41 protein-coding genes and 5 pseudogenes (1 of these 46 running past the window's edge) are annotated in these 44,718 nt (G+C 48.4%); 45 read left to right on the forward strand and 1 reads right to left on the reverse strand.

Going from position 1 to position 44,718, the window contains the following annotated elements; all coding sequences use genetic code 11:
• The 3 genes from XI25_RS24065 to XI25_RS24075 all read left to right on the forward strand — a co-directional run.
• On the forward strand, positions 1 to 12 hold the 3' end of the coding sequence (locus XI25_RS24065) for a TetR/AcrR family transcriptional regulator (RefSeq protein WP_046680597.1). The gene continues 555 nt to the left of window position 1, outside the view; the window shows 12 of its 567 coding nt (coding positions 556–567); its start codon lies beyond the left edge, outside the window; it ends in the stop codon at positions 10 to 12.
• A 252-nt stretch (positions 13 to 264) separates the two neighbouring features.
• Positions 265 to 708: a VOC family protein gene (locus tag XI25_RS24070; RefSeq protein WP_046680598.1), complete on the forward strand. Its 444-nt coding sequence runs from the start codon at positions 265 to 267 to the stop codon at positions 706 to 708.
• 10 nt (positions 709 to 718) lie between these two features.
• Positions 719 to 916 carry a hypothetical protein gene (locus XI25_RS24075; RefSeq protein ID WP_046680599.1) on the forward strand — a complete coding sequence of 66 codons (198 nt, stop codon included), beginning with the start codon at positions 719 to 721 and terminating at the stop codon, positions 914 to 916.
• Positions 917 to 949: 33 nt separating this feature from the next.
• Here XI25_RS24075 and clpP read toward each other — a convergent pair whose 3' ends face one another.
• On the reverse strand, positions 950 to 1,552 hold the full coding sequence (clpP, locus tag XI25_RS24080; RefSeq protein ID WP_082112487.1) for an ATP-dependent Clp endopeptidase proteolytic subunit ClpP: 603 nt from the start codon (positions 1,550 to 1,552) through the stop codon (positions 950 to 952).
• A gap of 158 nt (positions 1,553 to 1,710) precedes the next feature.
• Here clpP and XI25_RS24085 point away from each other — a divergent pair, with 158 nt between their 5' ends.
• The 42 genes and pseudogenes from XI25_RS24085 to XI25_RS35275 all read left to right on the forward strand — a co-directional run.
• Positions 1,711 to 2,442, forward strand: a complete 732-nt coding sequence (locus tag XI25_RS24085) for an RNA polymerase sigma factor (protein ID WP_052759741.1) — start codon at positions 1,711 to 1,713, stop codon at positions 2,440 to 2,442.
• A 491-nt stretch (positions 2,443 to 2,933) separates the two neighbouring features.
• Positions 2,934 to 3,644 (forward strand): N-acetylmuramoyl-L-alanine amidase family protein, encoded by a 711-nt coding sequence (locus XI25_RS24090; protein ID WP_235440154.1) that lies wholly within the window; start codon positions 2,934 to 2,936, stop codon positions 3,642 to 3,644.
• A gap of 71 nt (positions 3,645 to 3,715) precedes the next feature.
• Positions 3,716 to 4,516 (forward strand): annotated as a pseudogene (locus tag XI25_RS24095) (polysaccharide deacetylase family protein).
• 121 nt (positions 4,517 to 4,637) lie between these two features.
• Positions 4,638 to 5,295 (forward strand): annotated as a pseudogene (locus XI25_RS24100) (response regulator transcription factor).
• A gap of 4 nt (positions 5,296 to 5,299) precedes the next feature.
• Entirely contained in the window at positions 5,300 to 6,739 is a 1,440-nt protein-coding gene (locus tag XI25_RS24105) for a sensor histidine kinase (protein WP_046680602.1), read from the forward strand.
• A 165-nt stretch (positions 6,740 to 6,904) separates the two neighbouring features.
• Positions 6,905 to 7,522, forward strand: a complete 618-nt coding sequence (locus XI25_RS24110; RefSeq protein WP_052759742.1) for a hypothetical protein — start codon at positions 6,905 to 6,907, stop codon at positions 7,520 to 7,522.
• A gap of 225 nt (positions 7,523 to 7,747) precedes the next feature.
• Positions 7,748 to 9,139 (forward strand): ABC transporter substrate-binding protein, encoded by a 1,392-nt coding sequence (locus tag XI25_RS24115; RefSeq protein ID WP_052759743.1) that lies wholly within the window; start codon positions 7,748 to 7,750, stop codon positions 9,137 to 9,139.
• A gap of 278 nt (positions 9,140 to 9,417) precedes the next feature.
• A complete protein-coding gene (locus XI25_RS24120; protein ID WP_235440156.1) occupies positions 9,418 to 10,713 on the forward strand; it encodes an ABC transporter substrate-binding protein in 1,296 nt (431 codons plus the stop codon).
• Between the two features lie 106 nt (positions 10,714 to 10,819).
• The gene (locus tag XI25_RS24125; protein ID WP_046680645.1) at positions 10,820 to 11,686 is read left to right on the forward strand and encodes a carbohydrate ABC transporter permease; all 867 of its coding nucleotides are present in this window, start codon (positions 10,820 to 10,822) and stop codon (positions 11,684 to 11,686) included.
• A 53-nt stretch (positions 11,687 to 11,739) separates the two neighbouring features.
• Positions 11,740 to 12,573 (forward strand): carbohydrate ABC transporter permease, encoded by an 834-nt coding sequence (locus XI25_RS24130; protein ID WP_046680646.1) that lies wholly within the window; start codon positions 11,740 to 11,742, stop codon positions 12,571 to 12,573.
• Positions 12,574 to 12,593: 20 nt separating this feature from the next.
• Positions 12,594 to 13,643, forward strand: coding sequence for an efflux RND transporter periplasmic adaptor subunit (locus XI25_RS24135; RefSeq protein WP_052759744.1), 1,050 nt, complete (start codon positions 12,594 to 12,596; stop codon positions 13,641 to 13,643).
• A 164-nt stretch (positions 13,644 to 13,807) separates the two neighbouring features.
• Positions 13,808 to 15,160 (forward strand): hypothetical protein, encoded by a 1,353-nt coding sequence (locus XI25_RS35260; RefSeq protein WP_235440158.1) that lies wholly within the window; start codon positions 13,808 to 13,810, stop codon positions 15,158 to 15,160.
• Positions 15,135 to 16,730 carry a hypothetical protein gene (locus tag XI25_RS35265; RefSeq protein ID WP_235440160.1) on the forward strand — a complete coding sequence of 532 codons (1,596 nt, stop codon included), beginning with the start codon at positions 15,135 to 15,137 and terminating at the stop codon, positions 16,728 to 16,730. Before XI25_RS35260 ends, XI25_RS35265 begins: the two co-directional genes overlap by 26 nt.
• A gap of 170 nt (positions 16,731 to 16,900) precedes the next feature.
• Positions 16,901 to 17,839, forward strand: coding sequence for a TIGR01777 family oxidoreductase (locus XI25_RS24145; RefSeq protein WP_046680603.1), 939 nt, complete (start codon positions 16,901 to 16,903; stop codon positions 17,837 to 17,839).
• 98 nt (positions 17,840 to 17,937) lie between these two features.
• Positions 17,938 to 18,441, forward strand: a complete 504-nt coding sequence (pgsA, locus tag XI25_RS24150; protein ID WP_152669213.1) for a CDP-diacylglycerol--glycerol-3-phosphate 3-phosphatidyltransferase — start codon at positions 17,938 to 17,940, stop codon at positions 18,439 to 18,441.
• 95 nt (positions 18,442 to 18,536) lie between these two features.
• Positions 18,537 to 18,710, forward strand: a complete 174-nt coding sequence (locus XI25_RS33815; RefSeq protein ID WP_200901478.1) for a hypothetical protein — start codon at positions 18,537 to 18,539, stop codon at positions 18,708 to 18,710.
• 266 nt (positions 18,711 to 18,976) lie between these two features.
• Complete coding sequence (locus XI25_RS24155; protein WP_235440161.1) at positions 18,977 to 21,241, forward strand: helix-turn-helix domain-containing protein; 2,265 nt, start codon at positions 18,977 to 18,979, stop codon at positions 21,239 to 21,241.
• Between the two features lie 194 nt (positions 21,242 to 21,435).
• Complete coding sequence (locus XI25_RS24160; protein WP_235440162.1) at positions 21,436 to 22,341, forward strand: ABC transporter permease; 906 nt, start codon at positions 21,436 to 21,438, stop codon at positions 22,339 to 22,341.
• 15 nt (positions 22,342 to 22,356) lie between these two features.
• Positions 22,357 to 23,254 (forward strand): annotated as a pseudogene (locus XI25_RS24165) (carbohydrate ABC transporter permease).
• Between the two features lie 46 nt (positions 23,255 to 23,300).
• Positions 23,301 to 24,464, forward strand: a complete 1,164-nt coding sequence (locus XI25_RS24170) for an extracellular solute-binding protein (RefSeq protein WP_235440169.1) — start codon at positions 23,301 to 23,303, stop codon at positions 24,462 to 24,464.
• A complete protein-coding gene (locus XI25_RS35270; RefSeq protein ID WP_235440175.1) occupies positions 24,400 to 24,963 on the forward strand; it encodes a hypothetical protein in 564 nt (187 codons plus the stop codon). Before XI25_RS24170 ends, XI25_RS35270 begins: the two co-directional genes overlap by 65 nt.
• A 22-nt stretch (positions 24,964 to 24,985) precedes the next feature.
• Positions 24,986 to 26,296, forward strand: a complete 1,311-nt coding sequence (locus tag XI25_RS24175; RefSeq protein WP_046680605.1) for an alpha-L-fucosidase — start codon at positions 24,986 to 24,988, stop codon at positions 26,294 to 26,296.
• Complete coding sequence (locus tag XI25_RS24180) at positions 26,293 to 27,165, forward strand: sugar phosphate isomerase/epimerase family protein (protein ID WP_046680606.1); 873 nt, start codon at positions 26,293 to 26,295, stop codon at positions 27,163 to 27,165. The genes XI25_RS24175 and XI25_RS24180 overlap by 4 nt, the downstream gene beginning before the upstream one ends.
• A 247-nt stretch (positions 27,166 to 27,412) precedes the next feature.
• Positions 27,413 to 27,928 carry a GNAT family N-acetyltransferase gene (locus tag XI25_RS24185; RefSeq protein WP_046680607.1) on the forward strand — a complete coding sequence of 172 codons (516 nt, stop codon included), beginning with the start codon at positions 27,413 to 27,415 and terminating at the stop codon, positions 27,926 to 27,928.
• Positions 27,929 to 28,056: 128 nt separating this feature from the next.
• Complete coding sequence (locus XI25_RS24190) at positions 28,057 to 28,776, forward strand: alpha/beta fold hydrolase (RefSeq protein ID WP_052759745.1); 720 nt, start codon at positions 28,057 to 28,059, stop codon at positions 28,774 to 28,776.
• Positions 28,777 to 29,001: 225 nt separating this feature from the next.
• Positions 29,002 to 29,727 (forward strand): RNA polymerase sigma-I factor, encoded by a 726-nt coding sequence (gene sigI / locus XI25_RS24195; RefSeq protein ID WP_200901479.1) that lies wholly within the window; start codon positions 29,002 to 29,004, stop codon positions 29,725 to 29,727.
• On the forward strand, positions 29,727 to 30,155 hold the full coding sequence (locus XI25_RS24200) for an anti-sigma factor domain-containing protein (RefSeq protein ID WP_152669214.1): 429 nt from the start codon (positions 29,727 to 29,729) through the stop codon (positions 30,153 to 30,155). Before sigI ends, XI25_RS24200 begins: the two co-directional genes overlap by 1 nt.
• A 22-nt stretch (positions 30,156 to 30,177) precedes the next feature.
• A complete protein-coding gene (locus XI25_RS24205) occupies positions 30,178 to 30,957 on the forward strand; it encodes a hypothetical protein (protein WP_046680609.1) in 780 nt (259 codons plus the stop codon).
• Positions 30,958 to 31,118: 161 nt separating this feature from the next.
• The gene (locus tag XI25_RS24210; protein WP_052759746.1) at positions 31,119 to 32,114 is read left to right on the forward strand and encodes an S-layer homology domain-containing protein; all 996 of its coding nucleotides are present in this window, start codon (positions 31,119 to 31,121) and stop codon (positions 32,112 to 32,114) included.
• Positions 32,115 to 32,396: 282 nt separating this feature from the next.
• Complete coding sequence (locus XI25_RS24215) at positions 32,397 to 33,122, forward strand: superoxide dismutase family protein (RefSeq protein ID WP_235440185.1); 726 nt, start codon at positions 32,397 to 32,399, stop codon at positions 33,120 to 33,122.
• Positions 33,123 to 33,305: 183 nt separating this feature from the next.
• Positions 33,306 to 33,866 carry a class I SAM-dependent methyltransferase gene (locus tag XI25_RS24220; RefSeq protein ID WP_046680611.1) on the forward strand — a complete coding sequence of 187 codons (561 nt, stop codon included), beginning with the start codon at positions 33,306 to 33,308 and terminating at the stop codon, positions 33,864 to 33,866.
• Between the two features lie 29 nt (positions 33,867 to 33,895).
• Complete coding sequence (locus XI25_RS24225; RefSeq protein ID WP_046680612.1) at positions 33,896 to 34,987, forward strand: class I SAM-dependent methyltransferase; 1,092 nt, start codon at positions 33,896 to 33,898, stop codon at positions 34,985 to 34,987.
• Between the two features lie 348 nt (positions 34,988 to 35,335).
• Positions 35,336 to 38,614 (forward strand): DEAD/DEAH box helicase, encoded by a 3,279-nt coding sequence (locus tag XI25_RS24230; protein ID WP_046680613.1) that lies wholly within the window; start codon positions 35,336 to 35,338, stop codon positions 38,612 to 38,614.
• Positions 38,615 to 38,712: 98 nt separating this feature from the next.
• A pseudogene (locus XI25_RS24235) lies at positions 38,713 to 38,946 on the forward strand (acetylxylan esterase); the annotation flags it as partial.
• 150 nt (positions 38,947 to 39,096) lie between these two features.
• Positions 39,097 to 39,999: an ABC transporter ATP-binding protein gene (locus XI25_RS24240; protein WP_046680615.1), complete on the forward strand. Its 903-nt coding sequence runs from the start codon at positions 39,097 to 39,099 to the stop codon at positions 39,997 to 39,999.
• The gene (locus tag XI25_RS24245) at positions 39,989 to 40,804 is read left to right on the forward strand and encodes an ABC transporter permease subunit (RefSeq protein ID WP_046680616.1); all 816 of its coding nucleotides are present in this window, start codon (positions 39,989 to 39,991) and stop codon (positions 40,802 to 40,804) included. Before XI25_RS24240 ends, XI25_RS24245 begins: the two co-directional genes overlap by 11 nt.
• Before the next feature lie 361 nt (positions 40,805 to 41,165).
• Entirely contained in the window at positions 41,166 to 41,639 is a 474-nt protein-coding gene (locus XI25_RS24250) for an SRPBCC family protein (RefSeq protein ID WP_327204856.1), read from the forward strand.
• 25 nt (positions 41,640 to 41,664) lie between these two features.
• The gene (locus XI25_RS24255; RefSeq protein WP_235440195.1) at positions 41,665 to 42,753 is read left to right on the forward strand and encodes a Gfo/Idh/MocA family protein; all 1,089 of its coding nucleotides are present in this window, start codon (positions 41,665 to 41,667) and stop codon (positions 42,751 to 42,753) included.
• An 11-nt stretch (positions 42,754 to 42,764) separates the two neighbouring features.
• Positions 42,765 to 43,157, forward strand: a pseudogene (locus XI25_RS24260) (LD-carboxypeptidase); the annotation flags it as partial.
• A 36-nt stretch (positions 43,158 to 43,193) separates the two neighbouring features.
• Positions 43,194 to 43,712, forward strand: a complete 519-nt coding sequence (locus tag XI25_RS24265) for a GNAT family N-acetyltransferase (RefSeq protein ID WP_046680618.1) — start codon at positions 43,194 to 43,196, stop codon at positions 43,710 to 43,712.
• Positions 43,696 to 44,412, forward strand: a complete 717-nt coding sequence (locus XI25_RS24270) for a class I SAM-dependent methyltransferase (RefSeq protein WP_046680619.1) — start codon at positions 43,696 to 43,698, stop codon at positions 44,410 to 44,412. The genes XI25_RS24265 and XI25_RS24270 overlap by 17 nt, the downstream gene beginning before the upstream one ends.
• 126 nt (positions 44,413 to 44,538) lie before the next feature.
• Positions 44,539 to 44,718 (forward strand): helix-turn-helix domain-containing protein (locus XI25_RS35275; protein ID WP_046680620.1); only part of this gene is annotated, 180 nt, incomplete at its 3' end.

Here is a 44,718-nt window from a genome sequence, read left to right on the forward strand (position 1 = left end):
GTACGAAAATAAAACATGAAAAAGCTTGACCTGCTCAAGATCGACCGGGCTTCCCGGGTAAAAAGATTGACTTGCTTTCATTTATGAATAAGTCAATCTTTTTAATTTGAGGTATCGAAGCTAGTGAGAGTTTTAACCACGGTTAACTTTAAATGGTATTCAGTCCATCTGCTAGCTTATAATGTTGCTATAAGTATCAGGTAACAACCTGGCTTTATGATTTCAGGTTCGGTCCCGGTACAATCCCATAGCAGGAGGTTTTCCATGATCAACGATTTTTTATTTACGCGAATCGGCTATGTATATGTACCTACTTCCCATCTTGACGAATCGATTGCCTGGTATACGAGCCATCTGGAGTTTAAACTGGTTAATAAATTTGAGGACCGCGGTTCATGGTTGGCGGTGCTTCACCACCCCGGGAAACAATCGATAGCGTTGCTGCTGATTGAGACCGGGGATGCGGCAAGATTGGAAATCACCCGAAACGGCCGGCCTTTTCCGGCGATGGCCATCAACTGCCCGGATATTGAAAAAACGTACAACGCCTTAAAACATCAGGGGGTTGACGTACAGGACCTGCATACTCTTGGGAACGGAGAGGCCAAATATTTTTACTTCAGAGACAATGAGGGGAATTTGCTTGAGGCCGCATGGTCGGTTTGGGATCCTAAGGAGGAAATCAAAGAGGACTTCATTAAGGCATAATATTAAAGAATTGCCGCCGACACCCGACAATACGGCGATGACATTGATCGTGATTTCAACCATTCTCCTTCCGTTTGTCGGTCTTATCGTCGGCGGCGTTGCATCCTTCAGCGACGACCCTAACAAGCAGGATGCAGGCAAAATGCTCCTGATCCTTGGACTCGTCATCCTGATCCTTCAATTCATCCTATTTTTGATTTGGAGATAAGCAGAGTCAATGATGAATGCGCCTCGCGGCGTCTTATTTCGGCTCCAGGACCTCGTCAATAATCCCGTATTCTTTGGCTTCATGGGCGGTCATAAAATAATCCCGGTCCATATCCTTCATCACTTTCTCCACCGGCTGTCCGGTGCGCTCCGACATAATGTTAGCGAGTCTTTCCCGGGTCTTCAGGATTCGCTTGGCGGAGATCTCGATATCGCTGGCCTGCCCCTGAACGCCTCCCAACGGCTGGTGAATCATGATTTCGCTGTTAGGCAGCGCGAAGCGCTTGCCCTTGGCCCCGGCCAAAAGCAAAACGGCTCCGAACGACGCTGCATAACCGGTGCAGATGGTATGGACCTGGGGTTTGATATACTGCATGGTGTCAAACATGCCCAAACCTGCGCTGACCGACCCTCCCGGGCTGTTGATGTACATGAAAATATCCTTATCTGGATCTTCCGCCGCAAGAAACAGCAGCTGGGCGTTAATGCTGTTAGCCAGTTGGTCGTTAATCTCCGAACCGACAAATACGATTCGGTCTTTGAGCAACCGGGAATAAATATCGTAAGAACGTTCTCCCCGGCTCGTTTGTTCCACAACATAGGGCATAAAATTCATGGTGGTTTCCTCCTTGCTCATTTTGTCATAGCGACATGTAAACGAACGGGGAAGATGAATGGTTACGATGAACCGAAGAAAAAAAAGGGCTATATGTAGCGTAACGAAAAGAACTTCTCATTCGTTTACTTATCAAGCCCCCTGGCGGAAAAACAGAACAAAGGAGCTGACTGTGAAGCATGGCCAAAAAGTTGTATTCGATGGAAAGGCCGAAGGATTGCGATCTGGAGCAGCTGAATGCGCTCCTTAACCGATATTGCTTGTCCCTGACGCAGTCAGTATGGGATTCGGAAGATCTGGTACAGGACACATGGATCAAAACGCTTGAAAAGATCGAAGGCGGCAAGCATGCCAATCCCGAAGCGCTGCTTCTTCGAACCGCCAAAAATACATGGATCGACCAGTTGCGGAGACAAAAGGTGCTTGACCGAATTTTGCAGGAAGAGAGAAATCACCTTCAGGAGGAGAACGTCCTGCACCGGGAATCAGACAGGTTTGACCTAGAGCTGGCGTTTAAAGTGTTATTGGAGCGGTTGTCCCCTCTGCAGCGAACGGTTTTCCTGATGAGGAACGTGTTCGGCTACACCGTCGCGGAAACGGCCAAAGTTCTTCGGACGACGGAGGGAGCCGTCAAGGCGGCCTGCCACCGGGCGTTAAAGGAGCTGCGGGAAGCGGATCGGAATGACGAGAACGCACGACCGGAAATGGCCGAGGAAGAGCATACCAAGGTGCTTTTAAGAACATTGGCGGCCGCATACGAAGCGGGAGACGTTTCCGAGGTATTGAGGCTTGTGCAGGGCGAGGAATCCGTGGCCCACGCCATCGGCATATTCTCGGCCAAATCGCGCCGCGGCATAAATACTTATGTTCATGCTTCTTCGACGCAGGCTGATATGATGATGGCGGCATAGTGGAGAATCAAGGTTGGGGTTAGCGAATGATGAAAGACGGCTGCAGGTTACAGGTGCAGTCGTTTTTTTTTAGAGATAAGAAAGTATAAACTTCAGAGGGTTGCCATCTTTATCTCGCAAGAACCGAGATATTTCTAATGCATCTGGAATTAAAGTTAATTCAATAGATAGTATTTGAAGATAGAATATTGTTACGACGTACAATCGGAAAATATATCGAGCGTATAGCATCCATAGGATTCGGCGGTAGCCGTTTCCTTAGAGATGCTATTTTTGATGGGAATTCAAAACCTGATATGTGGATTATTCGTCAATTTAATTGGTTTTTCAAGGATATGCACCAATATATTCTTGTGTGCTGTCAGTTAAAATCAAATTTTACAACTTCTATACAAGATGATCTAACTTATCATATATCCACCTGCTACACTTGTTGAGTAATTGAGATATCAGCATTCGCCGATCAATCGGAGTGAGGAGATAGCATGAAAATGAAAAACAGAAAACATCGTCAAGGCCGCCAAGCGATAATGGTGGTAATTGTCGTTGCTTTGATAGGAATGATTTGGTCGATCTATGAGCAATTTTCACCCTCGGTTTCCGCCGAGTTGACAGTTCCACCGATCAAAGAAACGGAAATGCCACAACAAATATCCCAACGCTACAAAATCGTGATCGATGCAGGGCATGGAGGCAAGGATCCCGGCGCGGAAGGAGTCAGCGGCAACCATGAGAGAGCGTACACGCTAGCGTTGTCAAAGAAGGTATTCGACCTGCTCCAGCAAGAGCCAATGTTCGAGGCGTACATGACGCGTACGGACGATACCTTTGTCGATCTGGAGGATCGTAACAAATTCGCACACGATCTCGATGCGGATGCTTTGGTCTCCATTCATGGGAACACATATACAGATCCCGATGTATCTGGCACCGAAACATATTATTATGGGGACGATAGTATTCCGTTCGCACACGAGGTGCACGAGCACTTGGTGGAGGCTGCTGGATTCAGGGATCGCGGCGTGAGAAAGGAAGGTTGGAAGATACTGACGGATAGCAACATTCCCGCGATTTTGCTGGAGGTAGGGTTCCTCACGAACCCGAGCGATGAAACGAATATGCTCAGTGAAAGTCATCAGGATCGAACGGCCCAGGGCATAGTGAACGGGATCCAAGATTATTTTACGGATAGAGAAGATTAGAAAGGGGTTAGTGACCCACCTGAAACTTCATGGAAGGGCTAGATAAATAATGAAAATATCACAAAACGACAATAAAAAAAAGTAGGGCAATAAAGGCGAGAAGAAGATTTGTCGTTGTTCTAGCAGCTGGTTTCCTAATGATCTTTTTAATAGGGAAACTCACTGCTGCTCTTGAAGAAGATGTAGCAGCCAAAGAAAATATCGTACAAAGTACCAAACAACCAGCAAAACAAAAAAGATCAGATGGAAAGCCTGGGGACAAAGTTGTTTATTTAACATTTGATGATGGCCCTACTACTTTAACGGATCAATTCTTAGATTTATTAAAAGAGCAAGATATACAAGCAACCTTTTTTTATGCAGGGAGCTAATCTGCAAAAAAAACGATTTACAAGAAAGTGTCAAACGAGCCACAGAAGAAGGCCATTACGTTGGAGCTCATAGTATATCGCATGATTACAAAAAAGCTATACAATAACGGACTGTTTGTATCAGAGATGAAAGAAACATTGTCTCTAATTGAAGATATTACAGGTACAAATCCTAAGTTGGTTCGTCCACCTTATGGTTCAGCACCAGGATTGAAAAGCGAACAAGTTCGTAATTCAGTTGTAAACTCCGGAATTAAAGTTTGGGATTGGACAATTGATTCTAAGGACTGGGATTTAGAAGATAATCCAAACCAAATTGTAAAAAATATCAAAAAGCAAACTAGAATGGACAGAGAAGTTATTCTCATGCATGAAAAACCACAAACCTTACAAGCACTTCCAGAAATAATTGCATTTTACAAGGAAAAAGGATATGAGTTTGCTGTATATAATGACGCTGACCATTTTTCTCTTAATTTCCAAAATGACGAACGTTTGTAAAAGATAATTGGCTCCATGCCAAAGTTAGTGCTTGAACCTAGTACTCGGTTGCAATTTTAATGCGGCTTCTTTATCGTAGCATTAAGATAGTGACTATTATTTGTGTTAGGAGATTCAGAGGATGAGCAAAAAGATTTTGATTGTTGAAGACGACGTTCATATATCCAAAATCATTAAAATGAATCTTAATATCGTGAGCTACGAAACGATGGAGGTTTACGATGGCGAAGCTGCGCTTGAGCTAGTGCAACGGGAAAAGTTCGATCTTATTTTGTTGGATGTCATGATTCCGAAACTGGACGGTTTTGAACTTATGAAGCGAATTAGGCCGTACAATATTCCGGTTATTTTTTTTGACGGCGAAAAACTCGGTTTATAATAAAGTGGACGGGTTGAAGCTGGGGGCTGATGATTACATGGTCAAGCCTTTCGAAGCGATTGAGCTGCTGGCCCGCATAGAAACGGTACTGCGAAGATATAACAAAGAAGAACAGGTGATGGCATTCCAAACCCTTCTCGTCGATCTGGACAAACGGGAAGTAACCAAACAGGGGGAAGTTGTAGAGCTGACTCCAAAAGAATATGATTTGCTTGTCGTTCTGCTGAAAAACAAGAACATCGCCTTATCAAGAGAGCAGTTCATCGATAAAGTATGGGGCGCCGAATATTATGGCGAAACAAGAACGGTCGATATGCATATTAAATCACTGCGCAAAAAACTGGAGTTGCAAGATCACATCAAGACCATTTATAAACTCGGCTATCGGCTGGAGGATTGAGGAGATGAAATTTTGGCAAAAAATTTATGTCTTCTCGATTCTGGTCTTCGTCATTATCTTTAACGCAGCCTCCATTATGGTTATCGAGCGCAGCCACAACAGAATGCTTGAGCAGGAGATCAATAGTGCGTTAAGCCAAAATATGAGTATTCAATCCAGCGTCAACGCGATTGTACCGATCCTTCGCATCTATGATTCCATTGATTACGAGAAAACAGTTTTAACGAGAATCGCTAATGAATTTGTTGGTACAAATAATGAACAACGTGTTTATTTGGATATCAGAAATCAGAAGAATCGGGTGGTCTTCAGTAATACCGATTTCAAAATGCCGACACAACGTGAGGAACTGGGCAAACTGGGCACGGATGAAATCAATTATATTTTACGGGACATCGATGAGCGAACGATCCTGTTTACATCAAATATGGTGGATGTTAACCGTACAAGCTATCTATTTACCTATATGGTAGATGTCACCTCTGTATATCAGGATCGTGTAGATCAGTATCAGTTCTTTGCGCAAGTGGATGTGGCGGCTTGCTTCCTCTATATGTTGATCATGTTTTTTGTAAGCCGGGGACTGACGAGATCGATTGATCGGCTGGGTCGAACGGCTCAGGTCATTGCACAGGGGAATTTCTCCGAACGCGTCCAGTTGAAATCAAAGGACGAAATCGGGATGCTGGCCTATAATTTTAACAATATGGCCGCTGTTGTGGAGGACACCATCACTGAACTTGAACGGAACAATCAAGAAAAACAGCGGTTTATCAATAATTTTACACATGAATTAAATACGCCGCTGACTTCAATTATCGCCTATGCGAATTTTATGAGAACAACCAAATATGATGAGGAAACGTTTCTGGACGGTCTCAATGTGATTTATTCAGAAGGCAAGCGATTACAGATGTTGTCAATGAAGCTGATGAACTTGATTTTGTTGCAAGAGGATAACTTCGAGATGGAATTGTACGATTTGGGAGCGGTTATAGCTGAAATCAAGCCTGCGCTGGACATGATGGCCAAAGAAAAGCAGGTGACTATCGTCACGGAGTGCGAATCGGGCAAACTGAGATTGGAGAAGGATTTGATTAAAGTTCTGATCTTCAATCTGGTGGACAATGCACTCAAAGCTTCGGATGAACAGCAGACCATTATGCTGCGTGTCATATGGCACGATGGGTATTGTGTGCTTGAAGTGATGGATCAGGGCATTGGGATCGCTAAGGAACATCAGGATAAAATTTTTGAACCTTTTTACATGGTGGATAAATCCAGGACAAGAAACGGTAAAGGGGCAGGTCTCGGTCTTGCGTTATGTCAAAGTGTCGCGAGTGTCCACAATGCCGTCATCCGGGTAAACAGCAATGAAAACCAAGGCACTACCATAGAAGTCGTATTCGCGCTTACCCATCCGAAAGGAGGGATAAAGGAATGAACAGGCTTATTTTAGTTATCATTTGTGCGTCGTTCATGATCCTGGCTACAGGGTGCCAGAGTGTTTTCAATACGATCCCCAAAGATACCGTCATGGTTAAAAAAAATAATCAGAGAGAACGAGAATTCTGAGGAGGAATATGAGGGCGTTCTGTCCCAGGATGCGGTGAAGACACTTAGTCTAAATGCTGTAAATAAGTACTTCGATGAAAATTTGACGAAGGACGAGCTTCAATTCGAGTTGGCGGTTATTGATCAGAACAAGTTTAAAGTGATGCTAAATGAGGCGGATAAGGGCCTCGTCGTTATGCCAACAGGGGTTCCAAAAGTGGTTCCAAAACTAAAGGTGAACGATCAAATTGATTTTGCTTCGTATTCTAGCGGCGTGTATTATACGACTCTGACCAAATCGACCCATCCTAATGAAGGCTATCTCATCGTGCTGAATGCGAAGGACGGCGATATCATTAGAGCTGTCAGAAGGCGAGAAACGATACAGGATGATGCCAGGTCTACAGTGGAAGACGATCTATTGGTGAAATATTACATGAACAAAGTTGCTCCTCTCGCAACAGAATTTATTCGGGATAAAGGGAGCTATCCGTTGTCCGAATTAACGCTGAATGAGGACATGACGCGCTCGGGCGGTGTTGTGGAATTGTATTACATGAGCAAGGACGGGGATAAGCTAAAATATGCTGTCACAGCCGATTTGAAACGAAATGAAATTGTCGGTTTCAGCAAGGATGTCATGGCTCTGCTTAGTTACTATTCCAGGCTCTAAGCAGATCCACCTGCCTAACCCGGTGCTGCAAAACCACGCCTACGGTTTTTAGCCGCGATAAACAAAGGACTGTCAGGGAACCATTTACCTCTGACGGTTCTTTTTTTTGTTTTTACAACTTCAATACAAGTCTATCTAACTCCTCATATATCCCTGTACTACACTTAATGGAGTAACACCGCGGGATGATCGCGGAGAGATCGATTATGGGAAGGAAGAAAAACAATGAAAAAAGCGATGTTCATCCTATTCACGTTTATCATGGTCATTGTCTCTGCTTGCAGTGCCCCTACTGGCGGCAATGAAGGGGGAGCGCAGACGACAGATAGAACCATCAGTAACAGTAACAATCAAGCTAAAGAAGAAGAAGGAATGCCGGTTGATGAAACGAAGGACGGCAAGAAAACCGTTGTTGTATCTCTGCTTGCAGCGGACGATTTCTACCTGCAAGCGAAGCAAAAATACGAAGCCCAGCATCCGAATACGACGATTCAGTTCAAGGAGTTTCCTACTGAGGGGGCAACGATGAGCCCAGCTGAAGTGGAGCGATATGTTAAACAGACCACTACGGAGGTTTTATCAGGTAAGGGAGCGGATTTATATGCTGTTTCGGTTATTCCCCTGCCCATTGAGAAGTATGTCAACAAAAAGGCTTTTGTTAATTTAGAAGAGCTAATAAAGGGGGATAAAACTTTTGATCCCAGCCTGTACGAAATGAATATTATTGAAAATTCCCGAATGAATGACGGTATTTATACCCTTCCTTTAGAGTTTAACTTAGAAGTTTTGTTTGGGGATGCTGCAAATATCGAGAATGCTGGCGTCACCATCGATGATAAGAAGTGGACATGGAGCCATTTTGCAGAAATAAGCAAAGAGTTGGCTAATAAGGGAGAGCATGCCGTCTCCATGGACAATTGGCCCCCGGAACAGCTGTTAAATAACCTTGTATCCGACAATTATGCCAAATTGGTCAATGGGCGGACCGCATCTTTTGACTCCGCGTTATTCATAGATTTGCTTAAGCAAGTGAAATCATTGTATGACGACAATATTATCACGTCGGAAGCCATTGGTGGCTCGCAAAAAACCAATTTCTTATATTCTAGAATCCTCTCCCCTTCGGATTATCTTCTCCGTCTCGGTTTATATTATGATAACGCAAAAATCTATCAGAAGCCGCATTCAGCCGACCAACAATCAGGCGTATCCTTTAGCGTGAACAGAGAGCTAGCGATGAATGCAAATTCTACGGTCAAAGGGGAAGCGTGGAATTTCATGAAGTTCTTAATGTCGGAAGAGATGCAGTCCTTCCCGCAGCTATCTAATATTTCTATAAATAAGGCGGTCAATGATAAAGCTATTAAAGATGTAGTGAAGAAAGGGATTAATGATCCTAAGGCTGGCAAGGTCATTGAAGCAACCGAAGAGAATCTTCAACCATTTAAGGAATTGGTATCTGAGGCTCGTTTAAGAAATTATGGATACGATGACGAACACAACATGTTTTCAAAGATCATCTCCGAGGAAGCAAAAGCATTCTTCACGGGTCAGAAATCTGCCGAAGCCACTGCTGAGCTCATACAGAACCGGATAACGACCTATTTGAATGAATGAGGAGCAGCGGCATCGAGTGGAATGGATCTTGAACAACTTCAATACAAGTCTCTCTAACTCCTCATATATCACCGAACTATACTGATGGAGTGAAGCGCTGGAACGAAGAGTCAGCATTAACGAAAAAGGGAGAATAAACGTGAAAAAATCTATTATTATTTTAATGGCAATTTTGATGGTCATCGTTACTGCGTGCACCAACTCGAGTAATGGCAACGTGGGAGAAACCAATACATCAACAGAGGGGAAAGGGAACGCCTCGGCAGGGAAAGAAGGAAATGGGACAACGCCGTCTAATAACACGCAGAAAAAAAACGATCGTCCTTTCTACCTTTTTTCACGAAGATTTCTTCTTAGAAGCAAAGAAGAGATATGAAGCAAAATACCCTCATATCACAATCGATGTTCAATATGTTGAATCTACGGATGCAGATGGCGAGGCTAAGCTGGAAAAGTACGAGAAAACGATAGGAACGGCACTGCTATCGGGTAAAGGACCTGATCTGATTGAGATGGATCACTTGCCAACCGAGAGTTATGTAAACAAAAAGCTGCTAGTTGATTTGGGCACGATGATGGATAATGACGACACTTTTAATAGGGACGACTATTTCAATAATATTTTGGAAGGAATCAAAGTAAATGGTGGATTATACGGAATGCCAATGGGCTTTTTCGTTTACGCTCTCATTGGCAATGAAACGATGATCGAGAAGAGTGGTGTAAAAGTCGACGACAGCAAGTGGGATTGGAGCCAATTTGCCAACACAACGAAGGAAATTAGCAAGACTGTGGACGGCGGAGCATCGGGGCTAGGTGTAGGTGGATCTGCAGGTATCATTGCAGGGGATTTTAAAATTAGTAAATATGTTAGTGAATTTGTTAACGATCAGTATGCAACGTTTGTAGATCAAGAAAGCGGGAAGGCCAATTTTGAATCCACTGCTTTTATCGATTTGCTTAAGGAAGTAAAACGTTTAGCGGATGAGAAAGTTATTGATCCAGCAGCGAATCATGTTCTTTTTCGAGAAACTCAAATTAACTCCCCCGGCGACTATGTACGTGCGCTGAAGCAGAGTCAATATTACTCGAATAATGCTGATTACAAGTCTAAGCTTTACTTAAGACCGAATGGAAGCGGACAGGAAGCAGGGGGTTATTTTAGAACATATCAAACGGTAGGCCTTAACGCGAAGTCTGAAGTTAAGGAAGAGGCGTGGCACTTCTTGAAATTTATGATATCTGAAGAGATGAAGGATGTAGCAAGCAGTTCGGGATTTCCATTAAATAAAAAGTCCTACGAATCGATTGCCGAAAAGGCATTGGAAAAAGGAAAAGTGGAGTCTGATCAGACGATCGGACCGTTAAAAGGAGTCATATATGACATTACAAAAGAGGATATCGACGACCTGGAAAAGTTTCTGGTCAACGCGAAGCATCCCGTACAATACAAGGAATCTAAAATCAATGAAATCATAACAGAAGAGTCCCACGCTTATTTTACTGGGCAAAAATCGCCCGAAGAGGTGGCAGGGCTTATCCAAAACAGGGTGACCACTGTATTAAACGAATAGGAAAGCAAATAGGGATGAGCCCTGAATAGTTGGTGCAGGGTTCATTCTCTCTTTTTCGAAATGGTGAAGGAGGTACAAGGTGAAAGGCAATCTATTCTGGAGAAAAATGAGGGGCAAGCTGCGTCAAGACTGGACCGTTGCAGCTCTGTTTCTGGCACCAAGCCTGATCGGTTTTTCAATCTTTTATCTCGTTCCGTTCGGCATGGGATTTCTCTATTCGTTTCAGGATAGTACGATCGATGGTTCATTTGTTGGATTTGATAATTACGATACATTGCTTGCGAGTTCTTCCTTCCGCAAGGCAGCGACGAATACGTTTCTGTTCACAAGCGTGAGCGTGCCCCTTATGATCTTGGTGTCATTGTTGCTTGCTCAGTTGTTAAACAAAAAGTTGTTTCTTCGGAATTGGCTGCAAACTGCTTTTGTATTGCCGCTTGTCGTACCCGTAGCATCGATCGTTATGATCTGGCAAATTGTATTTGACTGGAATGGCACCTTAAATGCATGGTTGCAGAACTTCAATGTGGAGCGGATCGATTGGATGAAATCGGAGTGGTCCATTGGTGTGCTGGCCATCGTCTATACGTGGAAAAATATTGGCTACAACATCATATTATTTCTAGCGGGGCTACAGAGCATTCCTAAAGACTACTATGAAACGGCAGATATCGAAGGAGCGGGCAGATTTCATAAATGGTTCCATATTACACTTGTTTATTTGACTCCGACGATGGTTTTTGTTTTTCTGATGTCTATTATTAATTCATTCAAAGTGTTTCGCGAAACATATCTGATTGCAGGCGATTATCCACTTGACCGTATTTATATGTTGCAACATTATATGAACAACATGTTTCTTTCTCTCGATGTTCAGAAACTGACTGCTGCTGCCGTGTTAATGGTAGTCTGCATTCTTATTTTTGTAATGATGATGTTAGCTGTCGAACGTCGTTTCAGGGATTCCATGGAATAGGCAAGGTGGTTGGAGAATTGACTTTCATTCAAAAGCTTACTCTATCGTTAGTTATGGGTGTGCTGGCTTTGATGATGCTGTTACCGATTATGATCACGGTCACCAACTCATTCATGACGGAGGCCGAAATCGAATATAACTATCATCTCATTGGCCAATTGATCAATATTGAAGCAGGGGAAAAGGATGGATTTATTAATGTAAAGCTGCTTCCTGATTGGGTATCTTTCCGTCAATATGCGGAGGTACTGGTTCACAAACCTGTGTTTCTCCAAATGTTTTGGAATTCTGTGTTTATGGTCGTACCTATTATTGTTTTGCAAGTGCTGGTTGCGTCATTAGCTGCCTATGCGTTTGCAAAGCTGAGGTTTCCGGGACGAGACAAGCTGTTCTTTCTATATGTTTTAACGATGCTTATGCCATTTCAGGTGACGCTCGTGCCCAATTATATCATTGCCGATAAGCTGGGGCTTATAAATACAACTTCAGCCATTATATTGCCGGGTATATTCAGTGCTTTCGGCGTATTTATGCTCAGGCAGTTCGTGATGCATATTCCTAATTCTTATATCGAAGCGGCCAAAATAGATGGCGCGGGGCATTTGAGAATTTTTTATCAAATTATTGTCCCGCTTGTTCAGCCCGGTATGGCCGCGCTCGTCGTTCTACTATTCGTTGATCATTGGAATATGGTCGAGCAGCCGCTTATTTTTCTTGAGGATGCATTTAAACAACCGCTGTCGCTGTATTTGTCGCACATTAATAAAGATGCACGTGGCGTCGCCTTTGCTGCATCCGTCTTATATATGACTCCGATGGTGCTTTTGTATTTGTACGCTGAGTCTTATTTTGTACAGGGCATTCAGCTATCAGGAGTTAAAGGTTAGTCTATTACGGGGGGATATGAATGGAAGTGCAACTTGCTAGTAAAACGATATCTGGACGCAAACGGAGGATTCGCATCTTCTTTGGCTTATTTGTGTTGCTACTCGTTGCATTGACGTTGTTTAGCAATACTCTAAAGGCGTTAACGCTCCCCAAGGTTGCAGTTACAACACCGGAAAGAGGGGAATTAAATCACACTTTTCAAGGTATGGGAATTGTGAAGTGGCGAGAGACAGCAGCTTTATCGGGCGCTGCGGGAGGCAAAGTCGAGAAGGTCCATGCCAAGGAAGGCAAAACGGTTAAGAAAGGAGCGGTACTTGTTGTTTACAACCAACGGACGCTCCAGCGTCAGATAGAGGATGAAGAGACGCAATTGAGCCAGTTAATGCTTACGCTAAAGGAGCATCAAAATAGTTATAAGGAAGCTTCGATAAGCGACGATGAGAAAACAATCGTAAAAGCTAAAAACGATATGAAGAGGACCCAAATAGATATCGATGTCCAAAGACGGAAAGTTCAGAGATTGCAGGAGGATTTGCAAGAAAACAGCACACTGATTGCACCTTTTGACGGGATCGTTACGAAGGTTAATGCAGTGGAGGGGCTTGAGTCAAAAGGGGAAGAGTCCGATGTCATTATCGCCAATTCGAAACTCGGCTTTGAGTTTGAGTTTACGGCTCCAGCGACATTAATTGATGATCTGGAAAAAGGAGCAAGACTGAATGTTCGATTAGGAGGCAGTAATGCCAGACAAGTCGAGGGGAGCATTGAGGATATTAAAGATATCGAACAACAACCGCTTAGTGAACCAGAAAACGGTGGAAACACACCTGCTTACACAACACCTATGAAGCAACTGGTTATTGCTATTGAGGATAAGGAGCTAAAGGGCGGAGAGCCGGCAGAGACCCAGTTGACCAAAACGGTGAATGATTTGATCCTAGTACCGAATGAAGCTATCCACAAAGAAGGAGACAAATCGTACGTATTGGGTGTCGAGGAAAGAAACGGACCGCTAGGCAACAGCTTTGTTGTTAAAAAAAACCTATATTACGATCATGGATTCGAATGAAAACCAATCGGCAGTAGACGGTTTAATGGAGCATCAGCCGATCATTGTTGAGAGCAGTGCTCCGCTGCAAGAAGGCGATAAGATTCGATTGCATTAAATTCCCAAATTAGACAGAAAAAAAATTACTCGAATATAGATTTTATTTTTTACCGGGAGGTTCATTTATGTACAGGCCAAAAAAGATATGCATGACCATGATGCTCAGCGCTGCGGTGTTGAGTCCATTCGTTGCCATGGATACATATGGGGCATCCGCAGCTAATTCGTCCGTTTCCAAATCTGCTGCAGCCGCTTCTATGTTCACACTGGATAAACTCGGCTCGGTCACATTGAAGCAGAACGTCAGCGTGAAGCTGACGGGAATGGATATGATTACCGAGCCCGACGGCAATATTCTGGTATACACGCTTCGTTACAGTAACCGTAGCAACAGTAGAATAGATCTGATCGATTATTTCTCCAAGGTTTCCATGCCGAGTGGCGCCATCGTAAAAGGAAAAGCAGTTACGAGTGATGCCGGTAAAAGAACGTTGCATGCGAATAGCAGTCAATCCGCGACGTACTATGCGAATATTGGAAAATCGTCACAGGTAAACGGAATTAAGGTTTCCATGTTCGGATGGGATTTTAGCAGCCCCACTTATGAAAAAAGACTGGGAGGTTTCACGATTCCTGCCCGTTATTCATCTGTAGTTCCTGTAGGCAAGAGCAAGAAGATTAAGATGAATGATTTTTCAGTTACGGCTAAGGCAGATACCGCGCAGAGGTATAAAATCAATGGGAAAGTATATATAAAACTGGGGATGAAGCTCTCGAATGGAGGAACCACGGCACTTAGCGATCCCGGTTATAAAGCATTTCTAAAATCGGCCGGCGGCTCGGTATTCGAGCTCTTGCCCGATTCGGCCAGCACCAGCTACAAGCTCCAGCCTCAGGAGAGCAGAATCATCTATTATTGGACAGAGGTTCCTTCCACGATGAAGACGAATGGCATGACATTGCAGCTCGCGCTAGAAGACAAAGATTTGAAAATGAATCTTCCGGTGCAATCGTTCAAACTTCCTGCGGCAGCTTCCGACAATGCTGTTGCTAAAGGCAAAAGCGCAAAGATTATGATGAAACAGCTGCCTGTTACGGTCAAGGCGGAAAGTTTGCAACGAATGAAAGATAATGGGAAAGTGTATATGAAGGTCGGGGTTAATCTCGCAAACGGAGGAAAGAGGATACTAAGCGATCCTGGGTTTAAAGCACATCTGAAGTCAGTCGGCGGCTCGGTAATCGATCTTGAGCCTGAGGATGATACAGGAGGAAGCTTCAGGATTCAGCCAGGGCAGAAGAGAACGATATACTATCTGGCCGAGGTGCCTTCCAATCTGAAAACAGACAAGTTGACGATGCAATTCACGCAGGAAGACGAAGGTTTGAAAATGACGCTCCCGGTAAAAACCTTCAAGCTTCCTGCCGTTAGCGCTGACGTGCCTGCGGCTGATAATGCCGTCAAAAAAAATATCCATTAATCACAGTACGATTGAAACGCAATTGAAAAGTGCTTCCGTATTTGCTGAGAACGATACCGGGAAATGGAGCCTTCAATTCCGCGTTAAAAATCTCGGCGAAAAATCATTAAAGCTGCCAGCTTATGAGCTTTCCATCCGAACTGCTGAGGGTTACAGCATACCGGTAAATGCGAAGGCGTTTGAGAATGTTACGTTGAAGCCGCTGGAGGAGAAACTTATTGATCTCGAGGCAGATGTACCTTTGAACATGAAACAGAATATGCTGCAGTTGCAATTAATGGAGCCTGCTATGGAAGGGAAGGTCCGTTTCCCGACGGCCTATTATAAAATTCCTTATGCTCAAGAAGGTAAGAGCCATCTGGGCTTAGAGAACATCATTGAGAATAGTCATGGAAAATTCGGCGTAAAGCTAAGCTTGTATCAACGGCTGCCTTGGGGAGACGGCGATCAAATTGCCGCCCGGATCAGCATTCGTAACACCAAAGACTCGGCCGTACAGCTGCCTGAACTTAAAGCCATGGTTAAGGCCGGTATGCGAGATTTGAGCAGTACGGCTCAAATCGTGGTGCCAACGGATCAAACGACCCTGGCGCCAAATGAAACAGTTGAGATGTATGTGCTTGCCAAGGTACCATATTCCTACAATTTTAATCAATTACGAATTGAGCTGCAGGAAGTATCTGAAGAAAAGGTCACGAAATTTCTGTCGCTCAAAACCAACGCGCTCAACAATGTAATGAATCAGGTTGCTGCAGGCGAATCATATCGTATCTCTACTCCAGGCAAGAAAGCGGAAATCCGTGAACGCATGTCTACGGTTTACCGGGGAAACAGCTCCAATTTGATGTATACGGAACTGGAGATGACCAGTCAGGAAACACGTTACTCCAGGCAGGCGCAGCTGGTGGCGTACTACAAAACACCGGACAACGAGTATTTTGAAGCAGAAATCAATCAATCGGCCGACAAGACAAGTCCGAATGGAAAAAATCTGGTTACGGTTTGGAGCAAGCTTCCGCTGAATGTGAATACTTCAGAACTTGTACTGTATATCGGCGAAGGTGTGTCTAACGGAAAACTGACAGCTTTGGGGGAAGAATCAACAGGATCGATCAATACCATGGGATTAGCCTTAAGGCCTAGAGCTATAGATCCGGCAGCGAGTTTAGGAAATGTGGAATTGTTCCCGTACAGACTCTCCATAACGAGAGGGGAAGCTGAGCTTAGCAAAGGGAAGGATAGGCTTGATACCGTCATTCATTATAACCTCTCCAGAGATGGCGATTACGAGACAGGCGAATATGAACACAAGCTCATCATGGAGATTATTGACCCGACCGGACAATCCACGGAGAAGACATTAACCCTCGGCACCGATTTGACCATCGGCAGCAATAAATCATACTCCATTACATTGAATAACAACTTCGGCAAAAATGTAAGCGGAGGGGCTGTTCGCATCAATCTGTATGATGAGTTCCAGGGGCGGAGAATGCTGCTCGGAAGTCAGTCGTATCCAATTATTTATGAAGAGATCCCAAGCGAAGGAACTGACAAGGCGAACGATTAAAGGATGAGCGGCACATATACCTTTTACAACAACCCCGAAATAAAATTCGGGGTTGTTTTTTTTACATATGACGGATTAGACTCCCTCCTGCCCCCGTCCCTGACGACGGTGTTTCGTCCCATGGGCAAGGCATAAGCTATTTACTTTAATTGAAGATTATGGTAAGTCTAATGCAGAGAGGTGGGGTAGACAGATGCGGAAAAAAAGTCGTGCTTTCCGGCGGGACCGGATTCATTGGCCGTTTTTTGGAGAAGAGGTTTTCGGAGATGGGCTATGAGGTTCGGATCATTTCAAGGCAGGAAGGACATGTTTCGTGGAATGACCGGGATGGGATCATTCAGGCTTTGGAAAATGCCGAGATGCTGATCAATCTGGCGGGCAAGTCGGTGGACTGCCGGTACAATGACAGGAATAAGCGGGAAATTCTCCGTTCCAGAACCGAGACGACCGAAATGTTGGGAGAGGCCGTGCAGGCGTGCCGCAATCCCCCATCGTTATGGATCAATTCCAGCACGGCAACGATTTACAGACATGCCGAGGACCGCCCTATGACCGAAGATGCCGGAGAAATTGGAAGCGGATTCAGTGTGAATGTAGCCGAAGCGTGGGAGAAAGCATTTTTCTCTTTTCCATTGAAGGAAACGAGACAAGCCGCTTTGCGAATCGCCATCGTCCTTGGACCGGGCGGCGGCGTGATGACTCCCTTTACTAATCTTGTGCGGTTCGGGCTGGGAGGACCCCAAGGACCGGGAACCCAAATGTTCAGCTGGATCCATATCGAGGATATTTTGGGCATCATCCTTTTTCTTAGAGACCGGGAAGACCTGAGCGGGGTGTTTAACTGCTCTTCTCCGCATCCGATCACGAACCGGGAGCTGATGCGCCAGCTCCGCAAAGCGATGAATGTGAGAATGGGACTTCCCTCCCCGCGATGGATGCTTGAGATGGGGGCCATCATGATTCAAACGGAAACCGAGCTGATCTTGAAGAGCCGATGGGTAATTCCCGAAAGGTTGGAACAGTCGGGTTACCGTTTTCAATACGGGACGTTGGAGCAGGCCTTGGATCATATTATTCATACGAAAGCCGGTGGGACCCGGAGATCATAAGGAGGGAAGAGGAGTGAATCTGGCCAATAAAATTACGCTGCTGCGGATCGCTATCATACCGTTATTCATTTTGTTTTTTTTCGGATTATCCGTTGTGGATGGCAGACCGGCACCCGTTTTTTCAGTTCATCCAAAATTATGGCGTGTATATCGCGGCTTTCCTGTTTGCCGCTGCCGCCGCTACGGATAAGCTGGACGGCTACATCGCGAGGAAATATAACCAGATTACGAATCTGGGCAAGCTTCTTGACCCCTTGGCGGATAAGCTGCTCATATCGGCGGCGCTGATCCTGATGGTGCAGCACGAAATGATCCCCACGTGGATGGCTATGGTGATCATCGGGCGGGAAATCGTTATTACGGGTTTCCGATTGGTAGCCGCGTCACAGCAAATCGCTCTTGCAGCTGACCGATACGGCAAGTGGAAAATGGTTCTGCAGGTAACCGGCATATGTGCGGTACTCCTACATAATTATCCTTTTCAATGGTTCACCGGCATTCCGGTCGATGACATACTGATGATATCTGCGGTGGTTATAACCATCTATTCCGGCATCAATTACTTGATAGTCAATTATAAGCTGCTAAAGCTTACAGGATAAATTGGGGGAGAGCAACGGAAGCGGCAGGCGAACTGGATAAGCGCTGGTGAAGCCGCACACAAGGAAAAATGAGTATTGAAAGCGGGGATGGGCGTATGGATTTTTTCTTTTTTGTGATCGTGCTGGTCGGGTTCTTTGGAGTTATCGGCAACCAGTATTCCGGCTTGAGAAAGATGGAACAGCTGCAGCAAACCTTGAACGAGATCAACCAAGGCATTAAAGACATGAACGGCAGAGGGCCTACGGATAGCCATAGGGGTAAAGAGTAATAGGGCATGTGGCTAGACTTGCCAGGACTTGGTTGAATTGGCGAAGCGGATCGGCACGCAAAGAAATAAGGAGGTGTTACGGGGCATAACAACACAGGGCCTGCAGCCGGATGGTTCATCCGTCCCGAGCAGGTCTTTTTCTCGTCAAAATGGACGTCTTGCGGTATAATGACGGCATTAAAGCAACTTAGCGGATTAAAGCCGAGGCAAAGAGAGAAAAGGAGGTTTATTCTTGAAGGATACATCTGGCGGGAGCGCAAAACTGCTTGTACGTTTTTTTTCTTCCTTATGCGATGATTTTGTTCGGTTCGCTGCTGGTAGGTTGGTTTGCTTACGCCAAAACCTCCGATCTGGTTGAAAGCGAAACCATCAATAGCAGCACGGCCGTACTGGGACAAATTCGCGAGGCGCTCGATCGGCGGCTTGCGGAAATCGAGACGATTGCCAGGCAATTGGCCAGCGAGCCCAAGGTACAGTCATTTCAATTCGTGAAGCAGCCCTTTGGCGGTACCCATCCGTACAGCTTGTGGGATCTGGAGAAAAGCCTGTTTGATTACCGGATGTCGAATCATTTTATCGTTGATTACTATATAGCGTTCAAGAACAGCGGGATGTTCATTTCGCCGCGCAAGGTATATACCATGAAGCAGTTTTACGATCTCCAGCTTCATTTTGACGACTTGACGTTCGAACAATGGCGAAGCCGGTTGTTTGATAAGTACCACTATAAAACGTATATGCCCGGAACCTCCGTTACTTACGAAGGCAAGCCATATTCCGTTGTCAGCCTGATGCACTCTTTCGGAAACAAAGACAGCGGCGGCGTGATTACCGTTCTGATCAACAACGAACAAATCCGGGGAATGCTTCGGAACATCGACTCCGAAAAAGGCGGATTCGCCTATATTGCCGATGCCAACGGCAACCTGATCAGCCACGTCGGGCTGGATGAACCTTCGATCGACTTGAAAGCGCTTACCAAAAATAGGGGCCTCTCCCAAATTCAATGGAACGGACAGGACATGCTGATCACCGAAACGAGGTCCGCTTATAACGGATGGACCTATGTATCGGCTCAACCGAAAGCGGTCGTATTGGAAAAAGCCTACTACATCAAAGAATTGACGCTGACCATCTTTCTGATTGCCCTGATCCTGGGACTGGGGATCGCCGCCTTTTTTGCTTACCGCAGCAGCCGTCCGTTCCTGAAGCTGATTCAGATGCTGCCGGTTTCGCGTTCCGAAGAGAATGCCCGGCCGTTTGGAAATACGGTCGATTATATCCGACACACGGTTTCCGACCTGATCCAAAGGCACGATGCGCTGAAAGAAAGGCTGGAAGAGCAGCTGCCGCTGATGCGCAGCGTCTTCCTGGACAGGCTGCTGAAGGGGGCGTTTACCTCCGTCCGGGATGTCGAGGCGGCAATGGAGCATTCACGGGTCAGTCTCAACGGGTCCCAATATGCCGTGGTGATTGTCAGGCTCCGCGGGTACCATGCCCCTTACAATGAGGAAATGCTGACCGAGCTGGACATTGTGAAGCTGGGGATTCGCGACCGGATCGCGGAGCTCTTCGATCCCTCCGTTATCGTCCATGATCTTGGCGAAAATTTGCTGGCGCTTATCCTGCAGGGCGACGAACGGGAGTCCGGTGAATTTATGCTGAGGATAAGGCCGCAGCTCCGGGAGATGTTCGACAGCCTCACCGGGGAGACCGGAGCTGGGTTGTACATGGCCGTCGGCGGCCCGAGAACCCGCTTGACCGAGCTTTACAGGTCGTTCGGGGAAGCGAAATTCGTTCTTCTTCATGCCCGATGGGATGGACAGAATCTGATTCGCTTTCACGAGGATATGGAAATGACGGTGCCGAGCTATTTTTACCCGTCCGATGTGGAGGTACGGCTGATCCAGCTTGTGAAGTCGGGAAATCCGGCCGAAACCGAACGGTTGCTGCAGGATGTGCGGACGAAGAATGGCGGAGAACGGCGCTTGCCCGTCGTTGTGGAAAGGCTGTTTGCCCAAGAGCTTTGCGGGACGCTGATCAAATGCTGCGAGCAGGCCACGGCCAGCGAGATGTCGGAAGAGGTGGGAACGGCGTTAAAGGCTTCCGATCCGTCGCTCCCGCCGGCGCAGGCGGTAGATATGCTGTGTGCCTCGTTCATGAATTTGTGCTTGAAGAACGCGGAACGGAAAAAGAGCCACAACGACAATTTAACGAATCGCCTGATTACGTATATAAGCGAGCACTATGCCGAGCCGGATTTAAGCCTGACGGTGCTCGCCCGGGAGGCGCGCACCTCCGAAGCGTACGTATCTTATTTCTTCAAGGAGCAAACGGGTCTCAACTTCTCCGATTACCTCGAAAACATCCGGATGATGGAGGCCAAGCATATGCTTGAATGCAGCGCGAAGCCGGTCAGCGAAATAGCCGCCGCCGTGGGATACCTGTCCCTCAATACATTCAGCCGGGCGTTCAAGCGGGCAAACGGGATCAGCGCAACGGAATACAGGCGGCTTCATCAGGCGGTGTAAAGCGGTCTAGCTTCTTTGAACGTGCGTTGATAGACGTTATTCTTAAAAAATGTTAAACGTCTGAATGCGGAATAATCGGAATTCTAAAGAACGGAATAACGTTTAAAACGGGAAGATTTACAGGGAAAAACGCTTCCATCTATACTTCAATCACCGGGCCGGGAATTCAATTCAGATTGGGGTGATCGATGCTGATGGGTTGGAAGGATATCAGAAAAGGCTGGCAGCTTTATTTACTATTCTTGTTGCCGCTGCTGTACATCATTATTTTCAAGTACGTACCCATGTACGGGGCCCAAATCGCTTTTAAGGATTTTAACGTAACGAAAGGAATCGGGGGCAGCGAGTGGGCGGGACTAAAGCATTTCGAAAGGTTTTTCCACTCGCACGAGTTTTGGAGGCTGCTGGGAAACACGCTTTCCATCAGCTTTTACACACTGATTGCAAGCTTCCCATTTCCGATCCTGCTGGCGCTGGGACTGAACTATGCCGGCAATGAGCGGTTCAAAAAAACGGTTCAAATGGTCACCTACGCGCCGTACTTCATTTCTTTGGTCGTATTGGTGGGGCTGCTGCTGCAGTTCCTGGACCCCAGAACGGGCCTGATCAACACGGTCCTCGGCTGGTTCGGCATCGGACCGTTTCACTTCATGGCCGAAGCATCGTGGTTCCAGTCTATTTACGTATGGTCTCACGTGTGGCAGAACGTAGGATTTTCCTGCATCATCTTTTTGGCAACGCTTTCGGGAATCGATCCGGCTCTGCACGAAGCGGCGGTCATCGACGGGGCGAACAAGGTGCAGCGGATGCGGCATATCGATCTGCCGGGCATTATGCCCATTGCCGTCATTCTTCTTATCCTGAATACGGGGCAAATGCTGGAAACCGGTTTTGAAAAAATCCTGCTGATGCAGAACTCGCTGAATCTGCGCTCGTCCGAGGTGATCGATACCTACGTATATAAGGTCGGACTGGTATCGCAGGCCATGAATTTTTCGTATGCGACGGCGATCGGATTGTTCAAGGCCGTGATCGGATTTATCCTGCTGCTCGTCGTGAATCAGACAGCCAAGAAATTGAAGCAGGAAAGCTTATGGTAGGAGGTGGCGTTCATCATGCATTCAAAGGCAATCAAGGAATCCGGCGCTGACCGCCTGTTCACGATCTTCAACTATGTCATGCTGTCGCTGGTCCTGATTATCGTGCTCTATCCGCTTATCTATGTTGTAAGCGCTTCATTCAGTTCGAGCAGCGCAGTGCTTTCCGGCAGGGTGTGGCTTTGGCCGGTTGAGCCGACGCTGGACGGGTATAAAGCGGTATTCAAAAAACGCGATGGTCATCAAAGGCTTCATGAACACGGTCTTTTACACGCTGGCCGGTACGGCGATCAATCTGATCCTTACGGTCATGGCGGCATACCCCCTTTCACGAAAGGATTTTAAGGGCCGGAATGCGTTCATGCTGCTGTTTGTGTTCACCATGCTGTTTAACGGCGGTTTGATTCCGACGTACCTGATCGTCAAGGACCTCGGCATGATCGATACCGTGTGGTCCATGCTGGTTCCTGCGGCGCTCTCTGTCTGGAACGTCATCATTATGAGAACCTACTTTCAGACGACGATTCCGAATGAGCTTCTAGAGGCTTCGCAGCTGGACGGCTGCAGCGATTTCCGCTTCTTGAGAAGCATCGTTCTGCCTTTGTCCGGCCCGATTCTGGCGGTCATCGCCTTGTTTTACGCGGTCGGGCATTGGAATCAGTACTTCAACGCCATGATTTATCTGAAACGTGCCGATTTGTATCCGCTGCAGTTGGTGCTGCGCGACATCCTCGTTCAGAACGAGGTGAACATCGATATGCTCGGCGACGCCAAAACCGCGGCCGCCCGGCAGGGCTTGCGCGAGCTGCTTAAATATTCGCTCATCGTGGTGACGTCGGTTCCGCTGCTCGTCGTGTATCCGTTTCTCCAAAAGTTTTTCGTCAAAGGCGTCATGATCGGTTCCATTAAAGGTTGATTACTTACTTACGAACATTAAGGGAGGGTCATTATGAAAAAAAAGAATGAAAGTTGCGTTCAGCGTTTTGACGGCGTTCAGCTTGCTGCTTGCCGGCTGCTCCGGAGGCACGGGTAAAGCGGAAACGGACAAGGAGAAGGAAGGGGCAGCCCAAACCGTTCAGCTGACGGAACCGGGAACGTATCCGCTCGTCAAGGAGAAGACCACCTTAAAGGTCATGGTAAGAGGGAATCCGCTGGTCGAGAATTTTGCCACGAACGAGTTTACGAAGTGGTACGAAGAGAAGACGAACGTCCATATCGAATGGGAGGTCGTGCCCGAGCAGAGCATGCAGGAGAAGCTGAACCTTGTCCTGGCCAGCGAAGATTATCCCGACGTCATCATGGGGCTGAACATTTCTCCGACCCAGCAAATGATCTACGGCACGCAGGGTGCTTTTATCCCGCTGAACGATTTGATTGAGAAGCAGGGCGTACAGACGAAAAAGCTGTTCGAGGAGAATCCGGAGATTAAATCGACGATCACGGCTCTCGACGGAAATATTTACGCTTTGCCCGAAGTCAATGACTGCTATCACTGCTCCATGAGCCAGAAAATGTGGATCTATGAACCATGGCTCAAAAAGCTGAATCTCGACATGCCGACGACGACCGACGAGTTATACAGCGTGCTGAAGGCTTTCAAGGAAAAGGATCCGAACGGGAACGGCAAACAGGACGAAATTCCGCTGTCGATTACGCAAAAATCGTGGAGATCCTCGCTTGACGCTTTCCTGATGAACTCGTTTATTTATAACCCGGTTTACGGGTCCAGCTACAAACATATGTATGTTAAGGACGGCAAGGTCGATGTGGCATACAACAAACCGGAGTGGAAGGAAGGGCTTCGCTATCTGAACAAGCTGTACAAGGAAGGCCTGATTTCGCCGGAATCCTTCACCCAGGATGAGAATCAGCTGATCCAGATCGGCGAAAATCCGGATACCGTCATCCTTGGCGCTTCCACCGGCGGACACCAGGGCGTCTTTACCCAACTGCTCGGGGAAAGCGGCCGCTGGGCCGAGTATAAAGCGGTACCGCCGCTCAAGGGACCGGAAGGCGCGCAATATGCGGCCAACGATACAACGGCTCTGACGCCCGGATCGTTTGTCATTACCAAAAAAAGCGGAAAATCCGGAACTTGCGCTCCGCTGGGCGGATGGCCTCTATGAGCAAGAGCATACTCTGCGCAGCGTGTACGGGCGTCCCGACCAGGAATGGCGCAAAGCCAAGGAGGGCGAAAAGGGAATTAACGGCGAACCTGCCGTGTGGTCCGAGCTTAAATCCTTCGGAACGGTCCAAAACGTAAACTGGGCGCAAACCGGCCCGAGCAACCGCACGAATGAATTCCGTCTGAGCGCCGTTGCAAAAGGCGACGACGATTTGGAGGTCATTCTGTACAACGAGACGAAGAATAAATATGAGCCCTATGCGCCGAAGGACGTCAGCACCGTGCCGCCGTTGTTCCTGACCAACGAGCAGGCCTCCGAGGTGGCGGATCTCTCCAAAACCTTGAACGATTACGTGGATGAAATGATCGCCCGGTTCGTGATCGGGGACGCCGATCTCGACGGCGAATGGGACGGTTACGTGCAGCAGCTGGAAGCGATGAATCTGGCTCGCTACCTGGAAATTTACCAGAAAGCGTACGACGACAACAGCAAGTCATAATACGGGGAGGAATACGTAAAACATGAATCCGAGATTTGAAAGAACCGCTGCGCTGATGAAGGACCGCTTTGGCCTGTTTATCCACTGGGGGCTTTACGCTATCCCGGCAAGAGGGGAATGGGTGCGGAGTTTTGAGCGGATATCCAATGAACAGTACCAGCCCTATTTTGACGAGTTTGATCCATCCCGCTACGACCCGCGCTCCTGGGCCAAGGCAGCCAAGGCGGCGGGCCAGAAATACGCGGTCATGACGACCAAGCACCACGACGGGTTCTGCCTGTTTGACAGCAAGCTGACGGAATACAAAGTGACGAATACGCCGGCAGGCAGGGATCTGATCCGGGAGTACGTGGATGCTTTCCGGGCAGAAGGCATAAAAGTCGGTTTTTATTACTCGCTGATCGATTGGTATCATGACGATTATCCGGCATACAACGACCGTATCCACCCGATGCGCGGCGTCGAGGCTTTCAAGGACAAAGAAAGGGACTTTAACCGCTATCTGGACTATATGCATGGCCAAGTTAAGGAGCTGCTGACGAACTACGGAAAAATCGACATTATGTGGTTCGATTTCTCCTATGACGATATGACGGGGGAAGTCTGGCGTGCCACGGAGTTGATCGAAACCATCCGTTCGCTTCAGCCGGATATCGTCATCGACAACCGCCTTGGAGGCAACATCATGGCGGCCGAGCCGGAAGTGTATGCCGGGGACTTTTATTCGCCGGAGCAGATCATTCCTCCGCGCGGAATCGTCAATGAGCTTGGGGAGCCGATTCCGTGGGAAGCCTGCATCACGCTGAACGGCAACTGGGGCTATCACGCGACGGACAAAGCCTATAAGTCGCCCCGTCAGGTTGTCCGGGCACTGGTGGAATGCGTCAGCAAGAACGGGAACCTGCTGCTGAACGTGGGGCCGGACGCGGAAGGCGAAATTCCGGCGGAATCGCTGGACATTCTCGACAAGGTCGGCGAATGGCTGCGTCGGAACGGCGAGAGCATTTACGGCTGCGGCATGGCCGAACTCGACAAGCCGGAATGGGGCCGCTATACGCAGCGGGGCAATAAGCTGTATGCCCACGTGTTCGACCGCGGCATCGGCCCGATCTATTTCCAGGGATTGAAAGGCCGGATCAAGAAGGCACGCCTGCTCTCGGACGGAAGCGAGCTGAAGGTGGAAACGCCTTGGATGGCGGAGCAGTATTCCGATACGGGCACGGGGGCGTTTATCCATCTTGCAGGCGGCGAGCTGCCGGACGAGATCGATACGGTCATTGAGCTGGAGCTGTTCGAAACCGAGGCTGCGGCGGAAGAAGGAGTGACGCCATGAGATTCGGGGTCAGCACATACAGTCTGTTGAATGCGATCAAGGCCGGTGAAATGACCGTTCTGGACGTGATCGACTGGATTGCCGAAAACGGCGGGGAGCATATGGAGATCGTCCCTTACGGCTTTACGCTGGAGGATCAGCCGGAGCTGGCCGACGCCGTGCGCGAGCATGCGGCCAAGGCCGGCATCGGGTTATCCAACTATTCGATGCCCGCGAATTTCGTCCAGGATAGCGAGGAAGCGTTCGAAGCGGAGATGGAGCGGGTCAAGCGGCACGTGGATACGGTGCACCGCCTCGGCATGAAGCATATGCGGCATGATGTAACCGCTTTTACTCTGCCTCCGGAGAAGCGGGGCATCGATTATCTGGAGGATAATCTCGCTCAAATCGTGGAAGGCTGCCGCAGGATTGCCGATTATGCGGCTGCCTTCGGCATTACGACTACGATCGAGAACCACGGCATGAGCGTGCAGGCCAGCGACCGGGTACAGCGCGTGCTTAGGGCGGTGGACCGCCCGAACTTTAAAACGACCCTGGATATCGGCAATTTTCTCTGCGTGGATGAACAACCGCTGGTTGGCGTCAAGCGGAATCTGCCGTATGCGTCCCTGATTCACGTCAAGGATTTCTACATTCGTCCGTTCGATCAAAATCCCGGAGGAGGGGAATGGTTCCTTACTTCCCACGGCAATTACCTGCGGGGATCCATCTTCGGCCAAGGCGACATCGATGTGAGGCGGGTGCTGAAGCTGATCAAGGATTCGGGGTATGACGGAGATATTACGCTCGAATTCGAAGGCATGGAAGAATGCCGGGAAGGCACGCGTCTGGGATTGGAGAATCTGAAACGTCTTTGGAACGAAGCCTAATGCTTAAGAGATAAGCCATATAGCGAGCGGGGCTTGTCCCAGAAGTAGATTTTTCTTCTGCGGGACTTGCAGCGTTTTACAACAACAAAAAAAAGGGGGTTGTCCTTGGTCAATGGACCTTTTGGGACAGCCCCGTTATTTTTTTGGATAGAAGAGTGAATTTTTTGAGCGGCATGGTTCGGGGCGTTCCCGGCTTTTTTTCATGTATAATAAGGGAAAATTCAAATACGACCAAGGGGGAACGTCAATGGATCATTTATTCAACATTGCGGAAAAAGTCTCATTGGACACAAATGCTTTGCAGCAGCTTGCGGATCTGTTGATTCGCGTCGTGGAGGAGGGAGCCTCGATTGGCTTTTTGGCTCCCGTCAGCCCGGAAGAAGCGGCCGGATACTGGGAAAAGGTTATCGAGCCGGGCGTTATCCTTCTTACAGCCGAACAAGAGGGAACGATCGTTGGAACGGTTCAGCTTCATCCGGCCATGAAACGCAATGCCGCCCACCGGGCGGAGATTGCGAAGCTGATGGTGGATCCGGGGCGGCGTAGACAGGGGATAGCTTTGCAGTTGATGCGGGCTGCCGAACGGAAGGCAGCCGAATTGGGCCGCACCCTGCTCATCCTGGATACCAGAGCTGGCGATCCCTCGAATAAACTGTATTTGTCCATGGGATACGTGGAAGCCGGTCGCATCCCGCAATTTGCGAGATCCTCTAACGGCGGCCTGGACGATACGGTCATCTATTATAAACTTCTTGCCGAATGAGTGGGGAACCAAACGCAAGCCGGCCGGACAATAGAAGGAGCGATTGATCTTGGGACGATATAAACTCTACGGAGACTCTCCGTATCGGATTATTCTGCTTCACGGCGGTCCGGGCGCAAGCGGGCGAGATGTCGCCCGTTGCGGAACGGCTTTCCATAACCGCAGGAGCCATTGAGCCTTTTCAGGGCAAAAACACGATCGATGAGCTTATTTGCGAGCTCCATGAGGTGATTCAGGAGGCCGCCTGTTCACCCGTATATCTGGTGGGTTATTCTTGGGGGGCTTGGCTGGGGTACATGTACGCTGCACGTTACCCCGATAAGGTAAAGAAACTGATATTGGTCAGCAGCGGACCGTTCGAGAAAGAATACGTCTCACGGATTATGGCGGCAAGAAAAGATAGAATGAGCGAAAAAGATTCGGTGTTGTTTGATGTCCTAACGTCAAAGCTAACTACTTCGGGACCCGATTCCGATTCGGTGCTCTTGCAGTTCGGAGAGCTGATGTCCCGGCTTGACAGCTGGGACCCTGAGAAAACAGAGGGGAACCATGTAACGGTTGACTTTGGACAGCATAGACAGATCTGGGAGGAAGCCAGCCGGCTGCGGGAAAACGGACAGCTGTTAAAATTGGCTGCTGAAATCCCTTGTCCCGTCACAGCCATACACGGAATCGAGGATCCGCATCCTTATGAAGGAGTGGTTAAGCCTTTGTCCCGCTTATTGAGGCGTTTCCATTTCATTCGTCTCGAACAATGCGGACATACGCCTTGGATCGAAAAAGAAGCGAAGGAGGTATTTTATTCGGTCCTGCTCCAGGAGCTTGATCTTGAACTTCGGGGCAAATAACGATGGGACAGGCCAAGCTGGTGGAAGAGCCTGAACATATCATTTCAAATGGGGATAAAGAAACGGCTGCTCATGCGAGCAGCCCTTTTTCATGCGCATCCATAAATTGCCACTCATGAAATTTTAACGGGAACGAGTGCAAAAATAGGTTTGCCCTATTAAAATAGGCGATATACTCATTTCTAGAATTTAGACCGACACTTACGTCATAGGAAGTGATTCATTGTGCTGGACAGCAGATCGATCGAAACCGCGATCAAAAGAGCCCAGGAAGGAAACCGGTCGGAACGCGATTGGATCATTGAGCAATATCGTCCCTTTATTCTTCGGACCGTTTCCCGTGTATGCAAACGCCAAATCAGGTGGGAGCATGACGAAGCGAGCATCGGGATGATTGCTTTAAACGAGGCCATCGACCGGTATGATGGCCGTATGGGAAAATCCTTCGACAACTTTGCTTATTTAATGATACATAACCGTCTCGTGGACGAATTCCGCCGGCAGGGGAAAATTTCGAAATCCGAAAGCGTGATTCTGAATGATAACGGCGACCTTTTTGATCAGACCTCCAGCGAAATTGCCAGTTCTCTCGAGGTATACAACAGGGAGCAATCGGCCACCGAGCTGGCCATGGAGCTGCTTGCATACGATGAGGCCCTCCAAGAATTCGGTGTGACGCTGGAGGAGTTGGAGGATTGCTCCCCCAAGCATAGAGATACCAGGAAACAGATGATCCAAATCGCCAAGCGCTTCAGTGAAGAGCCGGATTGGATCGATATTTTGAAAAAAACCAAAAGGCTTCCGATCAAGAAAATGCTTGAAATTTTCAAAGTAGGCCACAAAACGCTGGAACGAAACCGTAAATATATAATAGCCCTTGTTTTGATTTATGCATGTCCGGAATTTGAACGGATACGCAGCATAGTTTCTTTTGCCAGTATAGAGGAGTGATGATGATGCATGGAATCGTAATGAAAATAACTGAGCAGTGTATCGTCGTTCTCTGCGAGGATGGGAAGTTCCGGAACATTCCGCATTTGCCGGATATGCCGAAGCTGGGTGACCGGATCCCGGTTGTGGCCGCGGTTGAAGATCTACCCGAACGAAAGCGTCATTCAAGCCGTCGATTTAGATACGCCTGGTGGATTGCGGCTTCCATTTTGCTGTTGATCGGATCCGTATTTTTGTGGAAAGTCTTTACGGGCAGCGGCCCATCCACGCTCGTAGCGATCGATATCAATCCGAGCATTGAATTGTACGTCGAACAGGGCGGGAGGGTAGACCGGGTAAAACTGCTGAATGACGATGCGAAAAAGCTTATCTCCGAACGGGAACTGAAGGGGCAGGATTTTTTACGAGGCCGTTCATGTCATTTTTGACGAAGCTGAAAAGCAGGGCTATTTGAATGCAGACAAGGGGAAGAAGTGGATACTGCTCTCGACGGTAGAGTTGAAATCCTCCCCGTTTCAACCGGACAAGCAAAAGGTCGGGACTGCGGGAAACGGATATGAGCTGGAATGGTTCGAGGCGGACCGGAATCTGATGGAGAAGGCGGACAAGGCGGAATTGACGCTGAATAAATATATCGTTTACGAAAAAGCGAAGGGGAAGGGAATCGAGCTGAACATCGAAGACCTGCGCTCCCATTCCATAGCTGCCGCACTCACCGGGGCAGGGGTGGATCCTCAGCACTTTTTCTCAGGGACAGCGGGAAGCAGCGAGACGAAACCGCCGGCTGATTCTCCGGATCGGAAGCAAGAGGCAGGGCAGGACGATCAGGCGGCCCAAGGTAAGGGAAAAGATAGCCTGCAGCCGGTTCGGAATGAAAAGATAGACAAGCATCGACCCGCAAATAACGAGGAAAAAACAGACGCTGCTTCCCGGAAACCGGGTTCCGCGGTACCTGACAGGAAAGAGCCGGCCGGAGAGCTGAAGCAGGGCAGCGGTTTAAGTAACCATAAAGCGCCGAAGGCGGGCAAAGGCGAAACCCCGTCGGGAGAAGACAAAGCAGGGAAGAACAACATCCCGGGAATGAACAAGCCGGAGGACACAACTCCGGATAAAAATCGGGTGCAGAGTGGTCCTAAAGGCGAGCAGGCAAAGGAGCCGGACAGGAAAATTCTGCCTGAAAATCCGAAAAACAACAGCCCTGCCACCAAAACGGAAGGCCGCGGCGATTGAAATGCGATTTTTTTTTGCGAGACCCCCTCAAAACGTTTGAATTTGACGTAACTATTAATGTGCGTGTCAAAACGTATGAAAAAAGCACGTCAAATTCTGCAGAATGAGAGGATGTAAGGAATGAAAAGATTAAAAAATGCGCTGCTGTTATCGTTTTCCATTTGTTGGCCTTCAGCCTGACCGTTCAAACCGCGTCGGCTAAAGAGGCAGCGGCTTCGGCCAAGTCGGAAGGCCATGCTCAGGCTGGCCTGAAGTTTAAGGATATGGATGATGCGCCATGGGCGGAAGGATATATCCTTAAAATGCAATCCAAGCATGTGTTTCAAGGTTTCCAAGACGGTACATTCCGTCCGAATAAGCCGGTTACCCGCGTCGAAGCGATTGTTACGGCTGTTCGCCTGATGGGACTTGAAGACGAAGCGAAATCCAAACCGGCCGATGCGAAGCTGCCTTTCAAAGATGCGGACCATCTGAGCAAGAAATTTCCTTGGGCTAAAGGTTACGTGATTACCGCCCTGGAGCAGGGACTGTTCGACGCCAACGAGAATCTTATCCAACCGGAAAAGCCTGCGAGCCGCGTATGGGTATCCAGCCTGCTCGTGAAATCGCTCGGCTTCGGGGATGAGGCCCTGGCTCAAATGACGGCCAAGCTGAGCTTTAAAGATGCCAATGCCATTCCAGCCGGCTCCATCGGATACGTTAAGTTGGCATCCGAGAAAGGGATCGTCAGCGGTTACCCGAACGGAACGTTCAAGCCGAATAAAAACGTAACGCGTGCCGAAATGGCGGCATTGCTGGACAGAACGAATGACGGCATGCTGGAAAATGCGGGTGCGGTTAAAGTGAACGGAATCGTGAAGGAAATTTCTTTTCCAACCGTAACCGGCCAAACGTATGGCGCAACGGTAACCGGTGATACCTATGGAGAAATCAAAGTCGAGACCGTAAATCAGGAGGTCAAAACGTTCAGCATCCAAGCCGGATTGATGGTAGGATATCACAACAAAGCGATTAAGGCCGATCAATTGAAGGTTAATGACAAGGTTCTTCTTACCGTTATGGATCAAAAGGTGGTTGAAGCGAAACTGCTGGGCTCCAATAAACCAAACGAGAAACCTGCAACGAACGGCAAACAACAAAAAAGGGGCAAACGCTAAAGACGGCAACAAAACCGATAAGCAAGCCCGCAAGTAGTACTTCCTTCCTTTAAGGGAATGAATCCAAGAATAAGGCCGGGGAATCGTGTTTTGCGATCCCGGCCTTATTTTTTTAATAATGCCCCTTCTGTCTTTCGGCATGCCGGAGCGCGCCGTATGAATCATTCTTTTGTATACGGTTTATTTTTTCATGAACTGGGTATAGGTGAGTAGTAAAAAGTAATGGAGGAGATGGAATGAAAAAAAAGAACCTATTCATCAAGCCAAATGGCTGCGGCCTTCATGGCGGGCGCTTTGTTGTTTTCAGGATTTTCTTTTGCTGCGGCTAACGGCGAGAAAAAACCAAAGGAATCGCAGAACGGTAGTCAAGGGGTTCATTTTTACGTCGATGGCATGGATCATTCCGATCAGGATGGATCATATTCGAATCAAGGTCTCAAGGTTCCGGATTCCATCGTGCGGAACGGGACGACATATGTGCCGGTCCGCATGATCGCGGACTTGATTGGAAAGCCGGTTTTTTGGGATGGCGAATCCCGATCGCTTTCCATTGGGAAGCCATATGTACCGCTATATAACGATTCGGGCCAGATGACCGGCTTCGCCCAGCTGGAACAGGTGGAGGATGGCGTTGTCGTAAAGATTAAGGCAACGGGTTTATCCCCGGGCAAACATGGTTTCCACGTTCATGAGAAGGCGTTTCAATCGTTTGATTTCAAGTCGGCAGGGGGGCATTTCAATCCGACGGACAAACATCACGGTTTGGACAATCCGCTCGGCAGCCATGTCGGAGATATGCCGAACCTGAACGTTGAGAAGGACGGGACGGCGGAGGCCGAGTTTGTGATTGCACATGCGTCACTTGAGAAGAATCAGCCCAATTCGCTGCTTGGACGGTCGCTAATCATTCACGAAGGCGAAGACGACGGCATCTCGGATCCTGCGGGTAACTCCGGCGACAGGGTCATGGGGGGGCAATATCCCGAAATAACGAAAAACTTATCCTGAGTGCGATCACCTGCCCAAACGCGAAAGACTCCTGCAAGCCACTCTTGCAAGGAGTCTTTTTTTTGTGGATAGAGTCACGCGTCGGGTCAGGCCGCTAAGGCAAAGAGTATATTATTGAAGACCTCAACCTCATGATGAATGCTTAGAACCATCGCCTCAACAAGAATTAGGGGGAAGAAAAACATGGGAACATCCAATTGGCAAAATATTTCGTATTGCGTGGAACTGCTTCGCCAAATATCACCGTCCTCGGTGCTTGATGTCGGCGTTGGATTTGGACGCTGGGGCATGTTGTGTCGCGAATTCCTCGATGTGTGGTCAGGCCGGGTATTTCGCAAGGATTGGAAGATCAGGGTGGAAGGAATCGAAATATTTCCGAAAAACATAGACCAGTACCATTCGTATTTCTACGATAAAATTCATATCGCCGACGCTTTTGAATTTATTCCGTCCTCTTCGCCCGGAGAATTTGACGTCATTATTATGGGTGATGTTCTTGAACATTTCGACAAGGATAAGGCGGTTACCCTTCTGAATGCCAGCATTGCAAGAAGCGGGCATGTGCTGCTGAACATCCCCATCGGAACGGAATGGCCGCAAGGCACGGAATACGGCAATGAATTCGAGACCCACCGCAGCGTCTGGACAACGGAGGAACTGGATGCTTTCCCGGTCAAAGCCAAACGGCATTTTAAAGATTATATTAACCGGGATTTTTCAACGTATTTATTTTCTTCGAAGTAAGGGGATTACGATAAATTGGAGGGTGAGCGATGTCCGGGTATGTAAATGCCCAGGTCCCGGTTGAACTGCTCTTCACGGATCTGGTCACGGAGGATGAAAAGAATAATATTCCGAATTACACCGATCGCTGGTATGAACACCATAAGCTTTCGGGGGATATACCGATCATGCGTTTTCATTCGCATAAAGCCCTGTACCGTTATTTGATGAATGAACAGGGCAGCCCCTCGGCATATACGGATTGGTATAGAACAATCCATATCAGTCGCGGAATCGATCCGCCTTTATCGGAGGAAGAGGTCATCGCGTTTAGGAGAAACCAGTTTCACATCATGAAGGATGCTTTGTCGTCCAATATCGCTTATTTCCATGAAAACCCGCCTTTGGTGAAGTTTAATCGAATGGGAGGTTATTTTAACCTGAAGGACGGGCATCACAGGTCGGCTTTTTTGTACTGCCAAGGGAAAAGGCGCATGAGCGTCAAGATGTCCCACGAAGATTATATTTACTGGATGAATAACGAAGAGCTTCCGGAGGTTGCCGCTTCCTTTCGCAAATATCAACGGAGCCTCATTTATACGCCCATCCTGCACCCTTCCTATTATCATTTGAAGAGCGAGCGCGACCATGCTTATCCGACAAGACTTGATGTCATTATGGATTTCTTGGGCTTACGCTCACTTCGCGGCAAGAAAGTGATCGATATCGGCTGCAACATCGGATATTACGCGCGGCATTTCGTCCGCGAGGGGGCGGACGTAACCGGCTTGGAACCGTTGGCTGAGCATTTTGATCTGGCTTTGCGGCTGAATCGGCTGGAAAGGGTGCATTTCAATCTGCTTCCGGACCGGTTCGAATCTTCTTCAAGGCTTCAGCAATATGAGATTGGCCTGCTGTTAACCGTTTTTTATCATCATATGGGAGACCGGAATATCCGCAACGCTTTTTTGTGCAAAATCAACCAGTGCATAACCGATATGCTTTTCTGGGAATCCGGCAGCGAGCCGGAAACGGAAAAAGCGCTTCTGCTGCAAAATACTCATTTCACCCGGTATGTGAAACTGGCGGAAACATCGGGCACAGGGAAAGTACGGGAACTTGGCGTATTTTTAAAAACATAAAACGGGTGTTTACAAGGGATGAATATAACTAAAAAAAGGAATCCGCCGTTTAAAAGGACTGGATATCCTTTTTTTAGCTACAGAAGGGAAAGCATCTATTGCGAGATCGCTTCCATATACACAAGAGGAACTGCCACTGCGCGGATCGCATGGCTTTTTCGGAAATACTTTGTACATTAGCGACCCGGATCACTATGTGATCGGTTTCGGATCGGGCAAAAAAGATTAAAACGGAACGTTTAATTACGGTGTTGAGGTTTAGAAGAGCCTGCCGGGTACAATGGCTCTTCTTGGCCTCATTCTGTTATATTAGGAAGAGTTAGTTTTACAGGATACGGGGGCTATGACATGAATCTACCATTAAACGAATCCGTCATTGAAAACCTATCCGGCCGAACCTCTTTTAATAAAGGAGCTTCCTATGTGAAGGCCGGCAGGGTCGAGATTACCGATTATGAGCCGTCCGGTCCCGTTTTTCGTGCCGTTGTGGATGCCGATGAACGTTACGACATATCCGTGACGTTTCGCGAAAACGGTGAAATCGAAACCGAGTGCCCATGTTCTCTTCTGTTGACATTTGACAAGCTTTGTAAGCATTCGGCTGCGGTCCTCCTTTATTTGCATCGGCACCAGGAGGATTTGACGTCGACATTACGTACGGCTCCGCCGCAGGAGCCGGGAACGACCGGAGAAATAAAAGCCGAAGCGGGGTTCGGTTTACATATCACGAACAGTCTGATGGAACTTTTCCGGGATCAACCGCAGCAGATCACGCGCAGCGGGTCTTATTTTGAAACCAGGACCGTACTGGAGGCGGAGATACTATGTCGCGTTTTTTCCTATGGGACAAAGCAGGCGCTCGCGGTCGAGATGAAGATCGGTCCGAAGCGAACGTTTATCGTGAAAAACATCCGGCGTTTCCTGGAAGCTGTACACCTCAGGGAAAGTTATCCGATTTCCAACCAGTTCACCTATGATCCCGAACTTCACTGCTTCCGCAAAGAAGATGATGACTTGATTAGACGGCTCCATGAAGTATCCGCCGGCGGACAGGCGGCTTATGGCACGCCGCCTTACAGGGGACGAAGCGGCAAATTGCTCGACGAGCGACAGATGTTGATCGAGTCAAGCGATTGGGAGAAGCTGAATCCGCTTCTGAAGATTGCCTCCTCACCGTTACTGGAGCGGGAGGACGGTTCGTATGACCGGCTGGCATATGGCGAAGGCGTGCTTCCTCTTCATTTCGAGTTTGAGGTGGACGCGAAGGGAACAGAGGGTTACCGGCTCCGGATTCAAGGCCTGGAAAACATAACGGTGTTGGAGAGATATCGTCTGGTGCTTGCCGACGGAAAGCTTTGGAATCCGACGCGGGAGCAATGCGACAGGCTTCAAGCCTTGATCCGGCTGTTGGCTCCATCGGACACAAATATCATAGATATTGTTCCCGGCCAAATCGAGACGTTTATGGAGACCGTTATCCCCGGGTTGAAACAATTGGGAAGTGTTGCCGTCTCCCGGGAGGTTTCGCTTCGGATGGTACAAGCCCCGCTGTCAGCAAGGTTGTACCTGGATCGGGTAAAAGACCGGCTGGTAGCCGGGTTGGAGTTTCATTACGGGGATATTGTCATCAACCCGCTTGAGGAAACGGAAGTCCAGCGAAACCGGAATACCATATTGATTCGAAGCGGGGAACAGGAGAACCGGATTTTGGATATTTTGGACCAGAGCCGTTTCAGCAGGACGGAAGCCGGTTTTTTCATGGATAACGAGGAGGATGAGTTCGATTTCCTGTATCATACCGTACCCCGGCTGGAGCAGCTGTTAAAGATTTACGCAACCTCGGCGGTAAAAACCCGGCTGTTTAAAGACTGCGCCCCTCCCCAAGTTTCGATCGGTCTGGATGAGCGGACGGAATGGCTGGAGTTCAAGCTGGACATCGACGGGATTCCGGAATCGGAAATCCGTAAAGTACTGCAGGCGCTCTCGGAAAAACGCAGATATTTCCGTATGCCCACCGGGGCTTTAATGCCTTTGGAGGATGCAGAATACAAGGAGATCATCGAGCTGGCCAACAGGATGGCAATCAATTTGACGGACCTGGAGGGGGGAGGAATCCGATTGCCCGCCTTTTACGGGCTTCGTCTCGCGAACAGGGATCTGGAGAGCAGGGCGATCCGGCTGGAAAAGCCTCTGAGAATGCTGATGGAGCATCTGCGCAATCCGGATCATCTGGACTTCCCGGTTCCGTCCGCCCTGGCTTCGGTCCTGAGGGACTACCAGGTATACGGTTATCAGTGGATGAAAACGCTGGCCCGATACGGATTCGGCGGAATCCTTGCGGATGATATGGGGCTCGGCAAAACCCTGCAATCTATCGCGTTTCTTCTCTCGGCCGTATCCGATATCAGGACTTCCAAGCTTCCGGCATTGGTTGTTGCGCCTTCTTCCTTGATGTACAACTGGTTGAGCGAGTTTGGAAAATTCGCGCCGGAGTTAAAGGTTATCATTGCGGACGGCACGAAACAGGAGAGGAGGTCCGCGCTTGCGCGAAATTCAGGGACGGACGTGGTGATTACCTCCTATCCCCTTCTTCGCATGGACAGCGCCATTTATGCCGGTCGATCGTTCCATACCGTGATCTATGACGAAGCGCAATTCTTTAAGAACGATACGACGCAGACGGCTCGGGCCGTAAGGGCAGTGCGGGCTAAACACCGTTTCGCTCTGACGGGAACCCCCGTGGAAAACCGGATGGAGGAGCTATGGTCGATTTACGGCGCGGTGTTTCCGGGCCTGTTCCCGGAAAAGAAAGAATTCAGTGCATTGCCTAAAGAGACGGTTGCGAGGCGCATTCGTCCTTTCCTGCTCCGCAGGCTAAAGACCGACGTGCTCAAAGAGCTGCCGGACAAAATCGAGACGATCCAATCCTCCGATTTGCTCCCGGAGCAGAAAAAGCTCTACGCCGCTTATTTGGCGAAATTGCGCCATGAATCGCTGAAGCATCTGGATGAGCAGGGGTTCCAGAAAAGCCGTTTGAAAATATTGGCCGGTTTGACGAGGCTCAGACAGCTGTGCTGTCATCCGGCACTGTTCGTTGAGGGGTATGAGGGCGAGTCTGCCAAGCTTCGACAACTGCTTGAAATCGTTGAAGAATGCCGAAACAGCGGACGCCGGGTACTCATCTTTTCCCAGTTCACGGAAATGCTTGGGCTCATCGGCCGGGAGCTTTCCCAAAATAGCAACCCGTATTTTTATTTGGACGGCAGTACCCCGGCGGCAGAGCGTCTTTCGATATGCACCCGGTTTAATGAGGGGGAACGCGATCTGTTCCTGATATCCCTGAAAGCCGGTGGAACAGGCCTGAATTTGACCGGGGCGGATACCGTCATATTGTATGACTTGTGGTGGAATCCGGCAGTGGAGGAGCAGGCGGCGGACCGGGCGCACCGGATCGGACAGAAAAAAACGGTCCAGGTGATCCGTTTGGTGGCCAGAGGAACCGTTGAGGATAAAATGTACGAGCTGCAGCAGAAAAAGAAAAATCTGATCGATGAAGTGATTCATTCAAGCGAAGGGGAAACGGCAACCTTGAGCGAGCAGGAGATCAGGGAAATTCTGATGATTTGAGCTGCGGGGCAGCAATCGAATTTGGCGGTTGCCGTCCGCGTGCATCGTGAAATGGTCTAAACTGCAGACAAGGGAAGAGGGCTTGTCGGTGATCGATGGATGAAATTTTTAACAAGCTTGGATATATTGACGTACAGCATCTGGCTCCGAGAATCAAGGCTGAAACCTTAATGGGGACGGGTTTGATGGATACGGTATGTCCGCCGTCATCCCAATTCGCCGCTTATAACAAAATTAGCGCCCGGAAACATGTAAAGGTTTATCCTGATTTCGCGCATGAAGGACTTCCGGGATTTAATGATACGGCTATGGAATTTTTGCTGAACATCTGATTCAGGGGGGGACGGTTTGAACTTCAGATAAAGCATATGCAAATTTCTTTAAGCCTGGCTGAACGCTAGGCTTCATTTATTCGTATTATAGGCAGCTTGATAACATGAGCGAACCATAACGCGGAAGTGAACGGGGGATATGATTTTCAAATGATTCATTTGGAACGTGTGCATAAGGCTTTTGGGGAGAAGGAGATTCTCCGGAATATTTCGTTTTCCGTTCCCGAGGGAGAGGTCGTCGGCCTTCTTGGACCGAACGGTGCGGGAAAAACAACCTTGATCCGTTTGATGAACGGGGTCATCACGCCGGATAGCGGTTCGGTTCGCGTATTCGATCTTGACCCGGCGTCGGAAGGCAGCGATATCCGGCGCCGGTGCGGCGTAGTAACCGAAAGCGCAGGCCTGTACCCCGACATGAGCGCGAAGGAGAACCTTGAATTTTTCGCCAAGTTGTATGACTGCGAGGATCCCGCAAGAATCGCTGCCCTGCTTGAGCGGTTTCAGCTCGCCGAACATGGCGATAAACTGGTGGGGGCTTACAGTACGGGGATGAAAAAACGGCTTGCCATCGCGAAAGCGATGCTGCATGAGCCCGAACTGCTGTTTTTGGATGAGCCGACCAACGGGCTGGACCCGGAAGGGATCCGGGATATGATCGGATTCCTGAAGCAGCTGAACAAGGAGCAAGGAACCACGATCCTTATATGCTCCCATGTGCTCTATCAGTTGGAAGAGGTATGCAGCACGTATCTGTTCCTGGAACAGGGCCTCATCATTGAACAGGGGGCTCTGCCCGCCCTGGAGGAGAAGTATGCCAATACCGTCCGGCTGGAGGTCGAAACGGGATATATGACGGAAGGCAATACGGCTGCCGGCTATCCGTTTGAAAGGATAAGCGCGGACCGTTTGTTGTTTTCGCTGCCCTCGAAGCGGGACATTCCCGCGCTCTTACGGCATTTGCTGCAGCATTCATGGGTGTACAGCTCAACCATCTTGAGCCGCGATCTGGAGTCCCTATATTTTGAAGTGAGGAGAAGATTCCATGAATCGTAAAATGATTTGGGCTATCGCCCAAAAGGACATGAGGTCGATTTGGAAAACAAGCAAGGTCTGGATCGGTTTGATTTTTCTTCCGCTTCTGCTCGGGGTCATTTTCCCGGCGGTCGCCGTACTGGTCGGCAGATCCATGGATGTGAGCGACGCGGGAGGCTCCTTGATGCGCATGCTGGAGCAACTTCCGCTTGGAAATACGGAAGGTTTGCCAACCGATAATCACCGGCTCGTTTATTTTGTGGTCAACTTTTTGCTGGCCCCGCTGTTTATCCTCATTCCCGTCATTAACGCCTTGATGATTGCCGTAAACAGTTTTGTCGGGGAAAAGGAACGAAGAACGCTGGAGAGCCTGCTGTTTTCTCCGATCGAAATCAAAGATTTGTTTATCGGCAAGCTGCTGGCATCGTTTGTACCGGCTTATGCGGCGGCGTTGTGCAGCTTTGTGCTGTCGGGCATCATTATTAATGTGCTGGCTTATCCGTTGTTTGAACGGATGATTTTCCCGAATGTCAATTGGCTCGTGATGATGCTGTGGGTGATCCCGGCATTTACGCTATGCGCGATCCTGTTCAGCGTCTGGGTTTCGGCAAGGTCCAAAAGCTTTCAGGAAGCCCAGCAGGTGGCCGGAGTGGTGGTACTGCCGATCATCGGCATCCTTATAGCCCAGTCTTCCGGTCTCCTTATTATCGGTCCTTTGCTCATGGCGGTACTGGGTGCGGTCCTTTTGGCCGTCAGCTTTATTTTACTGGGGTTCATATCCAAAATGAATCAGCGCAACGTATTGTTTGAGCGTCAAGTTCAGTAGACATGATATCTGTTTTTTTTAGGTTAAAAGGATAGGCTGCTTTATTGGCTTGTTGTATAATAGAGAATAGAAAACACCCAGGATGATGCGTTACAAGACACCAGGCAGATAAGCCATCGGTGTCTTTTTTTTTCAAAATTTCGAAAGAGGAGAGTGAGAAGCGGATCTTGATCGGAACCTGGGCAGCGGCCGAGTGGGCCATCCGGTTTTAAGTCAAAAACGGATTTTCGTCTTGTTCCGGAGACGGAAAGAAGGATTTTGCTGCAGAAATACTGGGATATCCCGGACCGGCAGGTGGAGACGTCGGTTGTATTGAGCAGCACAGAACATACATAGAGGAAGGTTTTGAGTTTTGATAAAGGTGACGACAGAGATTGAGATACAGGCGCCGATTCATTTGTGTTTCGATTTTGCCAGGGATATCGGACTGCATACGGAAACCGTATGGCCCCATACGAAAGAGCGTGCGGTCGAAGGCGTAACCATCGGAAAAATCGGCGAAGGACAGACGGTTACCTTTGAGGCGACGCATTTCCTGGTCCGGCAGCGCTTAACCTCACGGATATCGGGGTATAACCGGCCTTATCTGTTCGTGGATGAAATGATGAGCGGCGCATTCAAAAGCTTGAAGCATGAGCATCATTTCGTCGATTTGGGCATTGCGACATGGATGCAGGACGTGCTTTATATCGAAGCCCCGCTCGGGCCGCTCGGATGGATCGCGGAGCGATTGCTGCTGAAGCCGTATATGCGGAATTTCGTGAAAAGCCGCAACCGGGAACTGAAACGAAGGATCGAGGAATATGCCGTGACCCGCCTTGAGGAATGGGTTTGAACGGGAAGAAATAGTTTCGGAAGGGTTGAGTCGACTGCAAAACATTAAAATTGGCATTGTGGGTACAGGATTTGGGGCGGAGGTACATGCACCGATTTTTAGTCTGCATCCGGGTTTTGAAGTGAGAGGCATAGCCAGCGTTCATCGAGGAATCCGGAAGAGATCCTTTAAATCATTAGACGGATTGGCGGTATATGATGATTGGATCCGATTGTTGAATGATGAGGAGCTTGATTTAATCACGATTGCTTCGGCGCCTATGCTGCACAGCGAGATGGCCTTGACAGCGATCCGTAAAGGACTTCACGTACTTTGCGAAAAGCCTTTAGGCATGAATGCCGACGAAACCTCGATGATGCTGAAGGAGTTGGGAGAAAAAGGGGTTCATGGTTATGTTAATTTTCAGTGGAGAATGCTGCCGATACGACGTAAAATCAAGCAAATCATAGAAAATGGCGAACTCGGGGCCGTGCGGCATATCAAATACCAGGGAAGTTTCTCGGCAAACCAGCAATTACAGAACCAATACAGAGGCTGGGAAGGTAAAAAAGAGTCCGGCGGAGGTTTTCTATTCGCTGTTGGTTCCCATATGCTCGATTCCCTGATGTGGTGGACGGGAGGGACGATCGCCCAAGTTTATGCCGATTTGAGAACCTGGGTGCCTTTTTTCAAAGGCAGTCAAGGCGAAGAGGCAAGAGATGCGGATGATGCTTTTTCGATTATGGGCCATTTTGAAAGCGGAGCTTCATTCATTGTGGATTTCTTGGCGCCAGGCGTAAATGGTACGGGATGGAATCTCGAGATATATGGCACCCGGGGAACACTCGTCATGAAAAATGACAGGACGCTTGAAATCGGTTTTGGAGAAGGTTTTAAGGAAATTTTGCTGGAACAGATAGAACCGCCATCTCAACTGGATATTCCTGCAAAGCTGTATTACAGCGGATTTTATCCCATGATCGATTTTATTCACCAATCCATTACAACCGGTGAATCAATACCAATCATCCCTACTTTTGAAGATGGCCATAGAGTACAAACGGTTTTGGATGCGATTTTTGAATCTGCCGAAAAGCAGGCTAGGGTAACGGTAAATTACGCTAATCCCTGCTGAAAGGAGCGTTTATGAAACCAGCTAAACTTCGGCAAGGTGATGAGGTCCGGATCATCTCGCCATCCCGAAGCATGTCCATCATCGCGGAAGGCCAAAGGTTTCTTGCGGAGCAAAGGTTAAAGGAAATGGGGCTGCGGGTGTCCTACGGTAAGCGCTGTGAAGAGAGGGACGATTTCGATTCCTCCCCCATCAATTCAAGGATCGACGATTTGCACGAAGCCTTTGCTGACCCGAAAGTCTCGGGCATTCTGACCACGATCGGCGGATACAACTGCAATCAGCTGTTGAGGTATCTGGACTATGACCTGATCGCTTCCCATCCTAAACGATTGTGCGGATATTCGGATATCACGGCACTAAACAACGCGATCTATGCAAAAACGGGATTGGTCACCTATTCTGGCCAGTGCGGCTGAACGAATATAACGACGGAGGTACATATGGAATTTCATATACGGGAAGCGCAGCATGAAGATTATGAGGCCGTTTGCTCACTCGCCTTCCAGCTTCACACTATTCATATATCAGCCAGGCCGGACATATATAAGCCTACGGATACGCCGATGGAGCGGCAGCGTTATGAAGAGATAATGGACGGATCAACCCATTTTCTTTATGTCATGGATGATGGGCACAAACAAAAAGTCATAGGCTATGCCATTTGTAGACTTGATCGCGTGAAAGGCAGCCATAACATACATGACCGGACTTGTCTGTTTATTGAGGAATTTATCGTGGATGGCAGCAGTCGGGGAGATGGGGCCGGGACATGCCTGTTTCAATTCATTAAATCCAAAGCCAAGGAACTTGAAGCCGATAGTATCGATTTGAACGTAGCCGCGTTTAACAAGGAGGCCATCTCCTTTTATCAAAAAATCGGTTTGAGACCGAAAAGCCTGCGGATGGAGTACCCCGTAGGACATGAACCGGAGGTGTCTCGTATTGAAAGAAATGATTAAAAGCACGAATGATCTGTACCGCATGTTGGATGCCCGGTTCCGAAAGCCGCAAGACTTTTGGGACCCATTCTACAGCGAACGCGAAAAGCCCGTTCCATTCTTCGAAAATAAACCGGATGAAAATCTCGTTTCCTATGTGGAACAAGGAATCGTGGAACCCGGAAAAGCGCTCGAACTGGGCTGCGGTCCCGGCAGGAACGCGATTTACTTATCCGCCTTGGGCTTTGAAGTGTATGCTTGCGATATTTCAGAAACGGCAGTGGCCTGGGCGAAGGAACGGGCTGCGGAACGTAAGGTAAGCATCCGTTTTGAGTGCAAATCCATTTTTGAACTGGACGTTCAGCCCGAGTACGATCTGGTATATGATTCGGGGTGCTTGCATCATCTTTTGCCCCATCAAAGAATTCAGTATCTTGAGTTGCTGGACAATGCGTTAAAGCCGGGGGGATATTTTGGACTTACCTGTTTTGCCCCGGGATTTGGGGGCTTAGGCGGGCCGGATCATGACATGACCGATTGGGAAGTATATGAGACCGGAACCATGAGGGGAGGTCTTTCCTTCACCCGAGAGAAACTGGACTACCTTCTGTTGGACAGCTTTGACAACGTGGAATTCAGAAGCATGGCCGAGCAGAAAAGCACCAAAGCCTTCGGTGTGCCTTTTCTCTGGACTTCGTTGTGGAGAAAGAAAGGTTCCTGATGTTTTTCATAGGAAAGACCAGCCGAAGTGCAGGTTGGAAATCCAAGCGCCGATAATAACAGGCCATGCTTGTGAACTGCACCCCAATTGTTGGACACACGCTAACAATTGGAGGTGCAGTTTTTTGTGACTAAATTTACAAAGGATAGTAAACTGGCGATTATTCACGCGTATGACCCTACGCTTCTCTCACAGAGGGAATACGCAAATCAAATGGGCGTTACCAACTCTCAGTTTCAATATTGGTTGAAGCTCTACGAGATCCATGGTGAGTCTGCCTTTGCCAATGGCTATACAAATTATCCG

The organism is Paenibacillus sp. DMB20 (genome assembly GCF_000987955.1).
Taxonomy (GTDB): domain Bacteria; phylum Bacillota; class Bacilli; order Paenibacillales; family Paenibacillaceae; genus Paenibacillus_AQ.

Coding starts and splice junctions, on each gene's coding strand:
- XI25_RS24070 (WP_046680598.1), top strand. CDS start 265: ATGATCAACGATTTTTTATTTACGCGAATCGGCTATGTATATGTACCT.
- clpP (WP_082112487.1), bottom strand. CDS start 1,552: ATGAGCAAGGAGGAAACCACCATGAATTTTATGCCCTATGTTGTGGAA.
- XI25_RS24085 (WP_052759741.1), top strand. CDS start 1,711: ATGGCCAAAAAGTTGTATTCGATGGAAAGGCCGAAGGATTGCGATCTG.
- XI25_RS24090 (WP_235440154.1), top strand. CDS start 2,934: ATGAAAAACAGAAAACATCGTCAAGGCCGCCAAGCGATAATGGTGGTA.
- XI25_RS24105 (WP_046680602.1), top strand. CDS start 5,300: ATGAAATTTTGGCAAAAAATTTATGTCTTCTCGATTCTGGTCTTCGTC.
- XI25_RS24115 (WP_052759743.1), top strand. CDS start 7,748: ATGAAAAAAGCGATGTTCATCCTATTCACGTTTATCATGGTCATTGTC.
- XI25_RS24120 (WP_235440156.1), top strand. CDS start 9,418: ATGGGACAACGCCGTCTAATAACACGCAGAAAAAAAACGATCGTCCTT.
- XI25_RS24125 (WP_046680645.1), top strand. CDS start 10,820: ATGAGGGGCAAGCTGCGTCAAGACTGGACCGTTGCAGCTCTGTTTCTG.
- XI25_RS24130 (WP_046680646.1), top strand. CDS start 11,740: ATGGGTGTGCTGGCTTTGATGATGCTGTTACCGATTATGATCACGGTC.
- XI25_RS24135 (WP_052759744.1), top strand. CDS start 12,594: ATGGAAGTGCAACTTGCTAGTAAAACGATATCTGGACGCAAACGGAGG.
- XI25_RS35260 (WP_235440158.1), top strand. CDS start 13,808: ATGTACAGGCCAAAAAAGATATGCATGACCATGATGCTCAGCGCTGCG.
- XI25_RS35265 (WP_235440160.1), top strand. CDS start 15,135: ATGCCGTCAAAAAAAATATCCATTAATCACAGTACGATTGAAACGCAA.
- XI25_RS24145 (WP_046680603.1), top strand. CDS start 16,901: ATGCAGAGAGGTGGGGTAGACAGATGCGGAAAAAAAGTCGTGCTTTCC.
- pgsA (WP_152669213.1), top strand. CDS start 17,938: ATGGCAGACCGGCACCCGTTTTTTCAGTTCATCCAAAATTATGGCGTG.
- XI25_RS33815 (WP_200901478.1), top strand. CDS start 18,537: ATGGATTTTTTCTTTTTTGTGATCGTGCTGGTCGGGTTCTTTGGAGTT.
- XI25_RS24160 (WP_235440162.1), top strand. CDS start 21,436: ATGGGTTGGAAGGATATCAGAAAAGGCTGGCAGCTTTATTTACTATTC.
- XI25_RS24170 (WP_235440169.1), top strand. CDS start 23,301: ATGAAAGTTGCGTTCAGCGTTTTGACGGCGTTCAGCTTGCTGCTTGCC.
- XI25_RS24175 (WP_046680605.1), top strand. CDS start 24,986: ATGAATCCGAGATTTGAAAGAACCGCTGCGCTGATGAAGGACCGCTTT.
- XI25_RS24180 (WP_046680606.1), top strand. CDS start 26,293: ATGAGATTCGGGGTCAGCACATACAGTCTGTTGAATGCGATCAAGGCC.
- XI25_RS24185 (WP_046680607.1), top strand. CDS start 27,413: ATGGATCATTTATTCAACATTGCGGAAAAAGTCTCATTGGACACAAAT.
- XI25_RS24190 (WP_052759745.1), top strand. CDS start 28,057: ATGTCGCCCGTTGCGGAACGGCTTTCCATAACCGCAGGAGCCATTGAG.
- XI25_RS24200 (WP_152669214.1), top strand. CDS start 29,727: ATGATGATGCATGGAATCGTAATGAAAATAACTGAGCAGTGTATCGTC.
- XI25_RS24215 (WP_235440185.1), top strand. CDS start 32,397: ATGGCGGGCGCTTTGTTGTTTTCAGGATTTTCTTTTGCTGCGGCTAAC.
- XI25_RS24220 (WP_046680611.1), top strand. CDS start 33,306: ATGGGAACATCCAATTGGCAAAATATTTCGTATTGCGTGGAACTGCTT.
- XI25_RS24225 (WP_046680612.1), top strand. CDS start 33,896: ATGTCCGGGTATGTAAATGCCCAGGTCCCGGTTGAACTGCTCTTCACG.
- XI25_RS24230 (WP_046680613.1), top strand. CDS start 35,336: ATGAATCTACCATTAAACGAATCCGTCATTGAAAACCTATCCGGCCGA.
- XI25_RS24240 (WP_046680615.1), top strand. CDS start 39,097: ATGATTCATTTGGAACGTGTGCATAAGGCTTTTGGGGAGAAGGAGATT.
- XI25_RS24245 (WP_046680616.1), top strand. CDS start 39,989: ATGAATCGTAAAATGATTTGGGCTATCGCCCAAAAGGACATGAGGTCG.
- XI25_RS24265 (WP_046680618.1), top strand. CDS start 43,194: ATGGAATTTCATATACGGGAAGCGCAGCATGAAGATTATGAGGCCGTT.